The sequence below is a fragment of the Olsenella absiana genome, assembly GCF_036408855.1.
Classification (GTDB): Bacteria; Actinomycetota; Coriobacteriia; order Coriobacteriales; family Atopobiaceae; genus Olsenella_K; species Olsenella_K absiana.
Genome location: NZ_JAZGJQ010000001.1, coordinates 399,349 through 456,243, shown reverse-complemented (window position 1 = coordinate 456,243; position 56,895 = coordinate 399,349). Strand labels below are relative to the sequence as shown.

Here is a 56,895-nt window from a genome sequence, read left to right as displayed (position 1 = left end):
AGTTCGGGCTGCGTCGGCAGCCCGCCGGGTTGCTCCGGTAGCCCGCCGGGTTGCTCCGGTAGCCCGACGGGTGGCTCCGGCTGCCCGCCAGAGACCGCACATCGCTGCCCTACGGCGCCGCGTGCCCGCCTCCCGGCAGGCGCGCGGCCCGATGGATACACGGAAGGGTGAGTTTGATGTCAGAAGGAACCGAGCGCGACGACAGGTCTGCACAGGACATCGTCGCTCAGATACTCGCCGAGGAGACCGCAAGGATCGCCGGGGAGGAGGGCGCCGCGGGGACGGATGCCGCAGGGACGCAGGGCGCCGCGGGGCTCGCCGAGGCGCAGGCGGACGCCACGCAGGGAGCCGCAAGCGCGCCGTCCTTCTCCCCTGATGACGCCCCGACCCAGCTGCGTCAGCCCGGCGCCTGGGACCTGCCCGACCCCGAGGGCCCCGACACGACGCTGGTCATGGGCGCTAACGCGCTCGAGGACACCGACGGCGGCGCGTCGGGCGCGGGTGCCGGGGCTAGCGCGGGTGCCGAGGCGGGCGACCTAGCAGGCGCGAGCCCCGCCGCTGGCGCGGGTGCCGGGGGCGACGGCGCCGGGACCGAGGCGGACGCCCTGGCAGCAACCAGCGTCGCGGCCAGTCCGGCCGAGCAGGCCGACGTCCTTCTCCCCTCCGAGGGCGCGCACGCCAGCCAGGAGGGCATCGAAGTGCTGCACGCGCCCGACGGCGGCAGGGGCCCCCGCGCCCACCTGCGCGGGGGCGCGGACGCGGGCGGACGCAGGCACGGACGGCGCGGGCGCATCGCCGTGGCGGCCGTCGTCTGCGGCCTCGGCGTGGTCTACGTCGGCGGCGCCATCTGGTTCTCGAGCCACTTCGCGCCCAACACGACCCTGAACGGCCGGGACGTCTCCGGGATGTCGAAGGCCGAGCTCGCGGCCTCGGTCGCGCAGGCCAACGACGCGTACTCGCTGCACGTAACGGGCGACGGGCTGGACCTCACCGTGAGCGGCCCGGACATCTCGCTCGCCAACGACGGCGAGTCGCTCGCCGCGGGCGCGCTCGCGCAGACCAACCCGTGGGCCTGGCCGGTGGCGCTCGCGACCGGGACCTCGCTCAGCCTGGGGCAGGGCACGAGCTACGACGCCGACGCGCTCTCCGCGACCGTCTCCGCCGCCGTCTCCGCCTTCAACGAGGGTGCCGTGCAGCCGACGAACGCGGGCCTCGCATACGACGCGGGCGCCGGGTCCTTCTCCATCACGCCCGACTCGGTGGGGACGGCCCTCGACGAGAAGGCCGTGCAGGACGCGGTCGCCACGGCCGTGAGCGAGCAGTCCACCGAGCTCGCGCTCGGCCCGGACCAGCTCCTGCAGCCCGCGCTCACCGCGCAGAGCGACGCGCTCAAGGCCTCGCTCGCCAAGGCGAACCAGGTCGTGAGCGCCTCCGTGGCGCTGAAGGTGGGCGGCACGACGGCCTTCACCCTCGAGCCCGCGCAGCTCGCGCAGTGGATCAGCGTGGACGAGACGGGCGCGCTCTCCGCGGACGAGTCCGCGATATCCGCGTGGGTCTCCGGCACGCTGGCCCCCGCCGTCGACTCGGTGGGCGCCACTCGGACCTACACCCGGCCCGACGGCAAGAGCGTCACCGTGACCTGCGACACGCACGGCGGCGAGTACCTTTCGGACTGCTACGGCTGGAAGGTCGACCGGGATGCGACGGCGAGCAGCATCGCGAAGGCGATCGACGACGCCACCGGCGCCGTGCCCGCGATAGACGTGTCCATGTCGCAGAGCGCCTCGAGCTTCAACCCGGGCGGGCAGGACTGGGGCCCGCGCTACATAGACGTCGACGTCACCGAGCAGCACGCGCGCATGTACGACGAGGCGGGCAACCTCGTGTGGGAGTCTGACTTCGTCTCTGGCGACACGTCCAAGGACCACGGCACGCTGGAGGGCGTCTGGGTCATGAACTCCAACCGCGGGACCGACCAGACCCTCAAGGGCTCGGACGAGAACGGCGACGGCGAGCCGGACTACGTGAGCCAGGTCTCGCTGTGGATGCCGTTCATCTCCAACCTCTACGCCTTCCACGACGCCACCTGGAGGTCGACCTTCGGTGGCACCGTCTACCAGGGCAACGGCAGCCACGGCTGCGTGAACCTCCCCTACTCCGCCGCAAGCTCGCTGTGGGACCTGTGCAAGGTCGGCGACGTGGTCGTCGTGCACTACTAGCGGCGCGACCCGGCCCGAGGCCGGCGACGGCCCGGCCGGCGGCCCTGCCCGAGGCTGGCGGCCCGGCCCGAGGCTGGCGGCGGCCCGGCCACGCGGACGACGGGTTCGCAGCACAAAACAGCACGTCAGAAGCGCGCCCGGCTCCCCAGGGGGACCGGGCGCGCGGCATGAGCGCAGCTCCAGGAAGCGGCTGGTGCATTTTCGGGACTTAGGGACGGGTCGCAGCCCGGAGCAGGCCCGGCAGCGGGTGCCGGAGGCCTGACGCGGCGTGTCGCCTCTCGGAACGCTGGTCAGGATGGGCGGGGACGCCAGGCGAGCGCACCCCGACCCGTCCATAACTCCCAGATTTGCAAAGGCTGCTCCGTGAAACTGCTTCGGGCCAGCGGCGGTCGGGCCCGGGGCCGGGGGGCCGGGGGCCGGGGCCGGGGACCGGCGACCGGGGGCGACCGGGGGCCGGGGCCGGGGCCCGGGGCCGGGACGCCGCGGTCCGGGCCGCTGGCCAGGGCGGGGTCACAACGCCAGGAGGGCCTCGTGGATGCGCAGGTCCCGGTCGAGCTCGGGATGGAAGGCCACCGCGAGCTGGGCGCCCTGACGCACGGCCACGACGCGGCCGTCCACCCGCGCGAGCTCCTCGGCGCCCGGGCCGACCTCCGCCACGTAGGGCGCTCGGATGAAGGTCATCGGCACGTCGTCGCCGACGCCCGCGACCGCACCCCGCGTATGGAAGCTCCCGAGCTGGCGGCCATAGGCGTTGCGCACGACCGTCACGTCGAGGGTGCCGAGGTGGCGGGCCGGACGCACGCCGCTGCGGTCGCGCCCGTCCTCGACGCCGTCCTCGATCCTGGCGGCGAGCAGGATCAGGCCCGCGCAGGTCGCGAGCACCGGCATGCCGTCCGCGACCAACCGGGCCAGCGGCTCGAGCATCCCCTCCCTGCGAAGGAGCCTTCCCTGCACCGTGGACTCGCCGCCAGGAAGCACGAGCCTGTCGAAGGGCCTCGCGAGGTCCTCCGCACTTCTCAGCTCGAGGCTCTTCTCCCCTAGCTCCGCCAGCCGCCCCTCGTGCTCGACGAAGGCGCCCTGGAGCGCAAGCACCGCCGTCGCCATCTACTGCCCCCGCTCCGCCATCAGCAGCTCGATCTCGTCCTTGTTGATGCCGACCATGGCCTCGCCGAGGTCGCGCGAGAGGAACGCGAGGCGCTCGGGGTCGCGCCACGAGGTCACGGCGCCCACGATCGCGGCCGCGCGCTTGGCGGGGTCGCCGCTCTTGAAGATGCCCGAGCCCACGAAGACGCCCTCCGCGCCGAGCTCCATCATGAGGGCCGCGTCGGCCGGGGTCGCGACGCCGCCGGCCGCGAAGTTCACCACCGGGAGCCTGCCCGCGTCGTGGACCTCGCGGACGAGGCCGTAGGGCACGCCCAGCTCCTTGGCTGCCTCGAAGAGCTCGTCCTCGCGCAGGGCTTGCACCTCCCTGATCTGGCGCTGCATCTTCCTCATGTGGTGCACGGCCTGGACCACGTCGCCCGTACCGGGCTCGCCCTTCGTGCGAATCATCGACGCGCCCTCGGCGATGCGCCGCAGGGCCTCGCCCAGGTCGCGCGCGCCGCAGACGAACGGGACCGAGAAGCGCGTCTTGTCGATGTGGTAGACGTCGTCGGCCGGCGAGAGCACCTCGGACTCGTCGACGTAGTCGATGTCGATCGCCTCGAGGATGCGCGCCTCCGCGATGTGGCCGATCCGGCACTTGACCATCACGGGGATGCTCACCGCCTGCTGGATGCCCTGGATCATCTTGGGGTCGCTCATGCGAGAAACGCCGCCCGCCGCGCGGATGTCGGCCGGGATGCGCTCGAGGGCCATCACGGCGCAGGCGCCCGCGTCCTCGGCGATCCTGGCCTGCTCGGGGGTGGTGACGTCCATGATGACGCCGCCCTTAAGCATCTGGGCGAGCTCGCGGTTGAGCCGCGCTCGCTCGGGCCCGGGGACCGAGCCGCGCGCGCGGGCCTGAACCGCGGCGGCGCCGGCGGCCGTTGTGGCGGCATGCTGCGTGGCGGCGGCCGGTGTGCCGCCTGCCTGCGCGTCCTTCTCTGCCTGCGCGTCCTTCTCTGCCATTGTCCTTCTCCCTTCGCTCGTTTTGCGTGAGTGTGAGGATAGGCCCGCTCTGGCCTTGCACAAAGGGCCAGTATCGATAGAATATGCAAGACCAGTTCAAGGCCAGGCGGGCAGGTCGGACAAGGCCAGCCCGCCGAGGGCGACATGGCCAGGAAGCGGCAAGGAAAGCGAGGCGAACGTGCTCGACTACGATCTATCGGACCGCGGGGCGCTCGGGCTCTACGAGAGCCTGTGCCGGCACGTGCGCGACGACATCGTCCGCGGCGTGCTCGCGCCTGGCGAGAAGCTGCCTTCCAAACGCCAGCTGGCGGCCCAGCTCGGCGTCTCGCTGATCACCGTGGAGACCGCCCTCGGGCAGCTCGTGGCGGAGGGCTACCTCGTCGCCAAGCCGCGGCGCGGCTACTACGTCGCACGGATCGGACGGCTCCCGCAGCCGGCGGCGAGGCCGGTGCCAGCCTCGCGCCAGCCCCGGCAGGCCGAGCGGCCCCTCGTCGCCGACGCCTCGCGGCTGCCGGTCCAACCCGACCCCGGCGCTCTCGCCCTCTGGGAGAAGAGCCTGCGCGCCGTGCTCTCCTCCGAGCACTTGGAGGAGGCCTTCGCCGCGCTCACGCCGCAGGGGCTGCCGCGGCTGCAGGCCGACATCGCGCACCTGCTCGCGCACACGCGCGGGATGGTGGTCGACCCGTCGCAGGTCATCGTAGCGGCTGGCGCGCAGGTGCTCTACCAGCTGGTGTCGCAGCTGCTGCCCCGCGATGCCAGCTTCGCGGTCGAGGACCCGGGGTTCCCTCGCATCGCGCGCACCTACGAGTCGGAGGGCAGGTCCTGCGCCTCCGTGGCCATCGACGCCGAGGGGATGTCGATGCGGCAGCTGAGGGAGAGCGGCGCCTCGCTCGCGCACGTGATGCCCTCCCACCAGTTCCCGACCGGCCGGGTCATGAGCGTCGCCCGGCGCTACGAGCTGCTGGGGTGGGCGTCCGAGCGGCCGGGGCGGCTCGTCGTGGAGGACGACTACGACTGCGAGTTCCGCCTCGCCGGCCGGCCCATCCCCGCGCTGGCGAGCATCGACGCGACGGGCAGGGTCATCTACCTCGGGACCTTCTCCAAGGGGCTGGGCCCCGTCGTGCGAGCCGCCTACGCCGTGCTGCCGCCCGCGCTCGTCGAGCGCTACGAGGGGCTCAGCTCGGCCGCGGCGGGCACCATGGGGCTGATCGACCAACTGGCGCTGGCGCGCATGCTCGAAGGCGGCGGCTACGAGGGTCACGTGGCGCGCTACCGCCGCCAGGTCAGGGCGCGTCGCGACCGGCTGTGCCGCGAGCTTGCCGCGGCGCTCGGCGACGTGGTCGGCTTCGAGGAGGCCGACTCCGGGCTGCACCTGGTGCTCGCCCTCCGGCTCGGGACGGGCTGGGCCGGACGGGAGGCGGAGGCAGAGGCGGCGCTCGCACGTGCCGCGCGCGAGAAGGGCGTGGGGCTTGCGCCGCTCTCCTCCTTCGCGCGGCTGCCGTACGCGGGCGCGGGGTCAAGGCGGGCGCGGTTCGTGCTGCAGTACGAGCGACTGGAGGACGCGCAGCAGGACGTGCTCGTTGCGTGCCTCGGTCGCCTCGTGGAGGAGGTTGGGATCGCGAGGTAGGGTGCCCGGAGAGGCGGCGCGCGGACCGGCGCGACCGGGCGCGGCCGGACGCGGCCGGACGCGGCCGGGTGTGGCATTGGGGGCATAGCGGGGGGCGGCGAGCGCGGGCGCGGACCGGCGCAGCCGGGCGTGCAACCTCCCGAATCGGATTGTGCATCTCAGCGACTTATGGACGGGTCGATGGCAGCCGAAGGCCCCCGGAAGGGTTCCTGGCAGGCCTACGCCGCATCGTGAGGACGCATCGCGTTTCGTAATCCTGGGCAAACGCACGCGCGCACCTGTCAAGACGCCCCGTGTACGTCCCAGACCCGTCCCCAACTCGGAGAAATGCACGGGCGAGACAGACGAGCTGCGTCTGGCTGACCCCCCGAGCCGTGCGCCATGCCGTTGGGCACGCAAGCTGGAGCCACCCCGTTCCTCGCCCCGTGCCGCCCGCCCTTCGGCCCGCTCTTCCTGGTCCAGCCGCTCCGCAAAGACGGCCGTGCCGTCGAGTGCGTCCCGCCTCCTTCGGCGCACGCTCGGTAGGCCGCCACGGGGTATGGGCGCAGCTAGGGGTATGGGCGCAGCTAGGGGTATGGGCGCAACTCCTGAAATGGATTTGTGCATCTCAGCGACTTATGGACGGGTCCCGGACGGTCGAGGAGCCCGCCGCGGGCATCCGAACGACCGCGAGAAGGTCCTCGCTCCGAATCTCACCTCGGAATCATGAGCAAACGCGTGTGCGCATGAAACTGGACGGGCCGGAGGCGCCCTTCCGGCACCTCCGGCCCGTCCATAACCCGTTCAGATGCACGTTCCGGTTGAGGGCACTGCAGCGGGGCTGTCGCGGGAGACCGGACCGCCGCTGGCGCCGCGGTGGCCTCCACCGCGCTGCCGCCGCCGTGCTGCTGCCGCGCTGCCGCCGCGCTGCCGCCGCGCTGCCGCCGTGGCGGCGCGGCTAGTGGCGCTTCTTCTTGGACTTCTTGTGCGGCCTCGTGCTGTTCTTCGGCTGCTGGCTCCGCGCCGGGGGCATGAAGGAGCCGCCGGCGGCGCCGGCACCCGCAGCGCCCGCGCCCATGCCGCGCCCGGCGCGTCCGGCGCCGGCCCCGGCGCCCGTGGGCAGGTCCATGCCGAGGCGCGCGAGGTCCTCGGGGCTCGCGCCCATGCCACGCATCATGCTCTTCATCATGCGGGCCGTCTTGCGGGTGTTGCCCTGGTTGATGAGCCCGCGCACGGAGCCCATCATCTTCTCCATCTGCTCCCACTGCTTGTAGAGCTGGTTGACCTCCTGCGGGGTGTGGCCGGAGCCCTGGGCGATGCGCCTGCGGCGCTTGCCGTCGATGATCGTGGGGTCCTGCCGCTCCTTCTTGGTCATGGAGTGGATCATGGCCTCGATGGCCACCATCTGTGAGTCGTCGACCGTGGCGCCCTGCTTCTGCACCGCGCGCTCCATGCCCGGCAGCATCCCGAGCACCTTCTGCACGCCGCCCATCTTGCGGATGTTGCGCATCTGGGCGAGCATGTCGTCCATGGTGAAGCCCTGCATGAGCATGCGCTCGGCGTCGGCGAGGTCCTTCTCGGAGGAGAGCTTCTCCGCCTGCTCGATGATCCCGTACATGTCGCCCATGCCGAGGATGCGCTTGGCCATGCGGTCGGGGTTGAAGACCTCGAGCGAATCGGGCTTCTCGCCCATGGAGGCGAACTTGATGGGCTTGCCGGTGACCGCGCGGACGGAGAGAGCGCCGCCGCCGCGAGCGTCGCCGTCGAGCTTGGACATGATGACGCCGTCGAAGTCCACGCGCGCGGAGAACTCGGATACGACGTTCACGATGTCCTGGCCGCCCATAGCGTCGACGACCATGAGGATCTGGTCGGGGTCGACCGCCCGCTTGATGTCGACGGCCTCCTGCATCATCTCCTCGTCGATCTGCAGGCGGCCGGCGGTGTCGACGATCACCACGTCGCAGCCGTGCTCGCGAGCGACGTCGACGGACTCGCGGGCAACGCGCACGGCGTCCTTGCCGTCGCCACGGTAGACCTCTACGCCGACCTCGGCGCCGAGGGTCTCGAGCTGGTCAGCGGCCGCCGGTCGGTGGGTGTCGCAGGCGGCGAGGAGGGGCTTCTTCCTCTTGCCCTTGAGGAGGTAGGCGAGCTTGGAGGCAGCGGTCGTCTTGCCGGAGCCCTGAAGGCCCACGAGCATGATCACGTTGGGAGAACGGTGCGGCGCGAGCTCGAGCGCGCTCTCGGTCTCGCCGAGGAGCTCGGTCAGCTGCTCGAGGACGATGCGGACCACGTTCTGCGTGGGGTTGAGCGACTCCAGGACCTCGGCGTCGAGGCACTTCTCCTTGGTCTTGGCCACGAAGTCGCGCACGACGCGGTAGTTGACGTCCGCCTCGAGCAGGGCGAGGCGGATCTCGCGCATCGCGGAGTTGATGTCGTCCTCGGTGAGCTTGCCCTTGCCGCGCAGCTTGTCGAAGGTGTCCTGGAGGCGGTCGGAGAGGCTGCTGAATACTGCCATGTGCTACTTCCCTTCGTTCTCGCCGACGAGCGCGCGCGAGAACTCGAGCGCGTCGAAGGACTGCAGGTCGTCGACCCCCTCGCCCACGCCGACGCGCAGGATCGGGAGTGCGAGCTCGTGCGAGATCTGGACGGCGATGCCGCCCTTGGCGGTGCCGTCGAGCTTGGTCACGATGACGCCGTCGAGGTCGAGGGCGTCGTTGAACTCCTTGGCCTGGTTGAGGCCGTTCTGGCCGGTCGTGGCGTCGATCACGAGGACGACCGAGACGGGCATCCCGGAGCGCTTGCGCGTGACCTTCACGACCTTCTCGAGCTCGCGCATGAGCTCGGGCGAGGTGTGGAGGCGCCCCGCCGTGTCGATGAGGACGAGCTGGGCGTCGTCCTTCTCGGCCCGCTCGATCACGTCGTAGCAGACGCTCGCCGGGTCGGCGCCGCGCGTGCGCGTGACGACCTCGACGCCGGAGCGCTGCCCCCAGACGTCAAGCTGCTCGATCGCCGCGGCGCGGAAGGTGTCCGCCCCGCCGATGAGGGTGCGGGTGCCGGCGCGCCTGGCCACGTTGGCGAGCTTGCCGACCGTCGTGGTCTTGCCGGCGCCGTTGATGCCGACGAACAGCACGACGGAGGGCAGGTCGGAGAACGGGTCGCGCTCGGCCGTGGCGAACTCGCTCGCGATGCGGCGCGCGAGGGCCTCGCGGAGCTGCCCGGCGCGCGTGAGGTTCTCGCGCGCGGCCTGCTCGCGCAGGTCGTCGGTGACGGAGATCGCGACCTCCGCGCCCATGTCGCCCATCACGAGGGTGTCCTCGAGGTCGTCCCAGAAGGCGTCGTCGACCTCGCCGCCCATGTAGAAGATCTCGTTGAGCGCGGCGCGCGAGCGGGAGAGCCCCCGCTTGAGCCTGTCCTTGAGCCCCATCAGGCCTCTACCACCTTTCCGGATTGGTCGAGGCGCTGAGACACCACGTGGCTCACGCCGTCGGCCTGCATCGAGACGCCGTAGAGCACGTCCGCCTGCTCCATCGTGCGCCTCTGGTGAGAAATGACAATCAGCTGCGTCTGGTCCTTGAGCCGCTCGATCGCGTCGAGGAGCCGCTGGAGGTTGGCGTAGTCGAGGGCGGCCTCGACCTCGTCGAACACGTAGAAGGGCACCGTGCGCGTGCGGTAGACGGCGAAGAGAAGGGCGAGCGCGGTGAGCGACTTCTCGCCGCCGCTCATGAGGGTCATCTTCATGATCCGCTTGCCCTGTGGCTGGGCCACGATCTCTATGCCGGTCTCGGCGGGGTGCTCGGGGTCGGTCATCTCGATGTGGGCGGCGCCGCCGGGGAAGAGCATGCCGAAGATCTCCGAGAAGTTCTGGTTCACCTGGTCGAACACGACGAGGAAGCGCCTCTTCATCTTGCGGTCGATGGCGGCCGCGATCTTGGAGAGCGACTTGCGCGCCGCCTCGAGGTCGGCAACCTGCTCGGAGATGTAGTCGGCGCGCTCCTTGAGCTCGCGGTACTGCTCCATGGCCACCTCGTTGACGGGGCCGATGGAGCGCAGGCGGGAGGCGAGCTGCTCGGCCTCGGCCTCGGCGGCCTCGCGGTCCTCGAGCTGCGGCAGGGCGAGGGCCTCCTCGAGGTCCGCGCCCGTCTCGTCGAGGGCCCTGAGCGCGGCCTCGACCTTGGCCTCGACGCGGCCGATCTCCACCTTGGCGTCCGTCGCCTGGGTGCGGGCGCGCTCGAGGTCGCGTGCCGCGGCGTCGCGCGCGGCCTGTGCCTCGCCGATCGTGCGACGGATCCCCTCGGAGTCCGCCTCCACGAGGGAGGCCTTGTCCTTGAGGCGCGCGTCCCAGGCGCTCGCCGCCTCGCGCAGGCCGAGAAGGGCCTCGCGCAGCGGCCCCACGCGCAGGCGCTGGCCGCGCAGGCGCGCGGCCTCGGCGCCGGAGCGCTCCGCGTCGCGCTCGAGCTGGGACTGGCGGCGCGTGAGGTCGTCCTCGCGGCCGATCAGGCTGTTCTTGCGCTCGCGGGCCGTCGCCAGGGCGAGGCGGGCCTCGGAGAGGCCGCGCTCGAGCTCGCCCTCCTCGCGCGAGGCGCCCGAGCGCTCCGCGCCGAGCCGCTCGAGCTCCTCGGCCGCGACGCTCGCGCGCTCCTGGGCGGCGTCGGAGGCCGCCTTGTGCGCGTCGATACCGCGGCGCGCCTCCTCGGCCTTGGCCAGGAAGTCCTTGCGGCTCTGCTCGATGCGCTTGCGCTCCTGCGCCTGCGAGGCGCGCTGGGACTCGATGCGGGCCAGCTCGGAGGTGGCGGAGGAGAGCTCACCCTTGAGGCGGGCGACCTCGCCGCGGGCGGCGGCGTCGGCGTCGCGCGAACCCGAGAGGCGCCTCTCGGCCTCGGCGCTCTCGCCCTGCGCGTCGGAGAGCGCGCGCTCCAGCCTCGGCACCTCCTCGCGCATCGCGCGGATCTTCCGCTTGCGCTCGAGGGCGCCGCGCTCGGCGTCCGAGCTCGTGCCGACGTAGGTGCGGCCGTCGGCGAGCACGATCGCGCCGGAGCGCGCGACGTAGGTGTGGCGCGGCGCGGCGGCGTGGCCGGCGAGGGCCTCCTCGACGCTGGCGACCACGCGCACGTCGCCGAGGAGCCGGGCCACGGCAGCCTCGGAGCCGGGGGCGACGCGGAGGCTCGGGAGGAGCGGCTCTCCCGGGGCGCCGTCGTCGGCGGGGGCGCCGGGGGCGGCCGCGGCGTCGGCGGGGGCCCCGTCGTCGCCGGGGGCGGCCGCGGGCCTCGCGTCCTTCTCGCCCGCGGGGGCGTCGGCGAGGATCGTGACGCGGCCGCTCGTGTTGCGCATGCCGAGGGCCACGTTGGCGACGGAGGCGACCGACCCGTCGTCTTTGACCACGAGAGCGGAGAGGTCGTCGCCGAGCAGGCGCTCGACGAGGTCCTCGAGGTCCTCGGGGGCCTCGATCACGTCGGAGAGGCGGTGGCGCACGAGGCCGGAGACGTCGTTGCGCTTGGTGAGCGAGGCCACGAGGGGGCTCGTGCGCTCGGCGCGCTCGTCGACGGACTCGAGCGCCGAGAGGTTGGCGCGCTGGCGGGCGAGCGCCTCGCGGGCGGCGGACTCGGCGCGGCGGGCCTCCGAGAGCTCGCCCTGCAGGCGGGAGATGTCGTCGTGGGCCCTGGTCGCGGCCTCGCGGGCGGCGTCGAGGGCGGAGGAGGCCTCGTCGCGGCGCGCCTCGCAGGCGCGGGCGCGCTCCTCGCTCACCGCGAGCGAGTCCTCGATCTCGTCGAGGCGGCCCTTGAGCAGGCCGTCCTGGGTACGGGCGCCCTCGACCTGGTCGCGCAGGCGCGCGTAGGCGAGCATCTCCTTGTCGGCCTCGCGCTGGGCACGCTTCTGCTCCTGCTCGAGGGAGCCCACCTTGGCCGCGAGCTCGCGGCGGCGCTGCTTGGCCTCGCGGGCGCGGGGCTCGAGCTCGTCGGTGCGGCGCTTGGCCTCGTCCCAGGCGGCGCGGGCGGCATCGAGCTCCGCGCGGACGCGCTCGAGCTCCTCGGCGCCCTCGCGCCGTCCGCGCGCGGCCTCGTCGAGCGTGCGGGCGAGCTCGGCCGCGCGCGCGTCCATGCTCCTGCCCTTCTGGTCGAGGAGGCGCAGGTCGGAGTCCATGCGCGTGATGAGCGAGCCGAGCCGGCGGCGCTGCTCGTCGAGGTCGCCGACGAACAGGCCCTTCTCCTCCAGGAGCTTGCGGTAGCGCTCGAGCTCGGCACCCTTGTCGTCCAGGCGCGCCTGGGCGAGCGCGGAGGCGGCCTCGGCCTCGCGCTCGCGGGCGCTGGCTCGCTCGTGCGTGCCCCTGAGGTCGCGCACCTCGTCGACGGCGAGGCGGCGCTTGAGCTCCACGAGGCGCGCCTGCACCTCGTGGGCCTCCTGGGCCTTGGCGACCTGGCGCTCGAGGGGGCGCAGCTGTCGGTTGATCTCGCGCGAGATGTCCTTGGCGCGGCGGAGGTTCTCGTCCATGCTCTTGAGGCGCCGCTCGCTGCGCTGCTTGCGGTGGCGGTGCTTGGAGATGTCGGCCGCCTCCTCGATCAGCTCGCGGCGGTCCTCCGGGCGGCTCGAGAGGACGGAGTCGAGCTTGCCCTGCGAGATGATCGAGTGCGTGTCCTTGCCCATGCCGGAGTCGTGCAGGATGTCCGTCACGTCGAGCAGGCGGCAGACGGCCCCGTTGATCAGGTACTGGTTCTCGCCGGAGCGGTACATCCGACGCGTGATGGCGACCTCGTCGAAGTCGACCGGCAGCGTGTGGTCGGAGTTGTCGAAGGTGAGCGTGACCTCAGCCATGTTGACCGCCTGGCGGGCGGAGGAGCCGGAGAAGATCACGTCCTCCATGGCCTGGCCGCGCAGCATCTTTGCGCTCTGCTCGCCCAGGACCCAGAGGATCGAGTCGGAGATGTTGGACTTCCCCGACCCGTTGGGCCCGACCACGACGTTGAGGCCGGGGTCGAAGACCATCTGGGTCTTGTCGGCGAAGGACTTGAAGCCCCTGAGCATGAGTGACTTGAGGTACACGGCCCGCCCCTGCTAGCTCAGGCCGCCCGCGGCGGGAGCGGCACCCGCGACGGGAGCGGCGTCCGAGGCACCGACCCGCTTGATGGTCTCCTCGTCGCCCAGGTTCCTGAGGGCGTCCAGCGCGGCCGCGCTCTCCGACTCCTTCTTGGAGGAGCCGGTGCCGCGACCCATGCGCGCGCCGTCCACGAAGACGACGGAGGTGAAGGTCGGCAGGTGCGCCGGGCCCTCCTCGCCCACGAGCTTGTACTCGGGGGCGCACTTGTAGTCGCGCTGCGTGACCTCCTGCAGGCGCGACTTGGGGCTGATCGGCCTCAGGGCGCGCTCGGGGACCATGTAGGGGGAGAGGGTCCTGCGCACGAACTCGTGGGTCTTCTCGTAGCCGGCGTCGAGGTAGAGGGCGCCCACTATGGACTCGTAGACGTTCTCGAGGGCGGAGTGCATGCCGCGCGTCCCCGTGCCCTTCTCGGACTCGCCGAAGACGATCAGCGGGCCGATCCCCAGCTCCTGCGAGACCTCGGAGAGCGTGGCGCCCGAGACGAGCGAGATCTTGAGGCGGGTGAGCTCGCCCTCGTCCATCTGGGGGAAGCGCTCGAAGAGGTCGGTCGCCACCATCGCGCCGAGGATGGAGTCGCCGAGGAACTCGAGCCTCTCGTAGGAGGCCGAGACCGGCTGGCCCTCCACGGCGGAGGGGTGGGTGATCGCGGAGGTGATGAGCTGGGTGTCGGAGAAGTGGTGCTCGACGATCTTCTCCACGGCGCTGATTCTCTGGTGAAGCTTCAAGAGGCTTCGCTCCCCTTTTCTACTGTGCGTTCTCGATCGCGTCGACCGCGTCCTTCACGGTCTCGATGCCCTGCAGGGCGTCGTCGTCGAGGGTCTTGCCGAACTCGTCCTCGAAGGCGGTGACGAGCTCGAGCAGGTCGAAGGAGTCCGCGCCGAGGTCGGAGAACCTCGTGCCCTCCTCGACGGAGTCCCTGTCGCACTCGAGCGTCTCGCTCACGAGGTCCCTGACCTTCTCCAAGATTGCCGCGCGGTCCATGCCTGCCTCCTCGCATACGTTTCCCCGGCGCCGCCGGGCCTCCCGGCGAGCGTCCCCGGCGACCGGGCTCCCGCCGACGCCGGGCCACCGGCGCAGGGGTCGCCCCACCGCCGGGACTTGACGTGAAAGATTGTATCCGTTAGCTCGCGTCGGCAAGCGCCTGGGCGATGCCGTCCACAAGGCCGCCGCGAACGGCCGCAGCGCAGGCGGCGGTCCCCTTGGCCACCGCCGTCGCGCTCGTCGCGCCGTGGCCGATGAAGACCGGCGCCTTGAGGCCGAGAAGGACCGCGCCGCCGTACTCGTCGCCGGAAAGCTCCGCCGCCACCCGCTTGAGCGCCGGCTTGAACAGCAGCGCCCCCACGGCCGAGCGCTTGCTCTCCCCCGCCGCGGCCTTGATCTGCTTGACCAGGTACTTGGCGGTGCCCTCCATGGACTTGAGCGCCACGTTGCCCGTGAAGCCGTCGCACACGATCACGTCGAAGGAGCCCAGCAGGAGGTCGGTGCCCTCGGCGTTGCCCGCGAAGCCGCAGCCGGCCGCCGCGAGCGCCTCGTGGTAGGAGACGGCGAGCTCGGAGCCCTTGGCGTCCTCCGTGCCGTTGGAGAGCAGCCCCACGCGCGCGTCCTCGACGCCGAGCACCACCTTTGCGTAGGCGCGGCCCATGTGCGCGAACTGCACGAGCATCTCGGGCCGGGCGTCGGCGTTGGCGCCGAGGTCGAGCGCGATCGTGCGGTGGCCATCGAGGCCGGGCAGCGCCGTCGCGAGGGCGGGGCGCCTGATGCCGCGGATCCGACCGACGCCCAGGGTCGCGGCGGTGAAGATCGCCCCCGTGGAGCCGGCGGAGAAGAACCCGTCCGCCTCGCCCGCACGCACCGCGGCGCAGCCGCGCACGATGCTCGAGTCCCGCTTGGCGCGCACGGCCTCGGCGGGGTGCTCGCCCATGCCGATGACCTCGGTCGTCACGAGCGCGCGGGCGCGCTCGTGGGACTCGGCGAACGGGCCCACGACTCCCTCGTCCCCGGCGACGAGGACCTCGAGCTCGGGGTCGGCCGCGAGCGCGGCCGCTATGCCCTCGAGCACCACCTCGGGGCGCTCGTCGCCCCCCATGGCGTCAACGCAGATGGTAGTCACGCTCTTCTCCTCCCCGTCCGTCCGACCGGCAGCCTGCCCGCTCGGCGCGTCCTGCGCCCGCACGCGGTCCGCATACAGAAAAGGAGGCCAGCCCCTCTGAGCCAGCCTCCCACAAAGGTTGCACGCTGCTGTGGCTAGTCGGTGACGACGACCTCGCGGTCCTTGTAGTAGCCGCAGTTGGGGCACACGTGGTGCGGAAGCTTAGGAGCACCGCAACGGGGGCACACGGAGCGTGCCGGGGCGGCGAGCTTGCTGTTGGCGGAGCGGCGAGTGTGCGTGGCGCCGCGGCCCTTCTTTTGCTTAGGAACTGCCATCGTTTACCTCTCTTACTTCTGTACCGACCGAGAACGGACGGACTTTCTGCAAATCACACAGAAACGAACTATACCACCTTTGCGCACGCGTTGCATGGCTCCAGCATATCTTCACCGTGCGTGGCGCCCGTCCCGGGCGGCTAGTCCTTCTCGCCCGGCTGCGGCTCGTCCGCGCCGTCCGACAGGTCGAGGCCCCTGAGCGCCGCGAACGGGTTGGAGGAGAGCCTCTCCTCCTCGATCTGGGCCGCGTGCCCGCAGTCCCCGTGGTTGAGGTTGGCGCCGCACACGGGGCAGAGGCCCTTGCAGTCCGGCCTGCAGAGGACCACGAAGGGGGTCTCCATCACGAGGGCGCTGGTGAGCGCCTCGGTGAGGTCGAGGGTGCGATCGGGCGAGACGAGCGAGTAGTCCGGCCCCTCCTCCTCGTCCTCGGCGGGGTGCTCAGGCTCGTGGAAGAGGTAGTACTCGTCCACCTCCGCCGCGACGTCGAACTCGGCGGGGTCCAGGCAGCGGTCGCACTCGCCGACGACGTGGGCGCGCAGCATCCCCGTCACGAGGATGCCCTCGCCGGCGTTGGTCAGCACGAGGTCGTAGTCGATGCCGCCGGGGAGGGCGAAGTCGTGCTCGCCGACCTCGTAGCCCCCCTCGTCGAGGTGCCCCGCGAACGGGACGGTGTTCCCCGGGTTGTCCAGGCGCTCGTCGAGCGCGACGATGACCGGCTCCATGCGCTTACCAGTTGTCGTTGCCGTCGTTGGCGGCACCGGAGTTCTCGTTCAGGGTCTGGCGCACGCGCGTGACGGTGCTCGTCAGCGACTTGAGGTTCTCCTCGAGGTGGGAGAGCACCGTGTCGGCGTACTCCTCCGCGTTGTAGCGGGTGTCGCGCTCGTACTGCTGCGCCTGGTCGCGGATGTTCTCCGCCTGCTGGTTGGCGAGGCGCACGACCTCCTGGTCGCCCGCGATGACCATCGCCTGCTGCTGGGCGTCCGCGATGATGGCGTCGGCCTGCTTCTGGGCGCGGTCGAGGGTCTCGCCCTGCTCCTTGATGATGCGGCGCGCGTCCTGGAACTCCTGCGGGAAGGTCCTGCGGATCTCGTCGAGGATCCCGTAGATCTCCTCAGCGTCGACGATCTTCTTCTGGCCCCCGCCGCCGAACGACGACTTGGCCTCGACCACGATCTGCTCGAGCTCGTCGACCAGGCTCTCTATCTCCTCACCTGGCTGCATCCAGGACTCCTTTCGTAGCGACAGCGCTATCCCCAACATGTTAGCAGATGCGGCGCTGGCTGCGCCGTCCCACAAAAAGGGCACGTGGGGACGGGTGCGGCGGGCTGGGTGCGGCCGGGTCTGGCTGGGGACGGGCGCGGAGGGCTGGGTGCGGCGGAGCGGCCGCAGGCGCACCGGGCCGCGGACGCGCGTCCTTCTCGCGCTCCTACTCGGCGCCCCGCGCGGGCTCGGAGCCGTAGTGCTCCTCGAGGCGGCGCGCCACGTTGGGCGGCACGAGCAGGGAGACGTCGGAGCCGAGCGAGGCGATCTCGCGCACGATGGAGCTCGAGACGTAGCCGTACTTGGGGCTGGACATGACGAAGATGCTCTCCAGGTCGGGGGCCATGTGGCTGTTGAGGTCGGCCTGCTGCAGCTCGTACTCGAAGTCCGTCATGGCCCTCAGGCCCTTGACGAAGCCGCCCGCGCCGACCTCGTGGCAGAAGTCGACGAGCAGGCCGCCGAAGGGCCTGACCTCGACGCCCTCCATGCGGATGCCCTCGGTGGCGAGCGCCTCGCGGAGCATGTCGACGCGCTCCTCGAGCGTGAAGGCGGTGCCCACGCCGCGCTTGGCCCGCGACTCCGCGACCGCCACCGTGACCCGCGGGAAGAGCTTGCGCGCCCTCCGGATGACGTCGATGTGGCCGAGAGTCACGGGGTCGAAGGTCCCCGGGACGACGACGTGCTGGACGTGATGGACCTCAGTCATGGTCCTCCCCCACCCTCATGAGGTCCACGCAGGAGATCCCGCGCGACCTCGACCTGACCGTCCGCGCCCCCGCGACGGGGGCGGGCTCGCCCTCCGCGGAGCGCTCGTAGACCACGAGCGCCCCGGGCGCGATGGTGCCCGAGGCGACGCCGGCCTCCACCATGCGCGCGACCTCGGCCGCGCCCAGGGCGTAGGGCGGGTCGAGGAACACGACGTCGAAGGGACCACCCGCGAGGCGCCTCGCGACCAGGCGCTGGGCGTCGCCGCACACGACCCGCCACGGGCCGCCCTCGCCGGCGAGCGAGGCCAGGTTGCGCCTGATCAGCGCGCAGGCCCTGCGGTCGCGGTCGACGAAGGTCGCCTGCGCCGCGCCGCGCGAGAGCAGCTCGATGCCCATGGCGCCCGACCCGGCGAAGGCGTCGAGCACGCGCGAGCCCGTGAGGTCGAGGTCCTCCTCGGAGAGGATCATCGACGCGATCGCCTCGCGCGTGCGCTCCGTCGTCGGGCGCGTCGTGCCCCTGCCCTCGGGCGCCTCGAACCTGCGGCCGCTCCACCTTCCGCCGACGACCCTCATGCTAGCCCCTCTCCTCGAAGTACGCGCCGAACCTGTCGCGGCACTCCCGCGCGAGCGGCGCGTGCTCGGGCCGGGAGAGGTCGGGGTCGGCCGCCGCGATCTCGCGCGCGTCCGCGAAGGCGGCCTCCACGAGGTCCTTGTCGGCCGCGAGGTCAGCTATGCGCAGCGAGACGCCGCCGTGCTGGCGATACCCCAGAAGCTCGCCCTCGCGGCGCAGCCTCAGGTCGAGCTCCGCCAGGGCGAAGCCGTCGCTCGTGTCCTCGAGCGCCTTCAGGCGCCTGCGCGCCGGCGCGCCGCGCTTGGCCGCGCACTCCAGGAAGACCTCGCCGGGCAGCTCGCCTCGCCCCACGCGGCCGCGCAGCTGGTGCAGGGTCGCCAGCCCGAAGCGGTCCGCGTCGTAGACGAGCATGACCGTCGCGTTGGGCACGTCCACGCCCACCTCGACGACGGTGGTCGAGACGAGCACGTCGGTCTCGTGCGCCTTGAACTTTGCCATCGCGTCGTCCTTCTCGTCCGCGGACATCCTGCCGGTGATCAGGCCGAGGGACAGGCCCGAGAGCGCGCCGCGCGAGAGCCGCTCGTAGGTCGACTGGGCCGAGTGCGGCCGCTTGGCGCCCGACTTCGCGCTCTCCGGCACCTCGTCGAGCTCCGAGCCGTCGTCGCCGTCGTCGACGAGCGGGCAGATCACGTAGGCCTGCCGGCCCGCCTCCGCCGCCTCCTGGATCGCGCCGATGGCGAGGTCGGCGTTCTCCGAAGGGATGACCCTGGTCGTGACGCCCGCGCCGGGGTGCGGCCGCTCGGAGATCCGGGAGAGCGCGATGTCGCCGTAGAGCGAGAGCGCCAGCGTGCGCGGGATGGGCGTCGCCGTCATGGCGAGCAGGTCCGCCCCCGGGCCCTTCTCGCGCAGGGCGAGGCGCTGGTTGACGCCGAAGCGGTGCTGCTCGTCCACGACCACGTAGGTCAGGTGCGCGAAGGCGAGGTCGCCCGAGAGGATCGCCGTCGTGCCGAAGACGCAGGTGAGCTCGCCGGACGCGAGCAGCTCGGCCGTGCGCGCCCGCTCGGGGGCCGGCGTGGCGCCCGTCACGAGGGCCCAGCTGACGTGCGCCGCGTCGAGGAGGGCGCCGAGCTTGTCGGCGTACTGGCGCGCCAGAACCGAGGTCGGCGCCATCACGGCCGCCTGGGTGCCGGTGTCCGCCGCGACGGCGAGGCCGAGGGCGGCCACGGCCGTCTTGCCGGTGCCGACGTCGCCCAGGAGCAGCCTGCTCATGACCCGGGGGGCCGCCATGTCGGAGAGGAGCTCGTCGGCCGCCTGGCGCTGCTCGGAGGTGAGCGAGAAGGGCAGCGCGTCGAGAAGGGCGGCAAGGTGCGGGCCGTCCGTCACGTGGGCGCAGGCCTCGACGCCGCCGAGGTCGATCCTCTGGCGCGTGAGGAGCGCGAGCTGCAGGCTCAGCAGCTCGTCGTAGGCGAGCCGGCGGCGCGCCCGCTCCGCCGCGGCGAGGCCGTGGGGGAAGTGGACCTCGCGCAGGGCCTGGCGCAGGCCCATGAGGCCGTGGCGGCACACGAGCTCCACCGGCACCGGGTCGCAGACGTCGCCGGCGTCGGCGAGCGCGCACGAGACGATCCGGCGCATCCACGAGGGCGAGACGCCCTCGGCGACCGGGTGCACCGGCAGGACGCGCGCGAAGGAGGAGGCGTCGGGGGCGGGGGTGCCGGGGGTGCCGGGGGTGCCGGGGGTGCCGGGGGCGCCCGCAGCGGCAGAGGCGCTGCCCGCGGGGCGGCCTTCGGCTACGGCGGGGGCAGCGGGGGCACCCGGGGCGCCGAGGACCTCGTAGAAGGGGGAGCGCATCTGCTTGAAGCCGTAGGCGAAGGTGACCTTGCCCGAGACCGCGATCTTCTCGCCATGCTTGAGCTGGTCCGCGACCCAGGGCTGGCGGAAGAAGGAGACCATGAGCACGCCGGTCTCGTCCAGGACGGAGACCTCCACGATCTGCATCCTGGGGCGCGGCCGCTTGAGCTTGACGCGGTCCACCGTGCCGACGATGGTGGCGTCCGCGCCGAGCTCGGCTGCGGCGACGGTCGTCACGCGCGTGAAGTCGAGGTAGCGATGGGGCAGGTGCAGCAGCAGGTCGCGCACGCGGGCGAGGCCGAGGCGGCCGAGGGCCTCCTCGCGCCTCCCTGACACGTAGCGCAGCCTGGAGGTCGATCCGGTGAGAGCGCAGGTCTGCTGCAGCCTTGCCCCCGCGTCGCCTACGCTCAGCACCGGCGCTTCCTACTCCAGCGAGAAGACGACGGGGTAGAGCGGCTGCTCCCCCCTGTGGGCGTCGATCTCGAGGTCGGGCTGGGCCTCCTCGATGGCGGCCGTCAGGTCCTCGAAGGCCTCGTCGTCGAGGTCCGCACCGGCGAGGATCGTGAGCGTGTCGCCCTCCTCCGCCTCCTGCATGCGCGCGACGAGGTCGAGGGTGACCTGCTTGACGTCGGAGCCCACGACGGTGATGGCGCCGCCCTCGATGCCCATGACGTCGCCGGAGTGAATCGGCGTGCCGTCGGCGGCCTGGGAGTCGCGCACCGCGGTGGTGACCTCGCCGTCGCGGACGGCGGCGACGGCCTCGGTCATGGCCTCGACGTTGTCCTCGAGCGAGGCCTCGGGGTCGACCGCGAACATGGCGCTGAACGCCTGCGGCACCGACTTGGTGAGCACGACGGCGGCGTGGACGTCCTCGCATGCGGAGACGGCGGCCTCGGCAGCCATGCGGATGTTGCCGTTGTCGGGCAGGACGATGACGTTCTCCGCGTTGCACTGCTCGATGGCCTCGAGAAGGTCGGCCGTGGAGGGGTTCATGGTCTGGCCACCGGAGACGACGACGTCGACGCCGAGCGAGCGCAGGATGTCGGCCTCGCCCGAGCCGGGGGCGACGGCCACGAAGCCGAGCGGCTTTTTGGGCTCGGGCGCGGCGGCCTCCTTGTCCGCGCGGACCTTCTCCGTGCGTTCCTGCGCCTCGAGGTCCATGTTGTGGACGAAGACGTTGTAGATCTGGCCGCGGTGCAGCATGTGGCGCAGCACCCGGTCCGGTCGGTTGGTGTGCACGTGGCACTTGTAGTCCGGGTTGGAGCCGACGAGCAGCTCGCAGTCGCCCATGGTCGAGAAGTACTTGAGGCAGGCGTCCTCGTCGAACATGGGGCTGTCCGCGTGGAAGAGGAACTCGGTGCAGTAACGGAACTGCGAGCCCTCCCAGTCGTCGTTGATCTCGATGTCGACGACGTCGGCCACGTGGCCCTTGGCCTCCTCCTCGGTGGAGACGGTCGTCTTGAAGTCCGAGACCTCGCCGGCCTTGCCCTTGCGCGCGTTCACGAAGGCCTCGATGAAGGTGGCCAGGCCGAAGGCGCCGGAGTCCACCACGCCGTTCTCCTTGAGGACGGGAAGCAGGTCGGGCGTGCGCGCTACGGACTCGTAGGCCTCGACGACGAGCTGGTCGAGAAGGTCGTCGGTGGTGATGTCGGTCCTCTCCAGCTGGTCGGCGCGCTCCGAGACGTCCTTGAGGACGGTCAGGATCGTGCCAGCGACTGGCTTGCGCACGGCCTTGAAGGCGACGCGCACGCCGTTGCGCAGGGCGACGGCGACGTCGGACGGGGTGGCGTCGGGGCCGTCCGCGGCCACGAGGCCCTCGGCCACGCCGCGCAGGATCTGGCTCGTGATGACGCCGGAGTTGCCCCTCGCGCCCATGAGGGAGCCGTGGGTGATCGCCTTGGCGACGTCGGCCATGCTCGCTCCTGCGGGGAGGGCCTCGACCTCCTTCACCACCGTGCCGAGGGTGAGGGACATGTTGGTGCCCGTGTCACCGTCGGGGACGGGGAAGACGTTGAGCTTGTTGATCTCCTCGGCCTTGTCGGCGACCACCTGGGCAGCGACCGGGAAGCAGGAGCGGATCACGTTCGAAATCATTGGTTAGGCCTCGGTTCCTTGTTGACGCTTCGGCTGATTGCTGCCCTAGCGGGTGCGCATGCCCTCGATGTGGACGCGCACCTCGACGTCGTCGAGCTCCGCGATCTTGCAGAGGATGAACTTGACGGTGCTCTGGAGGTTGGAGGAGACGGACGCCATGTTTACGCCGGCCTCGACGATCACGTGGAGGTCGACGGCGACCCTGCCGCCCTCCGAGGAGACGCCGATGCCCTTGCGCAGGCGGTACGTGGGGAGCAGGCGCGCGACGCCCTCCTGCTCGTCCGTGATGGCCATGCCGACGACGCCGTAGCACTCGAGCGCCGCATAGCCCGCAAGGTCCGCGATGACGTCATTAGATACCTTGAGAGAACCCGGTACGGATCCAGCCATCTGTGCTGCTCCTCTCCGAAGCGTGCCTCGCGCACGCCTGCGACCACGCCCGTTGCGTCACATGAATCGGAGTCAGTATAACCCATGTGGCAACCGCTCAGTTCCAAGGCACGATTTCGCCCGCGGCGAGCTGAGGGCGCCGCGGGGCGCGGGGCGGGACCGCGGGGCGGGCTCGGGCGCGGCCGGCGCAGGCTGGGGGCGCGGCCGGCGCAGGGGGCGCGGGCGGCGCAGCGGACACATGGTAGGTGCAGCCCACGGAGTCGAAGCGTTTCAGCTTGGGCACCCCCAGACGGGCGAGCCGCTGAGAGCCCCTCTAAGCCGTCCTTGTCCGCCCCATGACATCTAGGCCGTGCCGGCGCGGCGCGCCTGCACGGCCCTTTCGTGAGCAAATCGCTTTTTCTCGACAAAACCCGCCGATTTTGTCCGCTAAACGCGATTTGAGGGAGGAGCAAATCGCTTTTTCTCGACAGAATCCCAAAGAATTGTCAGGAAAAAGCGATTTGCTCGTCTTCATTGCACTGTTGATGTGCCGTGGGAACCTGGGGGAAGCCCGGGGCGGCGCGCAGGGGCGCCCTCGTAGAGCCGCGATGGCGGGCGGGCGACGGGAGCAGCCCTCTTCGAACCGCAGATAATACAGGCCGCGCGCGAGTGGAGCGGGGAGCGAGACCAATGGGAACGGCCGGCGCGTCGTCGAGTGCATGTGGAGAAACGACGGGCTTTGCCCACCCACCCCTGAGGTTGGTGGATGATGCCCTTGTCACGTCGATGCGTTGTGGTATAGTTCCCTGTGTTTTGTGAGTAGTAGGGGCGCTAAGGCCACCACGTCTGCCCGAGCGCCTGAGTTGGAGGTCAGTATCATGTCGAAGGTTTGTGAGATCTGCGGTAAGCACGCTGTTGCTGGTCGTTCTGTGAGCCACTCGCACCGCACCGTAAACCGTAAGTTCCGTCCGAACATCCAGCACGTCACCATCGTGCAGGACGGCAAGCGCAAGAAGATGAACGTCTGCACCACCTGCCTCAAGAAGGGCAACCTGGTCCGCGGGTAAGTCTGCGCCCTCGGCATGCGCCTCGTCAGGCGAGCTTAGAGTTCTAGAAGGCCCTCTTCGAGGGCCTTCTTTTTTATGATTTCTGCCCGGCTTCCTGCCCGTGCCTCCCGGCTTCCTACCCGATGAGATAGGCCGCGGCGACGCCGGCGTGGCACTCGACCTCCGCCGCATCCGCAGCGACCACGTTCGAAATCCCGAGGTCCGCAAGAAGGGCGAGGCTTCGGTGGTCGAGCTCCCAGCGGAAGCCCTGCTCGCTCGCGACGGTCCCCTCCCTGAGCGCGACGAGCGAGAAGGTCGCCCCCTCGCGGCCCGCTATCCGCCAGATCGCGGTCCCTTGCGGCGAGAGCACACGGCACTCGTAGCCGTCCTCCACGATCCTCGGCGACAGGTCCGCGTTCTGCGCGAGAAGCCCCACCACCGCGAGGGCGTGGTCGGGCCGTCCGCCCGAGGCGCAGGTCACGGTCACGCGCGCCGACGTCCCCCTGCGCGCCGCCTCGTGGCGCGCGCAGGCGAGCGCCAGGCCGAGGTCCGTGTCGTACTTCTCGCTCGGGAACAAGATCTCGGCCGACGAGTGCGCCCGGGCCCACGCCGCGGTCTCCTCGCTCACGGAGTCGGCGTCGCCGCAGAAGATGTCGGCGGGGACTCCGGCGGCGAGAAGGGCCTCCGCGCCCTTGTCGGCGGCAACCACGTAGTCGGAGGCGGCGGCGAGCCTGCTGACGAGTCCAGCCGAGCTCGGGAGCGGCGAGCCGTCCACGACGAGGACCCTGGTCTCGCCGCGTCGGCGCGCGGGGTCGCTTGCGGCGAAGTCATCGATGAGCGAGAGCGAGAGCTCGGCGTAACCATGCACGAAGACGTCCGCGAGCGCGGCGAGCGAGTCCTCGTCCGAGCCCCTCCCCTCGCGGTGCCCCGCGCCGAACAGGCAGACGGTCCTGAGCCCGGCCTCGCGCGCGGACCTGAGCCCGTAGGGCGCGTCCTCGAAGACCCAGGTGCTCTCGCGCGGCGTGCCGAGCGCCTCGAGCGCCGCCAGGTAGATGTCAGGGAACTCCTTGCTGCGTGCGACCTGCTCGCCGGTGACGATCACCTCGAAGAGGCCGTCAAGCCCCTGCCCGGCCAGCGCGGCGTCTACGAGGGGACGCGGCGTGGAGGAGGCGATCGCGAGGCGCACGCCGGCACCGGCGAGCTCGCGCAGGAACGCCCCAGCCCCCGGAAGGGCAGTCACCTCGTGCTCGTAAGCGGCCCGCATGCGCTCGAAGACCTCCGCGTAGAGCTCCTGCGCGCTCACGCCCATGTCCAGGTTGTCATGGAGCCACGCGCACTTGTCGCCCAGGGCGAGCGAATCGGACTCCTCGAACGCGCGGTCCGCCTCGGCGGCACCCAGGCCCCGGCCCTCGAGCGCGCCCGTGACGGCCCGCCGCCACTGCGCCTGCGAGTCGACGAGGGTCCCGTCTAGGTCGAAAATCGCTCCTGCAATGGACATACGCACCCCTCCGCGAGCTGGCCGCAAGCTGGCATGGAATCGGCGGGCATTGTCGCATCCCTGCGGTTCGCCCGCCGCCATTTGGGTAAAGTATCACAAGCGTGAAGCAGGGTTGCTTTGCGCGCCCTGTTCGGCTCGTTCGTCTTCGGAGGCTTTATTCTATGGCTCGCTATGACTACAAGTGTCCTTCTTGCGGTACCACGTTCGAGGTGGAGCACCCCATGTCCGCCCACCCCAAGGTGACCTGCCCCAAGTGCGGCAACGAGGCCGAGCGCGTCTTCTCCCCCTCCGGCATCGTCTTCAAGGGTTCGGGCTTCTACAACACTGATCAAAAAGGCAAGTAGAAAGTACCATCGTCGCAGCACAAGGGGCCATTACCGGCCCGTATTGGCAACCGTAGCAAGCGGCCTTGCATGAAGAGAGCGCACGCCAGGCAGCGACCGGCATGCGCTCTCTTCATGTTCGCCCGCAGGCCCTAAGGGCGCCCGGCCCTGAGGTCGCCCGGCGCTGTCGCCCAGCGCGCTACTGCCCGCGCCTCACCATGCGCGCACAGAAGTGCAGGTCGCAGGCCCACTTGCCGGGCAGGCTCAGGAAGGTGCCCCTATCGGAGAAGGACCTGAGGAGCCGCTGGCCCTTCTCGCCCAACCTTCGCACGCCCCAGGCCTCGCAGACGGGCGCTAGCTCGAAGTCGGCTCCCTCGTCCGTTCCGAGAAACGCGTCGACCACGTCGGCGTTCTCCTGCGGCAGGAACGAGCAGGTGGCATAGACGAGCTCGCCGCCAGGTCGCACGCGTGCGGCGGCCGCCGTCAGGATCTGGAGCTGCAGAGCGGGCAGTGGGGCAAGGCCGCCGGCGCAGCCCGGCGCAGCGGCACCCTCCGGCCCGCCCGACACGGCGGCACCCTCCGGGTCGCCCGGCGCAGCGGAGCAACCCGGCACGGCGGAGCAGCCCGGCACGGCGGCACCCTCCGGCCCGCCCGGCTCGACCGACGCGCGCGCGAGCGACCACGCGATCTCGGGGTGGCGCCGCATCGTGCCCGAACCCGAGCACGGCGCGTCGACGAAGACGAGGTCGTAGCCCGTGGCGACGCCCGCCGGCGCCTCCTTGCCGCCGAGCTCGCGCGCGTCGAGCACGAGGCTGGACACGTGGTCGGACAGGCGCGCGGCCTCCATCCGCCTCCGGGAGACCCGGCACTTGAACGCCTCGGAGTCCACGCCCAGGATGTCGGCCACGCCGCCGCATGCGAGCGCGGCCGCCTCGAGCAGCAGGGACTTGGTGCCTCGACCCTGGCCCACCTCGAGCACGGTCGCACCAGGCCGCGGCGCCGCGACGAGGGCCACGAGCTGCGCCGCCAGGTCCGCAGGGACGACAGCGGCCTCCTGCACGAGCCCGCTCGACGCGAGCGCACCGGGACGCTCAAGCAGGTAGACGTCGGTGTCCTCGACGCGTCTGGGGCCGAGCCCGAGCCCGGCGAGGCACGCGGGCGCCTCGCCGGGCGACAAGTTCATGGGGTTCGCGCGCACGTAGACGGGCGCGGGCTCCAGCTCGTCGAGACAGGCCCTCCGAGCCGCGGGTAGGCCCACGGCGCCCACGAGCTCGTGCACGAGCCAGTCGGGGAGGCCGGAGACGAGCGCGAGGTCCGCCAGGTCATCCGCATCCGCGGCATCGCCGGCTGCGGCGGGGCCGGCCGCGGCGGCGTCGCCCGTGACGTGGCCCTCGAGCCTTCGCCGCGCCGCCTCGACCCTGGGCCGGTCCTCCTCCGCGACGCGGCGCAGGACGGCGTTGGCCAGACCGGCCGCGCGCGGCGAACGCACGCGCACGAGCTCCACGCCCTGGTCGACCGCCACCGAGGCGGGCGTGCTCAGGTAGAGCAGCTCGAAGCAGGAGACGCGCAGCGCGTCGCGCACGCGCGGCTCGAGGTGGCCCCTGCCCGTCAGGTGCGAGCCCATGACCTCGTCGAGCCGGCCGCTGGTCGCGACGGCGCCGCACGCGAGGCGCATGGCCAGGTCGCGGTCGCGCTCGGAGAGGCCGGCGAGCGCCGCGGACCCGCGCGCGACGTCCTTCACGCGCCCGTCCCTCGCGCGGACCTCGCGGACGAGGTCAGCGGCGGCAACGCGCGCGGCGCTCGCCCGGCTCCCGCGCCGGCCGGACGTCCTTCTCGCCCGCTCCTCGCCCCCGCCCACGCTAGGCCCTCGACCAGGCGAGGCTCTCCACCTTGAGCCCCTGCGCCCAGGCGGAGGCGGGCATCTCGCGCTTGCCGTCCGGCTTCACGACCGTGAGCTCGACCGCGCCGTCAGCGCAGCCGAGGAACACCCGGCCGCGGTCGACCTCGACCGCACCGGTGGCCACGGCGCGCGGGCTGAGCACGGCGCCCATCGCGCGGACGCCCCGGCCGCCGACGAGCAGCCGCGCCGGCGCCGCGTCGAGCGACGCCTGCACACGCCGCTTGTTGGCGAGCGCGGTGTCGGCCGGGTCGAGGCGCATCTCCTCCTTCGAGATCTTGGGCGCGAGCGTCACGAGCGACTCGTCCTGCTCGTGCCAGACCGCGACCCCGCGGTCCATCTCGTCCAACGCGCACGCGAGCTCGCGCGCGCCCAGAGAGGCCAGCTCCGCCATGAGCTCCGCGCAGGGCTTGTCGGCGACCTCCGTCGAGGCCTGCCGGCACCACGCGCCTGCGTCGAGGTCGTGCGCGATGCGCATGATCGAGACGCCCGCGCGCTCGTCGCCCGCCAGCACCGCGCGCTGGATCGGCGCGGCGCCGCGCCAGCGCGGCAGCAGGGAGGCGTGCACGTTCACGCAGCCCAGGCGGGTCATGCCGAGAAGGGCGTCCGGCAGGATCGCCCCGTAGGCCGCCACGCAGACCACGTCGGCCGCGGCGTCCGCGACGGCGGCGAGCACCTCGTCGCTCACGCGGCGCGCCTCGAGCACGGGCAGGCCGAGCCGCCCCGCCGCGGCCTTGACCGGCGAGGGCTCGAGGCGCCTGCCGCGGCCGCGCACCGCGTCGGGGCGCGTGACCACGAGCGCCACGTCGCCCTTCTCGGCCAGAAGCTCGAGGGAGGGGACGGCGAACTCGGGCGTCCCCATGAAGACGATGCGCATGCCGACCCCCTACTCCTCGCCGACCTCGCCGGGGCGCGCGCCCCGGGCGAGGGCGTCCTGGTAGGCCGCGACGGCCCGGACGCGCTGCGCCGGCGCGAGGTGGTCGAGCATCGTCACGCCGTGCAGGTGGTCGATCTCGTGCTGCAGGCACATGGCGAGCAGGTTGTCGCGGGCTTCGTACTGCATGAGGTCGCCGTCGAGGTTGAGCGCCTGCACCACGACGTGGGTCGGGCGCGAGACGGGCACCGTGATCCCCGGGAACGAGAGGCAGCCCTCGCCGTTCTCGCGCTCCTCGCCGTCGGCGACGACGACCTTGGGGTTGATCAGCACGTAGGGGTTCTTCTTGCCCGCGCCGTAGTCCACGTCGATGACGACGAGTTGCACGAGCTCACCCACCTGCGGCGCGGCGAGGCCGCAGCCGTCCGCCGCGTACATGTCCCTGAGCATGCGCTTGGCGAGCTGCCTCACCTTGCCGTCGATCTTGTCGATCGGCGCGCACTCGGTCTTGAGGCACTCGTTCGGCGCCAGGACGATGTCTTCCAGTCCGCTCATGTGGATCCTCCTATCTCACCGGCGGCCTCGCCGGTCCCTGTCTTGCCGGCGGCCTCGCCGGCCCCTGTCTTGCCGGCGGCCTCGCCGGTCCCTGTCTTGCCGGCGGCCTCGCCGGCCTCTAGCGTCGGCGCCCGCCGTCTCCCGCAGCGCCTACATGAAGTCGTAGGCGTCGACGTCCAACGCCATCCTTATACCCTGCCGCCTGGGGAGCCTGGCGGCGCAGCGCGAGAGCACGGGGCCGAGGTCGGCGTCGAGGGGCGCCTTCACGACCACGTGGCGGCGGACCCTATCCTTGACCCGGGCCTTCACGCAGTCCGTGGGTCCGAGGACCTCCCATCCGCCCTCGCCCCCGACCTCCTCGCGCACGAGGCGGGCGAGTTCGTCTGCCGAGGCCGCCACGGCGCGCGCGTCCCTGCCCCACACGACGGCGTTGGCCGCGCGCGAGAAGGGCGGGTAGCCGGAATCGCGCCTGTCCTCGAGCTCGTAGGCGAGGAAGACGTCGCGGTCGTGGCGGGCGACCGCCTGGATCGCGGGGTGGTCGGCCCAGTAGGTCTGGATGATGACCTCGCCGGCCGCCCCTCCCCTGCCCGCGCGGCCCGCGACCTGCTCCAGGAGGTCGTAGGTGCGCTCAGCCGCCCTGAAGTCGGGCAGCTTCAGCGTCGTGTCCGCGTTGACGACGCCCACGAGCGTGACCTCGGGGAAGTCGAGGCCCTTGGCGATCATCTGCGTGCCCACGAGCACCGCGCACTCGGCCGCGTCGAAGCGCTCGAGCAGCTCCTGGTGCGCGCCCTTGCGCCGCGTCGCGTCGGCGTCCATCCGGATGACCTCCACGCCGTCGCCGAGCAGCAGCCGGAGCTCGTCCTCGACCCGCTCGGTCCCCACGCCGTAGGCCGCCATGTAGCGGCTTCCGCAGTTGGGGCAGCGCGTCGTGGGGTCTGGGTAGGCCCGCTGCGGCCAGCTCCTCCCGCAGGTGTGGCACTCCAGCGTGTGCGTCCGCTCGTGGTAGGTGAGCGCGCAGGAGCAGTGCGGGCACTCAGGCACGCAGCCGCAGTCGCGGCACATCAGGAAGTTCGAGAAGCCCCTGCGGTTGAGCAGCAGCACGGCCTTCTCGCGCCTGTCCCTCACGCCCTCGAGCGCCTCGGCGAGCGGGGCCGAGAAGACCGACCTCCTGCCGCCGCGGAACTGGCTCGCCATGTCCACCACGCGCACCTCGGGCAGCCGGGCGCCTCCCGGCCGCTCGCGCATCTCCACCCGCCGCCAGCGCGCGCCGCGCCAGCTGCCGACCTCGCAGCGACGCAGGCTCTCGAGCGAGGGCGTCGCCGACCCCAGGACGAGGGCGCAGCCGCGCTCGGCGGCAAGCCTGGCGGCCACCTCGCGCGCGTGGTAGCGCGGGGACTTGTCCTGCTTGTAGGAGCCCTCGTGCTCCTCGTCTATCACGATGAGCCCGAGGTCCGCCACGGGCGCGAACAGCGCCGAGCGGGCGCCCACCACCACGCGCGCCTCGCCCCTGCGCGCGAGGTCCCACTGGTCGAAGCGCTCGCCGGCGGACAGGCGCGAGTGCAGCACCGCGACCTCGTCGCCGAAGCGCGAGCGGAACCTGCCGACCGTCTGCGGCGTGAGCGAGATCTCCGGTACGAGCACGATGGCGCCCCTACCGGCCGCCAGCGCGTGCTCGATGGCGTCGAGGTAGACCTCGGTCTTGCCCGAGCCCGTGACGCCGTCGACGAGCACGACGTCGCCGGCGGCAGCCTCGCGCGCCTCGTCGATCGCGGCGAGGGCTGCCCTCTGGCCGCGCGTGAGCTCCCGCGGTCGCGCGGCGACTGCGGACGAGAGGGACGTGCCCCCCTGGCCGCGCACGTGGCGGGCCCGCCAGACGCGCACGACGCCGCGCCGCTCGAGCGCCGCGACCGTCTGGGAGACGGCGCCGGCCGTGGCGGCGAGCTCGGCCAGGCGCATGGGGCCGGCCTCGAGCGCCTCGATGACCTGGCGCTGCCTGCTGGCGTTGGCGCGCGGCCGGAAGCCCTCCGCGGCCTCGCCGAGGGCGACCCAGCGCTCGTCGACCGGGCCCGACGACTCGCACACGAGCTCCCAGGGCGCGCCTTCGCCGGCGCGGGTGACCTTGACCGTCTGTCCCGGCGCCAGGAAGAGCCTCACCGCGTCGGCGGGCGGGCAGGCGTACTCCCGGGCGAGCCAGAGCGCGACGCGCGCGCCCGCCTCGTCGAAGGCGGGCGCGGCGAGCACGGCCTCCACGGGAAGGAGCCGGCCCGCCTCCACGCCCGCCGGCGCCTCGTCGGCGAGCGCCACCACGTAGCCCACGGCGTGCCTGTGCGAGAAGGTCACGAGCACCGTAGCGCCCACGACGCAGGCGCCCGCGAGCCCCTCGGGCACGACGTAGTCGAAGGGCTCGTCCAGGGCCCTCGTCGCTATGTCGACGACCACGCTCGCGTAGCGCACCTACGCCAGCTTCGCGACGGCCGCCTTGAGCTCGTCCGTCCGGTTGCACACCTCCCAGGTGAAGTCCTTGTCGGTCCTGCCGAAGTGGCCGTAGGCCGCGGTCTTCTCGAAGATGGGGCGGCGGAGCTTGAGGTCGCGGATGATGGCGCCCGGGCGCAGGTCGAAGACCTGCTCGACGGCGCGGGTGATGAGGTCGTCGTCGACCGAGCCGGTGCCGAAGGTGTCCACGGAGATGGAGACGGGCTGCGGGACGCCGATGGCGTAGGCGAGCTCGATCTCGCACTTGTGGGCGAGGCCGGCGGCGACCACGTTCTTGGCGACCCAGCGGGCGGCATAGGCGGCGGAGCGGTCGACCTTGGTGGCGTCCTTGCCGGAGAAGGCGCCGCCGCCGTGGCGGCCCATGCCGCCGTAGGTGTCGACGATGATCTTACGGCCGGTCAGGCCCGTGTCGCCCATGGGGCCGCCCACGACGAAGCGGCCGGTGGGGTTGACGTAGATCTTGGCGTCGTCCCACTTGATGCGCGCCTCCTCCATGACCGGCTTGATGACCTTGGCGATCATGTCCTCTCGGATCTCGGCGAGCTTGACGTCGGCGGAGTGCTGCGTGGAGACGACCACTGCCGTGACCTCGACGGGCCTGTCGTCCTCGTAGCGGACCGTCACCTGGGTCTTGCCGTCCGGGCGCAGGTAGGTGAGGGTGCCCTCCTTGCGGACGTCGGCCAGCCTCTTGGCCATGCGCTGTGCGAGGTAGATCGGCATGGGCATCAAGACGTCGGTCTCGTCGGAGGCGTAGCCGAACATCATGCCCTGGTCGCCCGCGCCGATCTTGTCGATCTCGTCCTCGTCGTCGCCGCGCGCGAAGGTGCCGTCGACGCCCTGGGCGATGTCGGGGGACTGCTCGTGGATGAGGTTCATGACGCCGCAGGTGTCGGCGTCGAAGCCGAACTTGGCGCGGGTGTAGCCGATCCTGCGGACGGTCTCGCGCACGATCTTCTGGACGTCCACGTAGGCCTCGGTGCGGACCTCGCCCATGACGATGACGGTGCCCGTGGTGGTGAAGGTCTCGATGGCGCAGCGGACGTTGTCGACGTTCGCGGGGCGCCCCTGGGTGTCGCGATAGCCCTGGGCCTGCAGCTCGGCCTCCTTGGCGAGGATCGCGTCCAGGATGGCGTCGGAGATCTGGTCGCACATCTTGTCGGGATGGCCCTCGGTCACGCTCTCCGAGGTGAAGAGGTAGTTCTTGCTCTGAGCCATGCTTGGTCCTTTCCTGCCCGCCGTCGGCGGAAGCGTGCTCTTGCGGTCTCATGGGAGGCTATGCTACGCCTTTTCCAACGCGTGTTGGGGGCGCCTCCCCAAAGAACCGCCAATTGCCACGCTTCAGGTGGTCGTTGTCGCCCGAGCGCCGGTCTGGGCGGCGACCCGCCCGGCGCTCGGGCCCGTTCACGGACCGGGCCCGAGCACGGACCATGTCCGAACGCCCTATGCGTCCGCCGCGCCGTCCCCCACCGCCTCGCACGCGAGGGCGACCGCCGTCCCCGGGTTCATCTTGCAGAACTCGAGCCCCACGGCGCCGAGCAGCGCGCCCGTGAGCTCGACGGAGCCTCCGTCTCGCCACCAGCCCGTCTTGAGCCGCATGGCCCAGCGGTCTTGCTGCCACACCCCGGGCAGCGCCCTCACCCGGTAGCGCACGTCCGCGCGAAGTCCCGGCAGGGGCACGGGCTGACAGGCCTCGAACGGGCTCGTCTCCTCACAGAAGAGCACGTAGACGGCTTGTCTCCCGTCCTCGGAGACGATCCCGCGGACGGCGGGGACGGCCTTGGAGACGAACGAGTGCACGAGGGTGCCTCGCTCCGTCATCCCGCGCACCCGCTTGTAGGCGCTGACCCACTCGGCGAGCCTCCCCAGCTCCTCCTCGTCCAGCTGCGTTATGTCCCACTCGATCCCGAGGTGGTAGAGGAGGCTTCCCGCCGCGCGCGTCTGCAGCGTGGAGATGCGGCCGGTGGCGTTGGACTTGGGCTTGCCGATGTGGCAGCCGACGACCTCGGGAGGCAGGATGAGGTCGGTGCCGTCGTGGATGTGCCAGCGCTCGACCGGGTCGAGGTCGTCCGAGCCCCAGACGCGCTGGGCGCGCTCCATCACGCCGAGGTCGATGCGCCCGCCGCCCGACGCGCACGACTCGAGCTCGAGTCCGGGGAAGCGCTCGTGCAGGGCGTCCATCAGCCGCCAACAGGCCAGCGTCTGCTCGTGGTAGGCGGCGCGCCCCGTACGCGCGTCGCCCGCCTCCCACAGCTCGCGGTTGTGGTCCCACTTCACGTAGTCGGCGCCCACCTCCTCGATGACCGCGCACATCTGGCCGAGCACGTGGTCGAAGCACGCCGGGATCGCGAGGTTCAGCACCTGCTGGTTGCGGACGTCGGCCGGCAGGCGCCCCTCGGCCCCCTCGGGCCTGAGCACCCAGTCGGGATGCGCCCGGAAGACCTCGGAGTCCACGTTGGCGCTCTCCGGCTCGAACCAGATGCCGAACTGCATGCCGAGCCCATGCACGTGGTCGGCGAGCGGGCGTAGTCCGTCGGGGAACACGTCCGGGGCCACCCACCAGTCTCCGAGACCGGCGTCGTCCCAGCGCCTGGTCGAGAACCACCCGTCGTCCAGGACGAACCGCTCGACGCCCACGCGAGCGGCGACGTCGGCGAGCTCGCGGAGCTTCGCCTCGTCCTGGTGGAAGCCTACGGCCTCCCAGGTGTTTATCGTGACCGGACGCGGCGTCCGGGGGTGCGACGGCAGCGCGCGGACGTGCGCGTGGAAGCGGTGGGCCACCTCGTCCAGGCCCTCGCCCGCGCTCGCGTAGACCCACGGGGTCTCGTAGGACTCGCCCCGCGCGAGCGTGACCTCGCCGGGCGCGAGCCACTCGCCGGCGCGCAGGAAGCGCTGGCCCTGGTAGGTCGCCTGGGCCTCGACGCGCGTGTTACCCGACCAGGCGACGTGCACGAGGTGGGCGGACCCCTCCCGCCAGCCCGCGCGAGGCACGCAGGTCCCGTAGACGCTCGAGACGTCCTGCGGCTGGCAGTTGCGCACTACGCGCTGGTGCGTCCCGTAGGTGAACTCGTGGCGCTGGATGACGTGCTCGCGGGCCCAGTCGCCCGTCTCCTCCAGGATCTGGGACTCGCGCTCGGGCACCGGCAGGCAGAGCGTCAGGGCGGAAAGGTCGTAGGGCTCCGCCGCGAGGTTGGTCACCCGCGCGCGCAGGGCGAGAAGCCCCGACGGCTCGATCGCCAGCCTGCCCTCGAGACGCAGCCGCCCACGGTCGTCGGTCGAGGAGAACGTGAGCTCGGAGGGGCCGCCCTCGACCTCGAAGTCATCGAAGCGCGGGCTGAAGCCACGCCCGCCGAAGCTGCCGGAGAGGCCGGGCTCCTCGTTCCAGGCTCCCACCGAGGAGAGCGGGACCAGCCAGGTCCCGACGATCCCCGAGGCGTCGAGCGACAGCGCGTCCCCCTCCCCGAGCTCCGGGAGCGAGGCGCCCCAGTAGAGGACCTCGGGGGGCGCGGCCGCCTCCAACCTCACGAGCACCGTGACCCCACCCGCGTCGAGCCTCCTGACGTCACCCATGCGATCCTCCCTCCCCGCCCGCCCGAGGGCGGCGGCGCGTAGATCTAGCTGGCCTTGAGTTCCTATACCGTGATAAAATATGTCAGTAGTGAGTACGTTCATCGAAGTGCCTTGGCACGGCGCCCGGCGCCGTCGCGCGCGCAGGAGGGCTGGTTGCCATGTCGGAGCAGACGTCGAGCGTGGGACCCCGCATCAGGGAGCTCCGCAAGTCCTGCGGCATGACGCTGCAGGAGCTCTCCGAGTTCACCGGCCTCTCGGTCGGCCACCTCAGCCAGATCGAGCGCGGCCTGGCGAGTCCCACCCTCGCGAGCCTCGACAAGGTCGCCGAGGCCCTCGGCACCACCGTCGCACACCTCGTGAGCGGCCCCGAGGATGAGCGCCTCGTCGTCCGCAAGGGCGAGGAGGAGGTCGCCACCTTCCCGGACATCAACACGGAGGTCGGCTACTACCGCTTCAGCGAGACGTCCGCAGTCCTGGAGGACATCGTCGTCCGCCCCGGCGAGTCGGGCGAGCAGCAGTGGTCGCGCCACGTCTACCCCGAGATCGCGTTCGTCGTCGAGGGCGAGCTGACCCTCGTGCTCGAGGACGCGCGCGTGGTGCTCCGGCCCGGCGACGCCTTCCTAGTGCCCCGCAACCGCCGCCACAAGCTCTTTAACGAGGGCGCGGAAGCCTGCCGCTCCGTCTGGGTCTACCTCCGCCAGAGCTGAGGGTACGCGTTCACGCCCCCGCCGCGCCCGGCCCTAGCGACAGCCCTAGCGATGACGCCGGGGGTCAGGCGCGCAGCCCGGCCCCCGGCGTCGCCTAGAGCTCGATCAGGTGGTCGGTGATGTAGCTCAGCCGCTCGTAGCCGTCCTCGGTCACGAGCACGTCGTCCTCCTGGCGCACGCCGCCCAGCCCCGGAACGTAGATGCCCGGCTCGATTGTGTGGACCATGCCCGGCTGCTCCTGCGTCAGGTTCGTCGGCCCCATGAAGGCGGGCTCGTGAATGTCGAGCCCGTAGTTGTGCCCGACGCCGTGCGGTATCTGGTAGCCACGGTCGTTCACGTAGCCGTGGATGGCGTTCGATATCTCCGCGTAGGTTACGCCCGGCCTCACCATGGACATGCCGAGCTCCTTGGCCTCCTCCACAATCTTCCAGATGTCGTAGAGCCTGGGCTCCTTGGCCCTGCCGAGCACGACCGTCCTCGTGATGTCGGAGCAGTAGCCCTTGTAGTAGGTCCCGAAGTCGATCGTGACGAAGTCGCCCTCCTCGAGCACGCGCTCGGAGGCCGTGGCGTGCGGGCAGGCGCCGTTGTCGGGCCCGGAGGCCACGATCGTCTCGAAGCAGAAGCCCTGCCCGCCGCGAGAGCGGAACTGGTACTCGAGCTGGTTCGCCACCTCGACCTCGGTCATTCCCGGCTTGATGTAGTCGAGAAGCCCGTAGAAGCTCCTCATGTTGATCTTGTCCGCCTCGCGGATGATGGCGATCTCGCCGGCGTCCTTGATCATGCGGAGCGGGGCGACGAGGTCGTCTCCCGCCTCGAGCGCGACGGAGCCGGAGTGCTCCTCGAGGTCGGCGAGGTCGGCGACCGTGAGGTCTGCGGCCACGTAGCGCGCCCGCGACACGCCGAGGTCAGCGAGGACGTCGCCGGCGCAGGTGTAGTAGTTGGCCGGCCTGCCCCCGCTTCTCTTGTATACGTGGACCTCAGAGACGGCGCCCACCTCGGTGGCCGCCTGGCTCTCGTAGCGCGCGTCGGTGACGAAGTGGCAGCCCTTCGGCGACACCACGAGCACAGCGGTCCCGTACTCGCCGGTGAATCCAGTCAGGTACTTGATGTCGGAGCCCTTGGAGACGACGTAGGCCTCGACTCCGGCCTCGGCGAGCCTGTCGATGAGCCTCTCGATCCTTGTTGCCATGCGAAGACCACCTTCCTCGCGGGGCCGGCAGCCCCGGTCCCGCGCAATCTACGTTTATCAGAGCAGCCCGCGCGCCGACGAGCGACCGCGCCTGGCGCGTCCGGGCACCGCGGCCGCACCCGGCGCCAGGCGCCCGGACGACCGCGGCGCCCCTGGGCTACACCAGCTCCGCGTCGATGGACTTGGCGCGGATCATGACGACGACCCCCACGACGACGAGCACGACGGTCATCATCGGGAAGATCATCAGCTGGGACTCGGCGGTCGGGAAGAAGTTCATGAGGATCATGCAGACCGCGTTGGCGATCGTCGTGGCCTGGGCCCAGGCGGACTGCATCTGCGTCTCGTAGGACTTCGGTGCGAGGCGGGACGTCACGGACAGGCCGATGGGGAACACCATCGTGTCGCCGACGGTCATGAACAGGTAGTACAGGATCGGGAGCAGCGGGGACACCTTGCCCTGCATCGCGAGGATGACCGGGAAGGAGAGCATGAGGTAGCCGAGGGCGTACCACAGGATGCCCGAGCCGAACTTCTCGGCCGTGCCGACCCTCTTGCCGAACTTGGTCGACCACAGCCAAACGAACACGGGACCGGCGACGATGCCGAAGGCGTTGTAGATCGTCGTGAAGGTGGCCGGTGCGAACTCGAATCCGAGGAAGGTGCGATCCACCTGCGTGTCGACGAAGATGGCGATGGCGGAGTTGATGAGCGTGGAGGCGATCATGACGACCACGTACATGAGCCAGATGCGCAGGAACGGCTTCAGGTTTGCGTGCTCCTGGGCGGTGATGTGCTTGTTGCGGAAGAGCTGCGCGAGGAAGGCGATCGGGATGACGAAGGAGACCGTCGTCAGGACGTTGATCACGCCGTCGAAGGTGAGGGTGCCGGTGGAGATCGTCACGGCGAGCACGGCCACCGCGACGACGGCGACAACGGCGACGACCTTGCCGATCCTGCTCGCCTCGGCCTTGCTCAGGGGACGAGCGGGCTTCTCGCCGATGTCGCCGAAGAACTTGTGCCTGAAGACGAAGATGACCAGGCCGTAGAGCAGGGCCCATACCGTGCCGACGGCGAAGCCGATGTGGTAGTTGTTCGCCGCGAGATTGCCCACGAGGATGGGCGCCACCACGCCGGAGACGGCGTTCATGGTGTTGTTGATCGTGTAGCCGGCGTCGCGGCGGGCGTGGTCACCGCGGCGGTAGAGCATGCCGAGCAGCGACGGGTTGGACGCGCCCATGATCGGCAGGCCCATGAGGATGACGCCGGTGATGCCGAGCACGCGGCCGAGCTCGAGCGTCGGCGCCGGGATGGCGAGCAGGCCGAACGCGAGGGCCTTGAGCAGGTTGCCGAGCACCAGGGCGCGCTTGGGGCCCATGACGCGGTCGGAGAGCCACGAGCCCACGATGACGAACAGGCTGTTCATGGCACCCATGGCCGAGATGATCGTACCCGCCTGTCCCTCGGTGAAGCCGAGGCCCTTCGTGAACGGGCTGTAGAGGTAGTAGATGAGGACCGCGTAGACGGCGCCCCAGGCGAAGGAGTTGCAGAGCGTGCCGAGCGACAGCGCACCAACGCCCCTGGGGTGCCCGAAGAACCCCTTGTCGTCGAGGATCGCCTCGGTCTTGGGATCGAGCCGCTCCTCTTCCTCCCCCGTTCTCTCCACTTCAGCTGGCATCCGTCTCCCCTTTCGTTTGAGATGGCTTGCGTACACCGGCGTCGCGACGTCGCGCGCCGATGGTCGAACCCCTGGTGGGCCGGCGCGGGCGCCGCCGCCTGCCGGAGGCGGCGCCCGCGCCGGAGTCGCACGGCGGCTAGCGCCGGACGTAGACCTGGTAGTCCTCGCCCTCGAGCATGCAGAGCGGGCGGACCCTGGTGCCGGTGCCGGCGACGACGAAGCTCGGCCCGTCCCCGTCCTGCACGAGGACCTCGTCGAGCGGCCGCTCGTCCGTGCCGAGGCGCAGGAAGTCGGACGAGGGCGTGAGGAAGGCGAGGACGTAGGGCCCCCAGCAGACGACGACCTTGTCGGGGTCGTCCGGTGCGGCCTCGAGCCTCGACGAACAGGGCAGACGGAACTCGAGGGAGTCGCCGTCATGCCAGGTCCTCTCGAGCTCGAGCCAGCGTCCGTCCCTCGTGGTCGCGACCTTTGCGGGCTCGCCATCGAGGAGCAGCCCCTCGGGGTCCGCCCACAGGGGCCTGCGCACGCGCAGGCGGAAGCGGGAGTCCGTGCCCGCGAAGGAGAGGACGACCCTGAACCCCCGACGGTCCTGCTCGACCCGCTGCCAGACCGCGACGCCGCGCTCCTCCCAGTCGACGTGCGAGGGCACGAACAGGGCTACCTCGAGCTCGTTGTCGGTGTGGTAGTAGACGCCGTCCGCGTACATGAAGTCGTCCTCGAGGCCGGTACCGTGACAGCAGGAGTTCTCGTCGTCGAACTCCTTGTGGAAGCCTGGTGCGAGCGGCATGAAGTAGGTTCGCGCGCCGCGCGCGTGCTTGTCGCCCGAGGCGAGCACGTGGTTGAGCATCGTGCGCTCGTAGTAGTCGAGCATCTCCGGGCGCCGCTCGTGACGATAGAGCCCTCGCGTGAGCTTGACCATGTTGTAGGAGCAGCATGACTCAGCCGTGTGCTCGGAGAGCTGTCGTGCCACGCGGTTGGGGTGGTGCCACATCTCGGACTCGCCCGTCCCCCCGATCGCGTAGACGTGGGCCCCCACGACGATGTCCCAGAAGTTGCGCGCGATGTCGAGGTAGCGCCGCTCCCCGGTGTCCTCGAAGAGGCGCAGCGCACCGATGACCTGGGGGATGTGCTGATTGGCGTGGACGTCCTCGAGGGTGTCTACGCCCTGCTCCATGGGCACGAAGAGCTTGTCGTTGTCGAACAGGCGGGCGGCGTCGATGAACTCGTGCCTGCCGGTGCGCTCGTAGAGCCTGGCCAGGGCATCGTTCATCCCGCCGAACTCTCCGGCGATGTAGATGCCCCACATGGTGGTGAGCTTCTCGTGAGAGAGTCGCGAGAGCCTCTCGTGGGCCCACGCGCCCATGCCCTCGGCGACCTCGAGCGCGAGTCCGTCGCCGAAGGCGTCGTAGCAGTCGAGCAGGCCCGCGAGGACCTTGTGGAAGGTGTAGTAGGGGGCCCAGACCTCCGGGTAGCGCACGTAGCGCTCGAGGCGGTCGAACTGCTCCTCCGGGAAGCCCATGAGGTAGCCCGCGTGCACGCCGGGGACCCGCTCGAGGGCGCGCTGGCACGCGGCGAGCGAGGCCACGAGGTAGGCGGCCTTCTCGCGCACGCGCACGTCGCCGGTGGCCAGGTAGCAGCGGGCGAGCGCGGAGAGGTAGTGGCCGGTCGTGTGGCCGCGCAGGAGGCACTCGGGCGCGTCCCAGCCCACCATCTGCGGGGCGCCCAGCGTGTCCAGGCCCGCGGTCGCGCGGAAGTTGTAGAGCATCTGGTCGTCGTCGACCGAGAGGAGGAACGCAAGGCTCCGCTGCTGCTGGTCGAAGAACTCGGAGCCCGCGTCGAGCCGGGCGGCGCCGGGGTCGAAGGAGTCGACCGCGCACCCGGTGGGCGCTAGCTCGGGCTCGAGCCGGGCGACCACCTCGACCGTCGCCTCTGCCGGGTAGGTGGTCCCCGCCACGTGGCCGGCGACGTGCCTCTCCCCCAGCTCGGCGAAGGTCTGCTCGATCCCGCCGTCCCACTCGACCGGGTGCGAGACCACGCGGCCGTCCGCCGTGTCCACGATCACGACCGCAGGCAGCCAGCAGGGCCTGCCGAGCTCGGCGCGCACGCGCGCCTCGTGGACGTGCTCGACCACGATGTCGTTTTTCGCCTCGAGGATGTGGACGGGGTAGGTCCGCGTCACCGTGCCCTCCGGGCAGGAGAACGTGGCCGTGAGGCGCACGTCGCGCGGGCCCATGCCGTACCTCGGCTGCGTGACCGTGCCGTCAGGGCGCACGAAGCGCTCGTTGTCAGACGACCATGAGATGCTCGAGCCGTTGGCGCCCCTCGTCGGGAGGTCGAGGTCGAACTCCACCGTGTTGAGGTTCGCGACGTAGAGCTGCTCGGCGTCGAGCTCCGCGGCACTTGCCATGTGCACTCCCTTCGCTCCTGGGTCCCGCGAGCCTTCTCGGGACGTCAATGTTTCACTGTTACGAAATTCTCTTCACGTGCGTGAATATTACACGCCTAGGGCCACCCTGGCCCCCCGCTGGACCAGACAGGCCGCTCGCGGGGCCCCTCGGTCCGCGAGCGGCCTGCGCGGACCGGGCGACGAGCGCGGGGGCGGGCGCCCGCTTTCGGGCGCTACCTCCCGATGAAGTCCCAGTCGAACTTGGTGTCGAGGTCGTAGGCGCGCGGACGTCCGGAGACGTCGTACCTGTCCTGGTTCCACCTCCAGGGCCGCGGCAGAGACTTCGCCGGGTAGACCTCCGCCATGAGCCGGAAGCCCACAGGGTCGTACTCCTCGAGCTCCTCGCGCGTGTTGACCGGCCCGCGGATGCCGTCCCACCTGCCGTCCACGCCCTCCTGCATCACGTCGAACCAGATCGTGGAGAGCGTCGCGAAGTACTCCTCGTAGTTGGAGATCGCATAGGAGTCGTGCCACAGCCCCTCGTCCACGGCGTGCCGGTAGGCGTCGCGCACCTGTCCGGCGAGGGTCTGGTCGTCGAGGAAGTTGATGCCCACCAGGTGCACGGCGTGACCGAACTCGTGGACGAGCACCATCTCGTGGGGATAGGCGGTCGCGTAGCGCCCCGACCTGAGGCGGATCAGGTTCGCCTCGGAGATGGAGGTGGTCGGCACCTCCGCGTCACCGCCGAAGCCGGCCACGTGGCGCGTGGCGAGCCAGTAGCCCATGCGGTGCTCGGGAACGTCGTAGGCGTCGTACTCGAGCCCGAACACCGCGACCTCGCAGCCCCGCTCCACGAGCTTATCGCCTATCTCGGGGTGCTTCTCGAGCATGAGGTCGCAGATCTTGGCTGCGACCTCGAGCGAGTAGGGTTGGACCACCTTGCTTCCCTTGATCAGGATGCCGCTTTCCGACCTCAGGAACGAGGTGTAGTGCGGGCGGTACGCGAGGGCGTAGGTGCGCCCGTAGTCGGCCGCGCGCCCCAAGAGGTCGTGGACCTCGCGCACCACGCGCACCCGCAGCTCGGACGCGCACGCCGTGTCAACGGGCTCGGCGAGGGCGAGCGTCGTGCAGCAGGTCTCCTTCTGGTAGCAGGTGCCATAGTTCCAGGGCAGGTCGCTCGTCCAGTGGAACAGCGCGAGCTCGCACCCGTCCTTCGTGACCGAGAAGTACCTCTCGTCGTCGGCGTGCACCACCTGCTCGTTCCAGCACAGCTCGATGCGCCTGTCGTCGATGAGGCGCGCCTCCACGACCTCGGGCCGCGCGATGCCGCCTGAGTCCTCGCCCATGTCGTCCTCCGTCCGCTCGGATGCAGCGGCCGCCCCCGTCTGGCAGCGCCGCCGTCTCAGGGCCGCCCTCGCCCGTCGCCGGGCGCTGGCGTCGTTAGCAGCGTAGCCAGACGCCTGCGTCGTTAGCGCTAGATTTCACATACGTGAAGCAAATTATTTGTACAGGCGTATCCGTTTCAGGGGCGAGCGGCAAAGGGGGCGGTGGCGCGCGGCCCGAGCGGCTATACTCGTACGAGCGGAAACGGGCCGGAAACGCCGCCCGTGCCGCGCGACGACGCCGGGCGGACCACGCCCGGCGAGGAACAACAGAGTCGAGAGGCATTACCGTGAGCTCTTCTGACAGCACCAGACCCGTCCGCGTGCGCTTCGCGCCCTCCCCCACCGGCAAGCTCCACGTGGGCGGCGCCCGCACGGCCATATACAACTGGGCGTTCGCCCGCGCCAACCACGGGACCTTCATCCTGCGCATCGACGACACCGACCCCACCCGCTCGACGGAGGAGAACACCCAGGTCATCCTCCGCGCCATGCGCTGGCTGGGGCTCGACTGGGACGAGGGCCCGCTCGTGGGCGGCGACTTCGGCCCCTACAAGCAGACCGACCGGCTCTCGATCTACCGCGAGGCCGCCGAGCGCCTGTGGGCGGAGGGCAAGGCCTACCCCTGCTTCTGCACGCCCGAGAAGCTCGCGGAGGACAAGCGGGCCGCCCAGGAGCGCCACGACCCCTTCCAGGGCTACCAGCGCACCTGCCGCGACCTCGACCCCGCCGAGGCGCGCCGACGCGTCGAGGCCGGAGAGCCCTACACCCTGCGCATCAAGGTGCCGCTCGACCGCGGCGACGTCCTCGTGCACGACGCGGTCCACGGCGACGTGCGCTTCGACGCCAAGGAGCTCGACGACTTCATCATCTTCCGCTCCGACGGCACGCCCACGTACAACTTCGCGACGGTCGTGGACGACGCGATGATGGGCATCACCCACGTCATCCGTGGCGACGACCACCTGTCCAACACGCCGCGCCAGATCATGGTCTACGAGGCGCTCGGCGCCCCGGTGCCGACCTTCGCGCACATCTCCATGATCCTCGGGCCCGACGGCAAGAAGCTCTCCAAGCGCCACGGCGCCACCTCGGTGGAGGAGTACCGCGACGCGGGCTACCTCTCCGACGCCTTCGTCAACTACCTGGCCCTCCTCGGCTGGGCGCTCGACGGCGACACCACGATCGTCCCGCGCGACGTGCTCGCCAGCTCCTTCTCGCTCGACCACGTCTCCAAGAACCCCGCGACCTTCGACACCAAGAAGCTCGACTGGATCCAGCAGCGCTACGTGCAGGCCATGAGCGACGAGGAGTTCGTCTTCGAGGTCCTCATGCCCGAGCTGGTGGAGGCGGGCCTCGAGCGCGAGGCCGACCCCGCCCACCGCAAGTCCTGGTACCTGCTGCTCGCGAGCGTCCTGAAGCCGCGGACCACCCTCACCCACGACGTGGTCGAGAAGGCCCGCTTCCTCTACGAGGGCGACGAGGTCACCTTCGACGAGAAGAGCGTCCGCAAGAACCTCGCCAAGGAGGGCGCCGCCGAGGCCCTCGAGGCCGCCCGCGAGGCGCTCTCCGCCGTCGAGCCGTGGGAGCACGCGGCGATCGACGCCGCGCTCGAGCCCGTCCCTGAGAGGCTCGGCACCAACAAGCGCAAGTTCTTCGGCGCGCTGCGCGTCGCGGAGTGCGGCAACCAGGTCTCGCCCCCGCTCGGCGAGTCGCTCGAGCTCCTCGGCCGCGCGACCGCGCTCGCCAGGATCGAGCGCGCGCTGCCGCTCGCCCAGGCGCCCGAGGCCTAGCGCCATGATGAACACGAGCGCGTTCGAGATCCTCGGCCCCGTGATGGTCGGGCCCTCCAGCTCCCACACCGCGGGCGCGCTGAGGATCGCGCTCGTGGCCAGAGAGCTCGCGCCGGGCCGCCTCTCGCACGTCACCTTCGAGCTCTACAACTCCTTCTCGCGCACCTACCGGGGCCACGGCACCGACCGGGCCCTGGTGGCGGGCATGCTCGGGCTCGCCCCGGACGACACCCGCGTGAGGGACTCCTTCGCGCTGGCCCGCGAGGCCGGCCTCGCCTTCGACTTCGTCGAGCGCGGCGAGGACGTGCGCCACCACCCCAACACCGTGGTCATCACGATGGAGGGGGAGCGCGGCGCCTGCGTGGTGACCGGCGAGTCGCTCGGCGGCGGGCGCGTGCGCCTCTCGCAGATCAACGGCGTGGCGGTCGAGGTCACGGGCGACTACCCCACCCTCTTCGTCGTGCACGACGACGCGGCGGGCGTCCTCGCGGAGCTCACCCGCGTCGTCTCCGCGGCGCGCCTCAACATCGCCACCCTGAGCAACTACCGCGAGCGCCGCGGCGGCACGGCCTACACGATCGTGGAGTCCGACGAGGCCGTCACCGACGAGCTCGTCTCCGAGGCGCTCTCCCTCGCCCACGTCCGCTTCGCCGCCAAGATCGAGATCCCCGGCACCTCGCCCGCCTCCGCGGAGGCTACGCTCGCCCACGGCTTCGAGACGGGCGCGGAGCTCCTGCGCGCCGTCGCGGCGCTGGGCGAGAAGGACGCGGAGGCCGGGGGCGCCGGCGAGGCCGGCACGGGGCGCCCGCGGGCCACGATCGGGCGGCTCATGCGGGCACGCGAGGCCGAGCTTTTGGGCGCCGAGGCCGCCGACGCCGGCATGGGGCGCGTGCTCGCGGTCATGCGCGACGAGACCCATGCGCCCCTCGAGAGCCCCCAGCCCTCCCTCGGGGGGCTCATCGGCGGCCAGGCGCGCTCGGTCCGCGACGCCTCAGGCGCGCTCGCCGCGCCCCTCATGGGCGAGACGCTCACCCGCGCCGTCGCCTACGCGATGGCGGTCCTCGAGCGCTCGGCGACGATGGGCGTGATCGTGGCGGCTCCCACGGCGGGGTCGGCAGGCGTCGTGCCCGGCTGCCTCCTGGCCGTCGGCGAGGCGGTGGGGGCGACGGACGAGCAGGTCATGGAGGCCCTGTGGTGCGCCAGCGCCGTGGGCGCCCTCCTCGCGCGCAACGCCTCCGTCTCCGGGGCGGAAGGGGGCTGCCAGGCCGAGGTGGGGTCGGCCTCCGCGATGGCCGCCGCGGCCCTGGTCGAGCTCCTCGGCGGCACGCCCGAGCTCGCCCTCGACGCGGCCTCCACCGCGATCGGCAATCTGCTCGGCCTCGTCTGCGACCCGGTGCGCGGGCTCGTCGAGTACCCCTGCCAGAACCGCAACGCCATCGGCGTCGCCAACGCCGTCAGCGCGGCGCAGCTCGCCCTCTCGGGCGTGCTGAACCCGCTGCCGTTCGACGAGGTCGTCTCTGCCCTCAAGTCCGTCGGCGCGTCGCTGCCCGCCTCCCTGCGCGAGACCGCGGTCGGCGGGCTCGCCGGGACGCCCTCGGCCTGCGACGCCTGCATGCGGCGCGCAGGCTCGTGCGCCCGGCGCGGGGACGCGAGGACGGGCTGCTAGAATAGGCCCCGGCCACGTCGCGCTCGCCGCTCGCGCCCGAAGGGGCGCGGGGCGCGCGGGGCGCCGTGGCGCACGCACGCAACCAGCGAGGAAGGCCACGCCCATGCCCGACGCCGAGACGAACCACGACACCTACGTCCGCAACCACGGGGAGCTGCTCTCCGTCCTCATGGGCGGCGAGCGCTTCGGGACCCACGGCGACGGCCGCCGCACCGTCGGCATCCGCCTCGAGCGCTTCGTCTACAACAGGCGCGCGCACCACACCGTGGGCTACGAGGGCGAGGGCGGGGTGCGCGAGCTCCTCGAGCACCTGAGGCAGTTCTTCGGCGGCCAGGGCGCCCAGGTGGTCGACGGCTGCCTCGTGGGCTTCTCCGGCCGAGTGCAGGTGAGCTCTGGCGAGCGCGTGGACCTGGACGTCTCGGTGGGCGCCGGGGCGCAGCTCGCCTGCTCGGTCGGCCCGAGTGCGCACGTCGCCTCCCTCCTCGAGGCGATCGAGGCCTTCGACCGCGAGGTGCACGTCGCCGCGGGCGAGCTGGGGCGCGACTACACGCTGCTCGCGGAGGGCTACAACCCCACCGTCTCCGGGCCGCTCGACGTCTCGCTCGTCCCCGAGACGCGCTACGCCCTCATGAACGCGTTCCTCTCGCAGACCGGGCGCTACGCGCGCGACGCGATGCGCTGCTCGTGCGCGACCGAGGTCACCCTAGACTACGGCGACGAGGCCGACGCGGCCGACTCCTACCGGCTCGCGGTCGCGCTCACGCCGCTGACCATGTTCCTGACGGACAACACGCGCAGCTTCCGCGGGTCGGACGCGCGCCACACCCCGCGGATGACGAGGTCGCTCGTCTGGGAGGAGGTCGACCCCAAGCGCTGCGGCGTCGTCCCCGGCACCTTCGACGGCCGCTTCACCTTCGAGACCTACGTGAGCTGGCTCGAGGGCCTCGAACCCATCCTGTTCACCGACTCCCTGGGGACCACCACCTCGACCGGCAGCCAGACCGTGGGCGACGTCCTGCGCTCGCGCGCCCTCTCGGGCTCGGAGATCGTCCGCCTCTACGACATGGCCCTGCCCGACGTGCGCCTGCGCGGCTACATCGAGCTGCGCCAGGCCGACTCTATGCGCCCGCGCTACGCCGCCGCCTACGCGGCCTTCCTCAAGGGCATCTTCTACAGCGACGAGTCCTTCTCCGCCGCGCGCGAGCTCGTCGGACGCGTGAGCGAGTCGGACGTGGAGCGGGCCAAGACCGCGCTCAGGCTGAGCGGCTGGAACGCGAGCGTCTACGGCAGGCCCGCGGCGGACCTCGTCGAGAAGCTCCTGCGCATCTCCCGCGCGGGCCTCTCAGACCCAAAGGAGCGGCGCATCCTCGACGAGCTGGCCACGCTCTGGGACGTCCGCATGGTCCCAGCGGACGCCTTCACCGCGGCGGACGTGCCGCCCCTCTCCATCAGGGAGTACCTGGGCATCTAGCGCCGTCGGCCGGCCGCGGGGCGCTCGGGTCGCGAAAGGTGCACGGCAGCCCCACGACGCACTTGCCGCACACGTCCGCGCCGAGCCTGCGGTCGAAGCCGTTCAGCCGGTCGTAGCAGGCCTTGCGGTCGAAGGTCCCCCGCTCCCCCAGCGCCCCGATGGGACAGCGGTCGACGCACAGGCCGCAGCTCCCGTCGCGCTTGTGGAGGCAGCGCTCCACGGCGAGCGGCGCGTCGGGGGCGATTGGCAGGTCGGAGACGAGCGAAAAGAGCCGCCCGCAGGTGCCGGCCTCGGTGATCAGCATATTGTTGAGCCCGAAGGTGCCGAGCCCCGCCGCGAAGGCGAGGTGGCGCTGGGACCAGTTGCTCAGGATGCGCCCGTCGCCTGTGAAGCCCGTGTCGCGGGGCGAGGCCGCGTGGTACCCCCACCCCTCGACGAGGCGGGCGACCTCGTCGTTTATCAACGGGAACACACGGTTGGTATCGTTGTAGGCGTCCACCCAGACGGCCGAGGGCTCCTCCCCGCCGCGGTTGGCGCGCTCGACGGCGGGCGCGAAGGGAAGGAAGTAGCAGACCACGACCGTCGCTCCCGGGAGGAACTCCTGCGGCAGGTGGTGGGTGGGCGAGACCACGCATCGCAGGTCGCGCACGCAGGCGCCCCCGGCGTCCGCGAAGCCGACCAGCGGGCGGCCCCAGTCCGTCGCAAGCCCGAGCCCCTCTCGGTAGCGCCGACAGAACCCTGCGATGCAGCTCGCGATCCCTGCCCTCGCCCCTTCTGCGTCCAGCATCTCGACCTCCTTGGTGCCTGCCGCCCCTCGGGCCCGCAGGCACCAAGTATGCCGCACAAACAAGGCAGGCCACCGACTCAATCGGTGACCTGCCGTATGTTTGGTAGCCCGTAGCAGATTCGAACTGCTGATCTCCGCCTTGAGAGGGCGGCGTCCTAAACCGCTAGACGAACGGGCCATATGTGGTGCCCCAGCTGAGTGGAGCGGGTAAAACATGGTAGCCCGTAGCAGATTCGAACTGCTGATCTCCGCCTTGAGAGGGCGGCGTCCTAAACCGCTAGACGAACGGGCCGTGCACGCGAAAGAATGGCTGGGCCTGAGGGAGTCGAACCCCCACTGACAGAACCAGAATCTGCTGTCCTACCATTAGACGAAGGCCCAATGAGTCAGCGCTTCCTTCAACGCGAGAAGATACTTTACAGGAGGGTTCGGAGGTTTGCAAGCACAAATCGGAAATAATTTTGCGGCCCCCGATTTTGTGGAGAGACGGCGAAGGCGGGCCTGCCGGACGCCTCGGGCGCAGGACCCCGCGGCCCGCGCACGTGACGCACCGCCGCCTGCCCGTCGACCCGGGAGCACCGTGGCCGTCTAGGCGCCCCTCTTGCTGAAGGACGGGCAGACCCAGCTCCTGCCGAGGTAGGGCTTGCCGTAGGGGTCCACCGAGGGGAAGAGGGAGTCCGCCTCGAGGGCGAAGCTCGCAAGCTCGCACTCGTGCGGATGCCGGTTGGTGAGCGTGTAGCCCTTCGCGCAGGTCCCGAAGTACTCGCCGTTCTTGGCGCTCTTCTCGATGCTCGAGAAGATGCAGTCGCTGCAGTGCAGTCCCGCCATGTGCACTCCTTAGGTCTCGTACCCCTGCGCCAGGCCCGCCGCCGTCGCGGGCGGACCGGCACGTCGCGGCGCGACGCAGGTAACCACGGCATTATGGACCCTGGCACCGAGGGGCCAGGCGCGGCTACAAAACCTTCAAAGTAGGCGCGGCGGCACGCGCCCAGGCGACCCCTAGAGCTCGAGCCACCTGAGCTCGGCCTCGCGGTCGTTGGGCACGTCGCCGTCGACCACGCAGGTCACGAGCGACTCGAGCACCATGCCGACGCCGGGGCCGGCAGGGATGCCCCGCTGCCGCATCACGTCCGTGCCGTCGACCTCGAGCTGGCTCACCTTGAAGGCGGCGTGCGAGGCGAGCGCCCGCCTCAGCGCGACCGCCATCTCGTCGAGCTCGTGGGCGTAGCCCGCCACCTTCGGCGACTTGGAGACGGCGTCGGCCCGCTTGAGGTCGAGCAGGTCGTAGGTGAGCGGCACCTCGCGCCCGGGGCAGGCGTGGGTGAACTTCTGCAGGGTCCTGAGCATCGAGCGCCTCGTAGGCAGGACCACGTGGTCGTGGTAGCGCACGAGCAGCGTCGCCGGGACGGCGACCTCGCCGGGGATGGCGAGCCGGCGCAGGATCTGCGCGCTCATCCTCGCCCCCGCCTTCGGGTGGCCGAAGAAGTGGCCACGACCGGTCACGTCCTCGCTGTAGGTCGCGGGCTTGGCGACGTCGTGCAGGAGCGCCGCCCACCTGAGCTGCGGGCTCGCGAGCCCTGCGGTGAAGGCCTCGCAGGCGCAGCAGACGTGGGCGGTGTGCTCGAGCACGTCGTACACGTGGAAGGGGCTGTTCTGGTCGAAGCCCCAGCTGTCCTGCAGCTCCGGGATGGCGGCGCACATGACCTCGGGCTCCGCCATGAGCGCCCAGCCCGCGCGCCCCGATCGCACGATCCCGTCCAGCTCCTGGCCGATCCTCTCCTGCGCGATGCCCGCCAGGCCGCCGGCGCTCGCGACCAGCGCGCGCTGGGTCGCAGGTTCGATGGAGAAGCCCATCCTGCAGGCGAAGCGCACCGCCCTGAGCACGCGCAGGGCGTCCTCGTCGAAGCGGCGCGCGGGGTCGCCGACGGCGCGGATCGTGCGCCCGAGAAGGTCGTCGGCGCCGCCGAAGGGGTCCAGGAGGCCGCGGTCGGGGTGCCAGGCCATCGCGTTTATCGTGAAGTCGCGCCGCGCGAGGTCCTCGCGCACGTCGGTCACGAAGCGCACCTCGTCGGGGTGGCGGTGGTCGGAGTAGGAGCCCTCCACGCGGTAGGTGGTCGTCTCCACGGGCCTGCCGTCCACGACCGCCGTGACGGTGCCGTGCCGCGTGCCCGTCTCGTGCACCTCGATCCCGGCGGAGGCGAGGACGCGCTCGGTCTCCCGCCAGGGGGCGGAGGTCGTCACGTCCACGTCGTGCCCGCGCACCCCCCTGAGGGCGTCGCGCACCCACCCGCCGACGACCCAGGCCTCCCAGCCGGCCGACTCGAGGGCGCGCACGACCCTGAGGGCGTACGCGGGGCAGGCCGCCGCGAGCTCGTCAGGCCGAGCCAACTCCACCGCGCCCATAGGACCCCCTTCGCCTCAGCGCCCGCGACCCCGACCGAGGGCGCACACGCCCGATCACGTGCATGCCGGATGCCAGTATACCGCCACCGCACGTGCGCCCTGCGCCGGCGCGGGGCGCCGGAGCGCTCGTGCTAGACTCTCGTGAGGCGGGGCCCCCGCCAGGACGCGTTGCATCCGCGCGGGCCGACCGCCAGCCATCACCGTACAACCACGAGGAGACCTGATGGACACGCATACCATAATCACCGCGGAGGACCTCGCCGAGGCCCGCACGGACTTCCGCTCCGAGCGCGCCAACGTCGTCGCGAAGAACGCCGTCACGTCGGTCGGCCTGCGCAAGGCCGCCCGCGTCCCCGAGGGCGTGGCGGCCAACCCGCTCACCTTCGACGTCGAGGTCGCCCAGGGCGACCGCTGCGACCAGAAGCGCTCCGGGCGCTGCTGGATGTTCGCCAGCCTCAACACGATGCGCTTCCGCACCATCAAGAAGTACAACCTCAAGACCTTCGAGCTCTCGCAGGCCTACCCGCTCTTCTTCGACAAGCTCGAGAAGAGCAACTGGTTCCTCGAGAACGTCATCGACACGGCCGACGAGCCGCTGCACGGCCGCCTCGTGAGCTACCTGCTCCAGGACCCCATCGGCGACGGCGGCCAGTGGGACATGTTCCGCGCCCTCGTGCGCAAGTACGGCGTCGTGCCCAAGGAGGCCATGCCCGAGACCGCCTGCTCCGAGAACACCGCCGAGCTCGACAGCTACCTCACGCGCTACCTGCGCGCCTCCGCCAAGCGCCTGCGCGACTCCCGCGCCCGCGGCGGCTCCGAGGAGGGCCTGCGCCAGCTCAAGGCCGAGGCGATGACCAACGTCTACCGCCTGCTCGTGACCTGCCTCGGCGAGCCCCCCGAGAGCTTCTCGGTGCGCCTGCGCGACAAGGACGACAAGCTCGCGCTCTCCGGCACCTTCACGCCGCAGGAGTTCTTCTCCGAGGCCGTGGGCATGGAGCTCGACGACTACGTCTCGCTCATCAGCGCCCCCACCGAGGACAAGCCCTTCGGCCACACCTACACGGTGAGCCGCCTGGGCAACGTGGTGGAGGCCGGCGGCGTCCGCTACCTCAACCTCGAGCCCTCCGAGCTCAAGCGCGTCGCCATCGCGCAGCTCAAGGACGGCCTGCCCGTCTGGTTCGGCTGCGACGTGGCGCAGAGCTACCTCTCGTCCGAGGGCATCATGGACACCGCCGCGCTCGACGTGGACGGCCTGCTCGGCTTCCGCGTGGAGGCCGGCTTCGACAAGGCCTCCCGCCTCGACTACGGCGAGTCCCTCATGACCCACGCGATGGTGCTCGAGGGCGTCGACCTCGACGACGCGGGCAAGCCGACCCTCTGGAAGGTCGAGAACAGCTGGGGCAAGGACCACGGCCGCGACGGCTTCGACACGATGTCCGACGCGTGGTTCGACGAGTACGTCTACCAGGTGGTCGTCGACAAGAGGTACCTCAGCGAGGAGGAGAGGCGGACCTACGAGACCGAGGAGCCGCGAGTGCTCGAGCCCTGGGACCCCATGGGCTCGCTGGCCCTTCTCCACTAGGAGAGGCCGGCAGGACGGGAAGCGACCGGCCGGGCGAGGCCCGGCACCAAGGAGGGACGGATGGCGGAAGACGGACGCCTCGTCGGCACCGAGTGGGCCGAGAGGCAGCACGACGAGTTCGTGGCGAGCAGGGCGAACAGGATCGCGCGAAACGCGGTCACGAGCTCGAACCTCATGAAGGCGGCGCGCGACATCTCCACGCTGCGCACCTACACGGACACCTACGGCGTGAGCGTGCCCAAGGTCGGCAAGATCACCAACCAGCGCCACAGCGGACGCTGCTGGATGTTCTCCACCTTCAACGTGCTCAGGCAGGGGACCATGGAGCTGCTCGACGTCGACACGTTCGAGTTCTCGCAGGCCTTCGGCATGTTCTACGACAAGCTCGAGAAGGCCAACGCGCTCCTCGAGAACGCCATCAGGCTGGCCTCGGAGCCCTGGGACGACCGCGAGCTCGACTTCGCGCTCGACTGGGGCGTCTCCGACGGCGGCTACTGGACGATGGCGACCAATCTGGTGCGCAAGTGGGGCCTCGTACCCAAGTCGGCGATGCCCGAGACCGCCTGCTCGCAGGACTCCGAGCAGATGGACCGCGTCCTCTCGCGGCTGCTGCACAAGGACGTCTACGTCCTGAGGTCGCTCGCGGACGGGGGCGCCGGCGAGGACGAGCTGCGCGCGAAGAAGGAGGAGCTCCTCGGGGGCGTCTACCGCACCCTCGCGATCTGCCTCGGCGAGCCGCCTGCGACCTTCAACCTGGAGATGCGCGTCGGCGAGCGCGCGAAGGTCCCGGCGGAGCTCCTGAGCGAGCAGCTGCCCCAGCCGACCGACAAGGACGGCAAGCCCAAGCGGCAGCTCGTGCTCAGGGACGAGGGGCTCACGCCCCGGGCCTTCGTCGAGCGCTACGTGCCCTTCGACCCGGACGGCTACGTCGAGCTCGTCTCCATCCCCGGCAAGGACAGGCCCTTCGGGCGCACCTACCACGTGGGGCTGTGGGACACCGTGCGCGGCGGCAGGCCGCAGAGGTTCCTGAACGTGGAGCACGAGGTCCTCGAAGACGCCGCCGTGGCCTCCCTCAAGGCGGGCGTGCCGTGCCAGATGTGCTCCGACGTGATGCAGGACTTCCCGCGCTACGTCGACGACCTGCCGGGCATCCTCGCCACCGACACGATGGACTACGAGGGGCTCCTCGACGTGGACCTCGCGATGGACCGCGCCGCCATGTACGACGCGCGCGAGACGTCCATGACCCACGCCATGGTCTTCCAGGGCGTGGAGCTCGGCGCGGACGGCCGCCCCAAGGCCTGGCGCATCGAGAACAGCTGGGGCGACCGCGTGACCGAGGACGGCTACCTCATCATGAGCGCCGACTGGTACGCGCTGTACGGCGGCGGCGTGGTGGTGCGGCGCGAGTTCGTGCCCGACGAGCTGCTGCGCATCTGGGACGAGGGGCCCGTCGTCGACGCCCTGCCCTGGGAAGGCATCTGCTGCGCGCTCCCGCCCCAGCGCTAGGCCGGCCTGCGCCCAGGCAGATCCGGGCGCCTCGCTAGGCGGACGTGAGCGTGGCGCCGGGGGGCTCCTCCTCCGGCGCCACGTCCGTCCTGGCCCCGACGCCGATGATCTTCTCCCCCGCCCTCACCTGGCGCGGGGCCTCCACCGTGACGTCCTCGTAGCGGTCCGAGTTGGCCACGACGCAGATGACGATGTCCTGGTAGCCGGCCTTCGCGACCTTGGCGCGGCTGAAGGCCATCAGCGCGTCGCCCGCCCTCACGCGGTCGCCGCGGCCGCAGTACAGCTCGAAGCCGTCGCCCCTCAGCTCGACCGTGTCGATGCCGGCGTGGACGAGCAGCTCGAGGCCGTCGTCGGTCGCGATCACTATGGCGTGGGGCATGGCAGCCGTGACGACGCCCGAGACGGGGGCGAAGACCACGTCCTCCTCGGGCCAGACGCCCGCGCAGACACCGAGGGCCCCCGAGGCGAACACGGGGTCGGGGATGTCGCGCATGGCGACGAGCCTGCCCGTGACCGCCGAGAGGACGGAGCCGGCCGAGGCCGCCCCGTCCGCGACCCGGATGCCCTCCGGGCGCTCATGCGTCGCCTGAGGCCTCCTCTTGAACCTGTCCATGAGCCCCATGGTCTCGCACCCCTCGTCTCGCGCCGCCTACCTGACCCCGTGATGATACCGCAGGGCGCGCCGCCTCGCCCGCCGCTAGAGCTCCCCGAAGGCGGGCTCGCCCACCACGCACAGGTCCTCGCCGTTGGCGAAATCGACCATCGCCCGCGTGAAGGCGACCTCGTCCCCGGCCGGGAAGACCCAGGTGAGCTGCACGTCCTCGGCGAAGATGGTGTCCTTGAGCACCCCGTGGGCGTCCGCGGCCATGCGCCTCACGCGCTCGTAGGCGCCGTAGGGGACCGAGCAGGTGACCCGCGTGACGAGGGTCATGGTCACGACCTGGCCCGCCTCGCGGGCGCTCGCCACGGCGGCCTGGGCCGCGGCGGTGTAGGCGCGCACGAGGCCGCCCGGGCCCAGCAGCGTGCCGCCGAAGTAGCGGGTCGTCACGCAGCAGACGTCCCTGAGGTTCGCGCCGCGCAGGACGTCGAGGGTCGGCTGGCCTGCGGTGCCCTGGGGCTCGCCGTCGTCCGAGCGCTTCTCGCGCCCGTCTGCGAGGATCCAGGCGGGCACGTTGTGGCGGGCGTCGTGGTGCCTGGCCCGGACGGCGTCGACGAACGCGCGCGCCTCCCGCTCGGACGCCACGTGCGCGAGCTGCGCTATGAAGCGACTCTTGCGGTCCTCGACCTCGCCCTCCGGCCGCGCCGCGGCCGCTATCGTCTCGTAGGAGTCCTGCACGTCCCGCTCCCCTCCACAAAACCCAATCGCTGGCGCCCACCCGGCGCGACACGTCCCACCCTATGAGTGTAGGCGTGGATGGGGTGTGCTCGGCTATAACATCATGTCATAGCGTTCACATCGTGCACTCACGTCTCCCTCGTTATCCTTTCTTTGATACTCATTTAGTACTCACGAGAAGCGTTGATTCTTGTACGCTCCAGCGGTTCTCGAGTTCCTTCTTCGGAAGGCTTAAGCCCCAGTAATCAATGCCCTCCAGAAACTTGTATTGATCGCCTTCGAGCATCTCGCGAGCAGCCGCAATTGAGATGGATAATGACCTCGCTGCGTCCTCGGGAGAAATTCCCCCTTCAACTCTAATCGCATACTGTTTAGCACGAGACCTCATTACGCGTCGTCGATTCATGCAATCCGAATGACCCCTGGTCTTCTTCGCGCTGACAAAGAGCCTTCCACAGACCTCGCAGGTTCCAGAGTAGAGCCTCTTATTAAATGTCTTACCAAGACCTTCACCCCTTATCAAAGGAGATGCTTACAGGGCCCAACCGCGAGGAGCGTCGCCGCATCAAGCGTAAGATGCGTCGCCACCAGCGCGACGTCTTCCATGCGCGACTGGTAGACGGAGCCAGCTTCGTCGGCACGATGGACCTCCCTCTCATGGAGGCGGTATCACTCGCTGGCATCAGCGAGATTCGACTCATCCCGTTCTCCGAGGCGATGAAGCCCACGTGCACCGACTACGACGCCTTCGTGGATTTCTATCTGGACGATTACCAGTTCGAGCGATTCTGGAACGACCCGTTTCGCTACCTTGGCCGCCTGAAGCTCTTCGCTGGCGTCATCGAGCCGGACTTTAGCACCTGTCTCGACTTCCCTGTGGCCCTCAAAGCATACAACACCTACCGTAACCAGGCACTTGGCTCCTTTCTGCAGAGAAACGGCACCCTCTGCGTGCCGAACGTCCGCTGCGAGTCGGGGCTTCCGTGGATGCTGGACGGTACCCCTCGCAGGAGCGCCATCGCCATCGGTGCTCGTGCGGCGGTCAAGAAGCCCTCCGACCGCGAGGCGCTCATGCGCGCCGTCCGATTCGCCGTCGAGGCTCTGGAGCCCACGGAGATCATCTGGTACGGCTCCACCTCCTACGGCATAGGCGACTGGTTGCTTTCGCTGGGTGTCCCCATCCACGTCTGCCCCGCTCGCGTCCGCGGCTAGGGGTAGAAATGGGAGGAAGCTTTGACAGTGGCCACTTCCACGGGACCAGCGGATCTCCGCAAAGGCCACTCGACCTCGGACAAGAGCCTGGATATGGCATTGGCGGGCATGTCGACGGAATCGTCCCACAGCCCGCAAGCCCCACGGCGCGCGATACGCTTATGTCCGAGGCAACGACCGACACCACCAGAAGCATTATCAACGAGCTGTACCGGAAAGGCTCTGGAATAGGTGACGGAGGCACCGCCGACGCCATTCGGCACGAGCTCGCTACAGGCGAGTTAGTCGGGGGACGCAGCCATATCCGGAAGGGCAGGGAGCGCCTACGCCAGAATTCTGCCGCAGTCCCTTTTCGATGGTTGTAGGCCACCTAAGATGAAATGCGTTTACACCCTCATGACGCCAATCCAACCTTTGAGGTGGGCGACGAACTTGTCATAGGTCATGAGCGGGTCAGGCTCCTCCACCACGCCGTTCTCAAGATCGACAGCGGCGACCCACACGGCTTGGTAGATTCTCTCACGTAGCAGGCGCTTTCCCAGAATGGTAAACCTCTCGACGTAAGACGAGTTCTCAAACTCCCTGTCGAAGGCGTAGCGCGACTTGGCACCAATCTTCGAAGGCCTCATGCTCTCAGGGGTCTTGCGAATCAGGAGAACATAGCCGAAGTTGGGCGGCAGGTCGTTGGGCTCGAGGAGGTGGTTATGAGTCGCGTATTCGACGTCCAACGCGCTGCCGAGCGCCTCTTCGGCGCGGTTGTTCGCGTTGTTGCCGAAGCTGCTGTTGATGCTCTTGAGCTCGATGGCCGCAACCAGAACGCCGCCCTCGAAGGCGGTAATATCCCACTTCTTCGAAGGCCGGAACCAGCCGGGAAGGGTCACGTTCACATCGTCGAGGAATATGGAGTCTGGGTCATAGCCCACACGACTCATGTCCTCGGCAATCTTCGTGGCAAGAGGAGCGATGTGCCTGCCGCTCCGCGTACCCTTCGTCACAGCATAGCTGACGCAGTCGAGCACCGCCTCTTTGACATCATCACGCATGTGCTTCCTCCAAACCATAAGCCCTTCTGCTCGCCGAATTCGCTCGTTCACGATTCCCCGCCATGAATGCCTCCGCGAGCTCGCGCCTCGTGTCCTCGTCGACCTCGTCGGCGTAAGGGATGTGCACCTTACGCAGGTATTGTGCCTGGAAGCGGAGGGTCGAACCCCGCATCTTCACCCCGAAGGCATCCACATACC

General features: G+C 70.7%; 46 protein-coding genes and 3 tRNA genes (1 of these 49 only partly in view). 11 read left to right on the top strand and 38 right to left on the bottom strand.

Annotated elements, in window-relative coordinates:
- The first annotated feature begins 176 nt into the window (after positions 1–176).
- Positions 177–2,219: a L,D-transpeptidase family protein gene (locus tag VXJ25_RS01900; RefSeq protein ID WP_330957515.1), complete on the top strand. Its 2,043-nt coding sequence runs from the start codon at positions 177–179 to the stop codon at positions 2,217–2,219.
- Between the two features lie 510 nt (positions 2,220–2,729).
- Here the strand turns inward: VXJ25_RS01900 and pdxT are convergent.
- Positions 2,730–3,323, bottom strand: coding sequence for a pyridoxal 5'-phosphate synthase glutaminase subunit PdxT (gene pdxT / locus VXJ25_RS01895; RefSeq protein ID WP_330957514.1), 594 nt, complete (start codon positions 3,321–3,323; stop codon positions 2,730–2,732).
- Complete coding sequence (gene pdxS, locus VXJ25_RS01890) at positions 3,324–4,328, bottom strand: pyridoxal 5'-phosphate synthase lyase subunit PdxS (RefSeq protein WP_330957513.1); 1,005 nt, start codon at positions 4,326–4,328, stop codon at positions 3,324–3,326.
- A gap of 178 nt (positions 4,329–4,506) precedes the next feature.
- On the opposite strand from pdxS, the gene pdxR reads away from it, so the two are divergent.
- Positions 4,507–5,955 carry a MocR-like pyridoxine biosynthesis transcription factor PdxR gene (gene pdxR, locus VXJ25_RS01885; protein ID WP_330957512.1) on the top strand — a complete coding sequence of 483 codons (1,449 nt, stop codon included), beginning with the start codon at positions 4,507–4,509 and terminating at the stop codon, positions 5,953–5,955.
- Positions 5,956–6,892: 937 nt separating this feature from the next.
- Here the strand turns inward: pdxR and ffh are convergent.
- The 14 genes from ffh to VXJ25_RS01815 form a co-directional block, all read right to left on the bottom strand.
- Positions 6,893–8,452, bottom strand: a complete 1,560-nt coding sequence (gene ffh / locus VXJ25_RS01880; protein WP_330957511.1) for a signal recognition particle protein — start codon at positions 8,450–8,452, stop codon at positions 6,893–6,895.
- A gap of 3 nt (positions 8,453–8,455) precedes the next feature.
- Positions 8,456–9,361, bottom strand: coding sequence for a signal recognition particle-docking protein FtsY (ftsY, locus tag VXJ25_RS01875; RefSeq protein ID WP_330957510.1), 906 nt, complete (start codon positions 9,359–9,361; stop codon positions 8,456–8,458).
- A complete protein-coding gene (smc, locus tag VXJ25_RS01870) occupies positions 9,361–12,972 on the bottom strand; it encodes a chromosome segregation protein SMC (protein ID WP_330957509.1) in 3,612 nt (1,203 codons plus the stop codon). The genes ftsY and smc overlap by 1 nt, the downstream gene beginning before the upstream one ends.
- A gap of 12 nt (positions 12,973–12,984) precedes the next feature.
- Positions 12,985–13,752 (bottom strand): ribonuclease III, encoded by a 768-nt coding sequence (gene rnc, locus VXJ25_RS01865; RefSeq protein WP_330957508.1) that lies wholly within the window; start codon positions 13,750–13,752, stop codon positions 12,985–12,987.
- A gap of 19 nt (positions 13,753–13,771) precedes the next feature.
- Positions 13,772–14,008 (bottom strand): acyl carrier protein, encoded by a 237-nt coding sequence (locus VXJ25_RS01860; RefSeq protein ID WP_330957507.1) that lies wholly within the window; start codon positions 14,006–14,008, stop codon positions 13,772–13,774.
- Positions 14,009–14,147: 139 nt separating this feature from the next.
- Positions 14,148–15,137: a phosphate acyltransferase PlsX gene (plsX, locus tag VXJ25_RS01855; protein WP_330957506.1), complete on the bottom strand. Its 990-nt coding sequence runs from the start codon at positions 15,135–15,137 to the stop codon at positions 14,148–14,150.
- Positions 15,138–15,271: 134 nt separating this feature from the next.
- Positions 15,272–15,451, bottom strand: a complete 180-nt coding sequence (gene rpmF, locus VXJ25_RS01850; protein WP_330957505.1) for a 50S ribosomal protein L32 — start codon at positions 15,449–15,451, stop codon at positions 15,272–15,274.
- Positions 15,452–15,591: 140 nt separating this feature from the next.
- Positions 15,592–16,173 (bottom strand): YceD family protein, encoded by a 582-nt coding sequence (locus VXJ25_RS01845; protein ID WP_330957504.1) that lies wholly within the window; start codon positions 16,171–16,173, stop codon positions 15,592–15,594.
- Between the two features lie 4 nt (positions 16,174–16,177).
- Entirely contained in the window at positions 16,178–16,672 is a 495-nt protein-coding gene (locus VXJ25_RS01840) for an ATP synthase subunit B family protein (RefSeq protein WP_330957503.1), read from the bottom strand.
- A gap of 205 nt (positions 16,673–16,877) precedes the next feature.
- The gene (gene coaD / locus VXJ25_RS01835) at positions 16,878–17,417 is read right to left on the bottom strand and encodes a pantetheine-phosphate adenylyltransferase (protein ID WP_330957502.1); all 540 of its coding nucleotides are present in this window, start codon (positions 17,415–17,417) and stop codon (positions 16,878–16,880) included.
- Positions 17,410–17,991 (bottom strand): 16S rRNA (guanine(966)-N(2))-methyltransferase RsmD, encoded by a 582-nt coding sequence (gene rsmD / locus VXJ25_RS01830; RefSeq protein WP_330957501.1) that lies wholly within the window; start codon positions 17,989–17,991, stop codon positions 17,410–17,412. The genes coaD and rsmD overlap by 8 nt, the downstream gene beginning before the upstream one ends.
- 1 nt (position 17,992) lies before the next feature.
- On the bottom strand, positions 17,993–20,251 hold the full coding sequence (locus VXJ25_RS01825) for an ATP-dependent DNA helicase RecG (protein WP_330957500.1): 2,259 nt from the start codon (positions 20,249–20,251) through the stop codon (positions 17,993–17,995).
- Positions 20,252–20,260: 9 nt separating this feature from the next.
- Positions 20,261–21,931: a DAK2 domain-containing protein gene (locus VXJ25_RS01820; protein ID WP_330957499.1), complete on the bottom strand. Its 1,671-nt coding sequence runs from the start codon at positions 21,929–21,931 to the stop codon at positions 20,261–20,263.
- Positions 21,932–21,976: 45 nt separating this feature from the next.
- Positions 21,977–22,321: an Asp23/Gls24 family envelope stress response protein gene (locus tag VXJ25_RS01815; RefSeq protein ID WP_330957498.1), complete on the bottom strand. Its 345-nt coding sequence runs from the start codon at positions 22,319–22,321 to the stop codon at positions 21,977–21,979.
- An 857-nt stretch (positions 22,322–23,178) separates the two neighbouring features.
- Here VXJ25_RS01815 and rpmB point away from each other — a divergent pair.
- Positions 23,179–23,367, top strand: coding sequence for a 50S ribosomal protein L28 (rpmB, locus tag VXJ25_RS01810; protein WP_330957497.1), 189 nt, complete (start codon positions 23,179–23,181; stop codon positions 23,365–23,367).
- Between the two features lie 115 nt (positions 23,368–23,482).
- On the opposite strand, the gene VXJ25_RS01805 is transcribed toward rpmB, so the two are convergent.
- Positions 23,483–24,844 carry a thiamine diphosphokinase gene (locus tag VXJ25_RS01805; RefSeq protein ID WP_330957496.1) on the bottom strand — a complete coding sequence of 454 codons (1,362 nt, stop codon included), beginning with the start codon at positions 24,842–24,844 and terminating at the stop codon, positions 23,483–23,485.
- 161 nt (positions 24,845–25,005) lie between these two features.
- Here VXJ25_RS01805 and VXJ25_RS01800 point away from each other — a divergent pair, with 161 nt between their 5' ends.
- Positions 25,006–25,188 carry an FmdB family zinc ribbon protein gene (locus tag VXJ25_RS01800; protein ID WP_330957495.1) on the top strand — a complete coding sequence of 61 codons (183 nt, stop codon included), beginning with the start codon at positions 25,006–25,008 and terminating at the stop codon, positions 25,186–25,188.
- Positions 25,189–25,366: 178 nt separating this feature from the next.
- Here the strand turns inward: VXJ25_RS01800 and VXJ25_RS01795 are convergent, their stop codons facing one another.
- The 6 genes from VXJ25_RS01795 to VXJ25_RS01770 form a co-directional block, all read right to left on the bottom strand.
- A complete protein-coding gene (locus VXJ25_RS01795) occupies positions 25,367–27,025 on the bottom strand; it encodes a transcription antitermination factor NusB (protein ID WP_330957494.1) in 1,659 nt (552 codons plus the stop codon).
- Position 27,026: 1 nt separating this feature from the next.
- Complete coding sequence (gene fmt / locus VXJ25_RS01790) at positions 27,027–27,941, bottom strand: methionyl-tRNA formyltransferase (RefSeq protein ID WP_330957493.1); 915 nt, start codon at positions 27,939–27,941, stop codon at positions 27,027–27,029.
- Between the two features lie 9 nt (positions 27,942–27,950).
- Positions 27,951–28,493: a peptide deformylase gene (def, locus tag VXJ25_RS01785; RefSeq protein ID WP_330957492.1), complete on the bottom strand. Its 543-nt coding sequence runs from the start codon at positions 28,491–28,493 to the stop codon at positions 27,951–27,953.
- 150 nt (positions 28,494–28,643) lie between these two features.
- A complete protein-coding gene (gene priA, locus VXJ25_RS01780; RefSeq protein ID WP_330957491.1) occupies positions 28,644–30,947 on the bottom strand; it encodes a replication restart helicase PriA in 2,304 nt (767 codons plus the stop codon).
- Positions 30,948–32,201, bottom strand: a complete 1,254-nt coding sequence (gene metK / locus VXJ25_RS01775) for a methionine adenosyltransferase (protein WP_330957490.1) — start codon at positions 32,199–32,201, stop codon at positions 30,948–30,950. It abuts the gene before it with no gap.
- Between the two features lie 225 nt (positions 32,202–32,426).
- Positions 32,427–34,553 carry an alpha-galactosidase gene (locus tag VXJ25_RS01770; protein WP_330957489.1) on the bottom strand — a complete coding sequence of 709 codons (2,127 nt, stop codon included), beginning with the start codon at positions 34,551–34,553 and terminating at the stop codon, positions 32,427–32,429.
- Positions 34,554–34,711: 158 nt separating this feature from the next.
- Between VXJ25_RS01770 and VXJ25_RS01765 the strand changes: the two genes are divergently transcribed.
- Entirely contained in the window at positions 34,712–35,260 is a 549-nt protein-coding gene (locus VXJ25_RS01765; protein ID WP_330957488.1) for a helix-turn-helix transcriptional regulator, read from the top strand.
- Between the two features lie 94 nt (positions 35,261–35,354).
- Here VXJ25_RS01765 and VXJ25_RS01760 read toward each other — a convergent pair whose 3' ends face one another.
- From VXJ25_RS01760 to VXJ25_RS01745, 4 genes are all read right to left on the bottom strand, one after another.
- Positions 35,355–36,449: a M24 family metallopeptidase gene (locus VXJ25_RS01760; protein ID WP_330957487.1), complete on the bottom strand. Its 1,095-nt coding sequence runs from the start codon at positions 36,447–36,449 to the stop codon at positions 35,355–35,357.
- A gap of 157 nt (positions 36,450–36,606) precedes the next feature.
- Positions 36,607–38,127: a peptide MFS transporter gene (locus VXJ25_RS01755; RefSeq protein WP_330957486.1), complete on the bottom strand. Its 1,521-nt coding sequence runs from the start codon at positions 38,125–38,127 to the stop codon at positions 36,607–36,609.
- A gap of 136 nt (positions 38,128–38,263) precedes the next feature.
- On the bottom strand, positions 38,264–40,534 hold the full coding sequence (locus tag VXJ25_RS01750; RefSeq protein WP_330957485.1) for a beta-L-arabinofuranosidase domain-containing protein: 2,271 nt from the start codon (positions 40,532–40,534) through the stop codon (positions 38,264–38,266).
- Positions 40,535–40,746: 212 nt separating this feature from the next.
- Positions 40,747–41,859 (bottom strand): hypothetical protein, encoded by a 1,113-nt coding sequence (locus VXJ25_RS01745; protein WP_330957484.1) that lies wholly within the window; start codon positions 41,857–41,859, stop codon positions 40,747–40,749.
- 326 nt (positions 41,860–42,185) lie between these two features.
- Here VXJ25_RS01745 and gltX point away from each other — a divergent pair, with 326 nt between their 5' ends.
- The 3 genes from gltX to VXJ25_RS01730 all read left to right on the top strand — a co-directional run bounded on the left by gltX (position 42,186) and on the right by VXJ25_RS01730 (position 46,825).
- The gene (gltX, locus tag VXJ25_RS01740; protein ID WP_330957483.1) at positions 42,186–43,688 is read left to right on the top strand and encodes a glutamate--tRNA ligase; all 1,503 of its coding nucleotides are present in this window, start codon (positions 42,186–42,188) and stop codon (positions 43,686–43,688) included.
- Positions 43,689–43,692: 4 nt separating this feature from the next.
- Positions 43,693–45,354, top strand: coding sequence for an L-serine ammonia-lyase, iron-sulfur-dependent, subunit alpha (sdaAA, locus tag VXJ25_RS01735; RefSeq protein ID WP_330957482.1), 1,662 nt, complete (start codon positions 43,693–43,695; stop codon positions 45,352–45,354).
- A 103-nt stretch (positions 45,355–45,457) separates the two neighbouring features.
- Positions 45,458–46,825 carry a glutamate-cysteine ligase family protein gene (locus VXJ25_RS01730; RefSeq protein ID WP_330957481.1) on the top strand — a complete coding sequence of 456 codons (1,368 nt, stop codon included), beginning with the start codon at positions 45,458–45,460 and terminating at the stop codon, positions 46,823–46,825.
- Here the strand turns inward: VXJ25_RS01730 and VXJ25_RS01725 are convergent.
- The 6 genes from VXJ25_RS01725 to VXJ25_RS01700 form a co-directional block, all read right to left on the bottom strand.
- Positions 46,803–47,612 carry a hypothetical protein gene (locus VXJ25_RS01725; RefSeq protein WP_330957480.1) on the bottom strand — a complete coding sequence of 270 codons (810 nt, stop codon included), beginning with the start codon at positions 47,610–47,612 and terminating at the stop codon, positions 46,803–46,805. The two genes, VXJ25_RS01730 and VXJ25_RS01725, sit on opposite strands and share 23 nt — an antisense overlap.
- Before the next feature lie 101 nt (positions 47,613–47,713).
- Positions 47,714–47,790, bottom strand: a tRNA-Glu gene (locus VXJ25_RS01720).
- Positions 47,791–47,827: 37 nt separating this feature from the next.
- Positions 47,828–47,904, bottom strand: a tRNA-Glu gene (locus tag VXJ25_RS01715).
- A 15-nt stretch (positions 47,905–47,919) separates the two neighbouring features.
- Positions 47,920–47,993: transfer RNA gene (locus VXJ25_RS01710), tRNA-Gln, on the bottom strand.
- A gap of 207 nt (positions 47,994–48,200) precedes the next feature.
- Positions 48,201–48,440, bottom strand: a complete 240-nt coding sequence (locus VXJ25_RS01705) for a hypothetical protein (RefSeq protein ID WP_330957479.1) — start codon at positions 48,438–48,440, stop codon at positions 48,201–48,203.
- A 171-nt stretch (positions 48,441–48,611) separates the two neighbouring features.
- Complete coding sequence (locus VXJ25_RS01700; protein ID WP_330957478.1) at positions 48,612–50,015, bottom strand: CCA tRNA nucleotidyltransferase; 1,404 nt, start codon at positions 50,013–50,015, stop codon at positions 48,612–48,614.
- Positions 50,016–50,238: 223 nt separating this feature from the next.
- Between VXJ25_RS01700 and VXJ25_RS01695 the strand changes: the two genes are divergently transcribed.
- Both VXJ25_RS01695 and VXJ25_RS01690 read left to right on the top strand, forming a co-directional pair.
- Positions 50,239–51,597: a C1 family peptidase gene (locus tag VXJ25_RS01695; protein WP_330957477.1), complete on the top strand. Its 1,359-nt coding sequence runs from the start codon at positions 50,239–50,241 to the stop codon at positions 51,595–51,597.
- Positions 51,598–51,657: 60 nt separating this feature from the next.
- The gene (locus VXJ25_RS01690) at positions 51,658–53,106 is read left to right on the top strand and encodes a C1 family peptidase (RefSeq protein ID WP_330957476.1); all 1,449 of its coding nucleotides are present in this window, start codon (positions 51,658–51,660) and stop codon (positions 53,104–53,106) included.
- A 34-nt stretch (positions 53,107–53,140) separates the two neighbouring features.
- Here the strand turns inward: VXJ25_RS01690 and VXJ25_RS01685 are convergent, their stop codons facing one another.
- From VXJ25_RS01685 to VXJ25_RS01675, 3 genes are all read right to left on the bottom strand, one after another.
- Positions 53,141–53,719: a PTS sugar transporter subunit IIA gene (locus VXJ25_RS01685; protein ID WP_330957475.1), complete on the bottom strand. Its 579-nt coding sequence runs from the start codon at positions 53,717–53,719 to the stop codon at positions 53,141–53,143.
- 84 nt (positions 53,720–53,803) lie between these two features.
- On the bottom strand, positions 53,804–54,442 hold the full coding sequence (locus tag VXJ25_RS01680; protein ID WP_330957474.1) for an IMPACT family protein: 639 nt from the start codon (positions 54,440–54,442) through the stop codon (positions 53,804–53,806).
- 160 nt (positions 54,443–54,602) lie between these two features.
- A complete protein-coding gene (locus VXJ25_RS01675) occupies positions 54,603–54,965 on the bottom strand; it encodes a hypothetical protein (protein ID WP_330957473.1) in 363 nt (120 codons plus the stop codon).
- A gap of 5 nt (positions 54,966–54,970) precedes the next feature.
- Here VXJ25_RS01675 and VXJ25_RS01670 point away from each other — a divergent pair, with 5 nt between their 5' ends.
- A complete protein-coding gene (locus tag VXJ25_RS01670) occupies positions 54,971–55,654 on the top strand; it encodes a DUF4417 domain-containing protein (protein ID WP_330957472.1) in 684 nt (227 codons plus the stop codon).
- A gap of 386 nt (positions 55,655–56,040) precedes the next feature.
- Here the strand turns inward: VXJ25_RS01670 and VXJ25_RS01665 are convergent, their stop codons facing one another.
- Together VXJ25_RS01665 and VXJ25_RS01660 are read right to left on the bottom strand one after the other, a co-directional pair.
- The gene (locus tag VXJ25_RS01665; RefSeq protein WP_330957471.1) at positions 56,041–56,697 is read right to left on the bottom strand and encodes a PaeR7I family type II restriction endonuclease; all 657 of its coding nucleotides are present in this window, start codon (positions 56,695–56,697) and stop codon (positions 56,041–56,043) included.
- Positions 56,690–56,895: the end of an Eco57I restriction-modification methylase domain-containing protein gene (locus VXJ25_RS01660; protein ID WP_330957470.1), read on the bottom strand. 1,393 nt of this gene lie beyond the right edge of the window; 206 of the gene's 1,599 nt are visible here — the last part of the coding sequence; its start codon lies beyond the right edge, outside the window; its stop codon occupies positions 56,690–56,692. Before VXJ25_RS01660 ends, VXJ25_RS01665 begins: the two co-directional genes overlap by 8 nt.

Excerpts from the sequence above, each read along its gene's own strand:
- rpmB (WP_330957497.1), top strand. The coding sequence starts at position 23,179 with ATGTCGAAGGTTTGTGAGATCTGCGGTAAGCACGCTGTTGCTGGTCGT.
- VXJ25_RS01665 (WP_330957471.1), bottom strand. The coding sequence starts at position 56,697 with ATGCGTGATGATGTCAAAGAGGCGGTGCTCGACTGCGTCAGCTATGCT.
- VXJ25_RS01725 (WP_330957480.1), bottom strand. The coding sequence starts at position 47,612 with ATGCTGGACGCAGAAGGGGCGAGGGCAGGGATCGCGAGCTGCATCGCA.
- VXJ25_RS01815 (WP_330957498.1), bottom strand. The coding sequence starts at position 22,321 with ATGGCTGGATCCGTACCGGGTTCTCTCAAGGTATCTAATGACGTCATC.
- VXJ25_RS01765 (WP_330957488.1), top strand. The coding sequence starts at position 34,712 with ATGTCGGAGCAGACGTCGAGCGTGGGACCCCGCATCAGGGAGCTCCGC.
- pdxT (WP_330957514.1), bottom strand. The coding sequence starts at position 3,323 with ATGGCGACGGCGGTGCTTGCGCTCCAGGGCGCCTTCGTCGAGCACGAG.
- pdxS (WP_330957513.1), bottom strand. The coding sequence starts at position 4,328 with ATGGCAGAGAAGGACGCGCAGGCAGAGAAGGACGCGCAGGCAGGCGGC.
- VXJ25_RS01840 (WP_330957503.1), bottom strand. The coding sequence starts at position 16,672 with ATGCAGCCAGGTGAGGAGATAGAGAGCCTGGTCGACGAGCTCGAGCAG.
- fmt (WP_330957493.1), bottom strand. The coding sequence starts at position 27,941 with ATGCGCATCGTCTTCATGGGGACGCCCGAGTTCGCCGTCCCCTCCCTC.
- VXJ25_RS01695 (WP_330957477.1), top strand. The coding sequence starts at position 50,239 with ATGGACACGCATACCATAATCACCGCGGAGGACCTCGCCGAGGCCCGC.
- rsmD (WP_330957501.1), bottom strand. The coding sequence starts at position 17,991 with ATGAGGGTCGTCGGCGGAAGGTGGAGCGGCCGCAGGTTCGAGGCGCCC.
- ftsY (WP_330957510.1), bottom strand. The coding sequence starts at position 9,361 with ATGGGGCTCAAGGACAGGCTCAAGCGGGGGCTCTCCCGCTCGCGCGCC.
- VXJ25_RS01800 (WP_330957495.1), top strand. The coding sequence starts at position 25,006 with ATGGCTCGCTATGACTACAAGTGTCCTTCTTGCGGTACCACGTTCGAG.
- VXJ25_RS01845 (WP_330957504.1), bottom strand. The coding sequence starts at position 16,173 with ATGGAGCCGGTCATCGTCGCGCTCGACGAGCGCCTGGACAACCCGGGG.
- ffh (WP_330957511.1), bottom strand. The coding sequence starts at position 8,452 with ATGGCAGTATTCAGCAGCCTCTCCGACCGCCTCCAGGACACCTTCGAC.
- VXJ25_RS01745 (WP_330957484.1), bottom strand. The coding sequence starts at position 41,859 with ATGGGCGAGGACTCAGGCGGCATCGCGCGGCCCGAGGTCGTGGAGGCG.
- VXJ25_RS01820 (WP_330957499.1), bottom strand. The coding sequence starts at position 21,931 with ATGATTTCGAACGTGATCCGCTCCTGCTTCCCGGTCGCTGCCCAGGTG.
- sdaAA (WP_330957482.1), top strand. The coding sequence starts at position 43,693 with ATGATGAACACGAGCGCGTTCGAGATCCTCGGCCCCGTGATGGTCGGG.
- VXJ25_RS01755 (WP_330957486.1), bottom strand. The coding sequence starts at position 38,127 with ATGCCAGCTGAAGTGGAGAGAACGGGGGAGGAAGAGGAGCGGCTCGAT.
- VXJ25_RS01700 (WP_330957478.1), bottom strand. The coding sequence starts at position 50,015 with ATGGGCGCGGTGGAGTTGGCTCGGCCTGACGAGCTCGCGGCGGCCTGC.
- VXJ25_RS01685 (WP_330957475.1), bottom strand. The coding sequence starts at position 53,719 with ATGGACAGGTTCAAGAGGAGGCCTCAGGCGACGCATGAGCGCCCGGAG.
- VXJ25_RS01690 (WP_330957476.1), top strand. The coding sequence starts at position 51,658 with ATGGCGGAAGACGGACGCCTCGTCGGCACCGAGTGGGCCGAGAGGCAG.
- VXJ25_RS01770 (WP_330957489.1), bottom strand. The coding sequence starts at position 34,553 with ATGGGTGACGTCAGGAGGCTCGACGCGGGTGGGGTCACGGTGCTCGTG.
- VXJ25_RS01860 (WP_330957507.1), bottom strand. The coding sequence starts at position 14,008 with ATGGACCGCGCGGCAATCTTGGAGAAGGTCAGGGACCTCGTGAGCGAG.
- VXJ25_RS01805 (WP_330957496.1), bottom strand. The coding sequence starts at position 24,844 with ATGTCCATTGCAGGAGCGATTTTCGACCTAGACGGGACCCTCGTCGAC.
- VXJ25_RS01670 (WP_330957472.1), top strand. The coding sequence starts at position 54,971 with ATGCTTACAGGGCCCAACCGCGAGGAGCGTCGCCGCATCAAGCGTAAG.
- metK (WP_330957490.1), bottom strand. The coding sequence starts at position 32,201 with ATGGCTCAGAGCAAGAACTACCTCTTCACCTCGGAGAGCGTGACCGAG.
- VXJ25_RS01760 (WP_330957487.1), bottom strand. The coding sequence starts at position 36,449 with ATGGCAACAAGGATCGAGAGGCTCATCGACAGGCTCGCCGAGGCCGGA.
- rpmF (WP_330957505.1), bottom strand. The coding sequence starts at position 15,451 with ATGGCAGTTCCTAAGCAAAAGAAGGGCCGCGGCGCCACGCACACTCGC.
- VXJ25_RS01705 (WP_330957479.1), bottom strand. The coding sequence starts at position 48,440 with ATGGCGGGACTGCACTGCAGCGACTGCATCTTCTCGAGCATCGAGAAG.
- VXJ25_RS01750 (WP_330957485.1), bottom strand. The coding sequence starts at position 40,534 with ATGGCAAGTGCCGCGGAGCTCGACGCCGAGCAGCTCTACGTCGCGAAC.
- VXJ25_RS01900 (WP_330957515.1), top strand. The coding sequence starts at position 177 with ATGTCAGAAGGAACCGAGCGCGACGACAGGTCTGCACAGGACATCGTC.
- VXJ25_RS01730 (WP_330957481.1), top strand. The coding sequence starts at position 45,458 with ATGCCCGACGCCGAGACGAACCACGACACCTACGTCCGCAACCACGGG.
- coaD (WP_330957502.1), bottom strand. The coding sequence starts at position 17,417 with ATGACTGAGGTCCATCACGTCCAGCACGTCGTCGTCCCGGGGACCTTC.
- def (WP_330957492.1), bottom strand. The coding sequence starts at position 28,493 with ATGAGCGGACTGGAAGACATCGTCCTGGCGCCGAACGAGTGCCTCAAG.